Here is a 55,786-nt window from a genome sequence, read left to right on the forward strand (position 1 = left end):
ACGCGTGGCACGGTGCGCATCGGCGCGCCAGCCGACGGCACCATTTTCGCGCTGGATCCCGACATTCCCGCGGCCCGCCAGCGCATTTCGTTCGAGCGCGCGAGCGGCGCCTCGACACAAAGCAACTGGCGTCTCGACGGCAAGCCGCTCGGCCACGCGACGCGCGTGCCGTGGCTGCCGTGGCCCGGCCACCATGTGCTGGAACTGGTGAATGCCGATGGCAGTGTCGACGATTCGGTGAACTTCGAAGTTCGCGGAGCCGTAGCGCGTGCGTCTGCCCCGAACTCAACTAGCACCACGCGCGCGGCGAGTGCAACGCACGCACCTATCGCGCCAAAAACGCCCCAAAGGTAGGCGGAATCTTTAAATATTGTTCGATGCGATTTACTTGTCACGAATCGATCGGTATAAATCGTCGGCTTTCAGAAATTGGGCGCGCGATTTATCCTATGCTTAAGCGCAGTGTCTGCTGAATCCAGCGCGTCGTTCCGCGTCATCCCGCGTCATCCGTTTCCGGCTAACTTTTTGCCCTCAATGGAGTGCTTGCCATGCTGAAGAAGCTGCTCATGCTGTGCGTTGCCTTGGCCCTGTCGCTATCAGCCGGTTTCGCTGCCGCGGTCGAAGTCAATTCCGCCGATCAGGCCACGCTCGAAACAGTCAAGGGTATCGGCCCGGTTCATGCAAAGGCCATCATCGACGAGCGCACCAAGAACGGCCCCTTCAAGGACGCTGACGACCTCGCCACCCGCGTGAAGGGTATCGGCACCAAGTCGGTCACCAACCTCGAAGCAGCGGGGCTCACCATCAACGGCTCGTCGGCGCCGCCGGCCGGCACCAAGGCGGCCACGAAGTCTAGTACCTCGAGCGCCAAATCCACCGCAGCCGCCACGACCGCTGCGCCTGCTGCGACGACGCCCGCTGCAACCACACCGGCAGCGACGACCGCCGCCGCGCCGGCTGAAGCATCGGCCAGCAAGAAGTCGAAGAAAAAGAGCAAGGGCGCGGCCTCCGACGCTGCGGCCACTACGGCAGCGACCGCCGCCACAGCGCCTGCGGCAGCGGCCAGCGCACCGATGGATGCATCGGGCAGCAAGGCTTCGAAGAAGAAGGCGAAGAAGAGCAAGGCGGCTTCCGCCGCAGCCGCATCGGGCGCCTGAATTTCTGCACGACGAACTGTTTCGCGGGATGTTTCATCCCCTGCTTCAGGCCCGACCTCGTGCCATTTACGAGCACACGACACGGCGTACGGTTTCATGCACGTTGTGTCTTCGATCCACCCGGTGCCGCGCAACCGCGCGGCGTTTCCACCCGCCGGCCTCGCATCTGAACACCGGCATTCAAGAGAGACTGTCATGAGCCTGTTCGACACTATCGGTTCCCTGCTGGGCCAATCGCCGGAAGGTGGTGGCCATCAAGCTCTCGTCACCAGCGCGCTCGAATTCGTCAACAACCAGCCGGGTGGCCTCAACGGCCTGATTCAGCAGTTCAAGGACAAAGGCGCGGGCGACATCATCGGCTCGTGGATCAGCAACGGCGAAAACCAGCCGATCTCTCCCGACACGCTGCACAACGTGCTCGGCTCGGATACGGTCACTAACCTTGCGGCCAAGGCAGGCGTTCAGCCGGATCAGGTGGCTGGACTGCTGTCGCAGATCCTGCCGCACGTGGTCAATGCCGCCACGCCGAACGGCGAAGTGCCCGCGGAAGGTCAGTTGAATTCGACAACCGTGCTGGGCGCGCTGGGTGGCCTGACGTCACTGTTCGGCAAGGGTAACGCCTGAGGTAATGTTCCAGCGCATGACAGGCGTTGGGCCAGTGCGCGTGGCAAACACGGCGTGAGGAATCGCCGTGGCGTTCAGCTCGCGGATAGCGAGCGGTGACGCCGCGTGGATAGTGCGCAAATGATGCGCTGACGATGCGCTGATGAATGAAGCGTTCATGCTTCGTTGCCTGCGCGCTGACCACTTTGCATCATCAGGGCGTACCGCACGCTGTCACGCAAGCGCTCGCATATAAAAAAGGGCAACGAATCGCTTCGTTGCCCTTTCTTTTTGCTTCTGGAGCGGCGCATGCATGCCGCCCCCTCGATGCCTCGCTTAGTGTACGACGCGGTCGAACACCAGCTTGCCGTCTTCCACTTCCACCGGAATCACGTCCTTCGGCCCGAACTTGCCAGCCAGGATCAGCTTGGCGACCGGGTTTTCGATTTCCTGCTGGATGGCACGCTTCAACGGCCGCGCACCGAACAGCGGGTCGTAGCCCACCTTGCCGATCACTTCCAGCGCCTCGTCCGACACCACCAGTTGCATGTCGAGCTTGGCCAGCCGGTCATGCAGACGTTGCAACTGGATCTTCGCGATGGACTGGATGTTCGAGCGATCGAGCGCATGGAACACCACGACATCGTCGATCCGGTTCAGGAATTCCGGACGGAAATGCAGCTTCACTTCTTCCCACACCGCATCCTTCACGGCTTCCTGCGGCTCGCCGACCATAGCCTGGATGACCTGTGAACCGAGGTTCGACGTCATCACGATGACCGTGTTCTTGAAGTCCACGGTACGCCCCTGGCCATCGGTCATGCGGCCGTCGTCGAGCACCTGCAGCAGTACGTTGAAGACGTCCGGGTGAGCCTTCTCGATCTCATCGAGCAGAATCACGCTGTACGGCTTGCGACGCACCGCTTCCGTCAGATAACCACCTTCTTCGTAGCCGACGTAGCCCGGCGGCGCGCCGATCAGCCGCGCCACGCTGTGCTTCTCCATGAACTCGCTCATGTCGATACGGATCAGATGATCTTCCGAATCGAACAGGAATGCCGCAAGCGCCTTGCACAGTTCGGTCTTGCCCACACCCGTGGGGCCGAGGAACAGGAACGAACCGTACGGACGATTCGGATCCGACAACCCGGCGCGCGAACGGCGGATTGCGTCGGCCACGGCCGAGATTGCCTCGTCCTGTCCAACCACGCGGTCGTGCAGCTTCGCTTCGATCTGCAACAGCTTTTCGCGCTCACCCTGCATCATGCGCGACACTGGAATGCCGGTAGCCCGCGAGACGACTTCCGCGATTTCCTCGGCACCCACCTGCGTGCGCAGCAAACGCGGACGCGTCGGATTGTTCTGCTCGTTCGCCTCGGCCAGCGTCACTTCCTTCAACTGCGCTTCGAGACCAGGCAGCTTGCCGTATTGCAATTCGGCGACCTTTTCCAGCTTGCCTTCACGTTGCAGCCGCGTGATTTCCGCACGCGTGCGGTCGATTTCTTCCTTCAACTGCGCGCTGCCCTGCACGGCCGCTTTTTCAGCCGTCCAGATTTCTTCGAGGTCCGAATATTCGCGGTTCAGACGATCGATTTCTTCCTCGATCAGTTGCAGACGCTTCTGCGACGCCTCGTCCTTTTCCTTCTTGACGGCTTCGCGTTCGATCTTCAGCTGGATCAGACGGCGATCGAGCCGGTCCATCTCTTCCGGCTTCGAGTCGATTTCCATCTTGATCTTCGACGCAGCTTCGTCGATCAGGTCGATGGCCTTGTCCGGCAGAAAACGGTCCGTGATGTAGCGATGCGACAGTTCCGCCGCTGCCACGATGGCCGGGTCCGTGATGTCGACGCCGTGGTGCAGCTCGTATTTCTCCTGCAAGCCACGCAGGATGGCGATGGTGGCTTCGACCGACGGTTCGTCGACCAGCACCTTCTGGAAGCGGCGTTCGAGTGCCGCGTCCTTTTCGATGTACTTACGGTATTCATCCAGCGTAGTGGCGCCCACGCAATGCAGTTCGCCGCGCGAGAGCGCCGGCTTCAGCATGTTGCCCGCGTCCATTGCGCCTTCGGCCTTGCCGGCGCCGACCATGGTATGGATTTCGTCGATAAAGACGATGGTCTGGCCTTCGTCCTTGGCGATGTCGTTGAGCACGGCCTTCAGCCGCTCTTCGAACTCGCCGCGGTACTTGGCGCCCGCCAGCAACGCCGCCATGTCGAGCGACAGCACGCGCTTGCCCTTGAGCGTTTCCGGCACTTCGCCGTTGACGATACGCTGCGCCAGCCCTTCGACGATGGCGGTCTTGCCCACGCCCGGCTCGCCGATCAGCACCGGGTTGTTCTTGGTGCGGCGCTGCAGGATCTGGATGGCGCGGCGAATTTCGTCGTCGCGGCCAATCACCGGGTCGAGCTTGCCGGAACGGGCCCGCTCGGTCAGGTCGACGGTGTACTTCTTGAGCGCCTCGCGCTGGCTTTCGGCGTCCTGGCTGTGCACCTGCGAGCCGCCTCGGACCGCCGCGATGGCGGACTCCAGCGACTTGCGCGACAGGCCGTGCTGGCGTGCGAGACGCCCTGCTTCGCCTTTGTCGTCGGCCACGGCGAGCAGGAACATTTCGCTCGCGATGTACGTGTCGTTGAGTTTTTGCGCTTCCTTGTCCGCCTGATTCAGCAGACCCGTCAGCTCGCGGCCAATCTGCACGTTGCCGTCTGTTCCCTGTACCTGCGGCAAGCGTGTGATGGCATCGTTCAGCGCGGTTTGCAGCGCCTGCACGTGCACACCCGCGCGCGACAGCAGCGAGCGGGCCGAGCCGTCCTGCTGCGCGACGAGTGCCGCGAGCAGGTGCAATGGCTCGATGTACTGATTATCGTGGCCGACCGCCAGGCTTTGGGCGTCGGCCAGTGCTTCCTGGAATTTCGTGGTGAGTTTGTCGATTCGCATCAAGCGTCCTCCAATTTCGATTGCTACCAAAATGAGGCGTTTTTTGCGGCTTTCAAGCGCTTTTTTGCACGCAACCGCAAGTTTTTAACAATTGACGGGTGGAACTGTTCGACGCCTTCAATCGACGCGCGGCGCCTCGCCGTCCGGCGGCACAACCAGCGCGACCGGGATGGTGCGTCCGATCCTGAGCAACGCCGCCAGCGGACCAGCGGGCTCGGCGAGTTCACCGATCGTATGGCCGTCCAGTTCCGAGAGAAACGCATGACGCGCCCTCTCCAGCACGCCCTTGAGCCGGCATTGCGACTCGATCACGCAATGCCGCTCATTGTGAGGGCTGCCCTGGCCATCCTGAGCGCCGTTGCGGGCATGGAAGCAGGCGACCAGCGCGAAATCGCTCTCCGTGGCCCGCACCACTTCGCCGACCGTCAGCGCACTCGAATGGTCGAACAAACGCAGCCCGCCGTTGCGGCCGCGCACGGTCTCGACCCAGCCGAGTTCGCCCAGACGCTGCACCACTTTCATCAGATGATTTTTGGAGATGCCGTACGCATCGGAAATATCCTGAATCGTCGATAATCCCTCACCGCGTACGGCGAGATACAACATCACCCGCAGCGAGTAATCCGTGTAGTCCGTCAGTCTCATGGGCGCAAGGTCTGGTGAGCGACGAGGGTCTACCGCAAGACCTTGTCGACGCGAGGGTTGTGGGGCGCGTGGCTTCGCCATACCATGCGGGAGTTTTGGCCATCGTCGCGCGGACGGCCCCTGCATGGATAGAGTGTAGATGGTTCCGTTTGCTGCCCGCGTAGTTGTCTTCGCAGGAAGCGCCATCATGCAATCCTGACGCCGGACCAGTGGTTGCGTCGCTGCGCTTTTGCCGGTCGCGCAGAGAGTGCGTGCCGCTCGCCGCCCTCGCCGTTGAATCGATTCTTCGCATTTTGTTTTGGTCACAGCATGAAGCCAGCCTCCCCCGCCGCCCCGCGGCAATCCGAACCCACCGAAGCCAATATCCGCGATCTGGTGTACGCGTTCTACGACCGCGTGCGCGTAGATCCGTTGCTGGGTCCAGTGTTCGAAGCAAAGCTGGCCGGCCGCTGGGATGAGCATTTGCCGAAGATGTGCACTTTCTGGGCGAGTCTCGTGCTCGGCGCAAAGCAATATCGCGGCAATGTCCAGCAGGCGCATCAACCGCTGGCGGGCATCGAGCCGCAGCATTTCAGCCACTGGCTGTATCTGTTTCTGGATACGGTGGAGGCGCGCTACGAGCCGGCTGCGGCGGTCCGCTTCATGGAACCGGCCCTACGCATTGCGCAAAGCCTGCAACTAAGCCGGTTCGGCTGGGATTACACCATTCCTGCCGAGCAGCAGGCGTTACTGGATCGCGTGGCGCCGCGTCGACGCAAGGACGAAGCGGACGACCCGCACCACACGAACACGCCGCGCGGCGAGCCGTTTCCAGCCAGGATCATTGGCCGCTCGCTCGACGAGTGAGTTGATTGACGCAGCGAGGCATGAAGCGGCGTATTAGCGCGCTTATTCCGCTCACGCCCTCAACCGCTACGCGTCGGACTTCGTATTGGTGGAGGACATACCCCAGCGTGCGAGGGCAGCGTCATCGCTTACACGGGCATCGACCCAGCGCTCGCCCTGTTCGGTCTTTTCCTTCTTCCAGAACGGCGCGTCGGTCTTCAGATAGTCCATGACGAATTCGCAGGACGCGAATGCGTCGCCGCGATGCGCCGCCGTCGTCGCCACTAGCACGATCTGGTCGAGCGGATAGAGCTTGCCCACCCGATGCACGATCAGCACCTCGATGCCCGGCCAGCGCGCCCGTGCGGCCTCCACGATCCCCTCCAGCGACTTTTCCGTCATGCCGGGATAGTGCTCGAGCTCCATCGTCTCGACCGTGCTGCCGTCGTTCAGATCGCGCACGGTGCCGACGAAGCAGGCCACCGCGCCGATTTTCGGATTCATGGCGCGCAAGGCAGCCACTTCCCGGCTCAGGTCGAAATCTTCGGTCTGGACACGCACCGTCATGGCGGATTCCTTGTTGGCGGAGTCTAGGTGGCGCTGCGTCAACCGCCCGTCACGGGCGGGAAGAATGCCACCTCGCAGCCTTCCGTGAGACGCGTACCGGCGTCGGTCATCACGTGATTGCAGGCCATCCGCAGTGCGCGGCCTTCAGCAAGCGTTTCGGCCCAGATGCCGCCGCGTACGCGCAGCCAGACGCGCACGTCGCCAACCGTCGCTACCGCGTCCGGGACGTCCACTGCTTCGTCGGCCGTTCCGAGTGCTTCGCGCACGCTTGCAAAATATTTCAACTGGATCTTCATCAGGTTCGCTGCCGGATGCTCGCGGCGTGTCAGTTCAACAATTCGGAAAAGGGAATAAAGCGCACGGTCTCGCCCGTGCTGATGGCGTGATTGGGCGGATTGTCGATCAGGCCGTCGCCCCACACCGTCGAAGTCAGCACCGCCGAACTCTGGTTCGGGAACAGGTCGAGGCCGCCCGCCGGGTTGATGCGTGCGCGCAAGAATTCGTTGCGGCGGTCGGCCTTCGATTGCGTGAAATCGGCGCGCAGCGACAACGCCCGTGGTGAGACGGTTCGCACGCCCATCAGCCTCAGCACGAACGGACGCACGAACAGCAGGAAGGTCACGAAGGTCGATACCGGGTTGCCCGGCAGGCCGATGAAGAAGGTTTCGGCGCTTTCCTGCACATTGGCCCGCCGCACCGCGCCAAATGCGAGCGGCTTGCCGGGCTTCATGGCGATCTGCCACATCGACAGACGCCCTTCCGCTTCCACCGCCGGCTTCACGTGATCCTCCTCGCCCACCGACACACCACCGCACGTCAGGATCAGATCGTGTGCCGCGGCCGCCTCGCGCAAGGTAGCGCGGGTTGCATCGAGACGGTCGGGCACGATGCCGTAGTCAGTCACTTCGCAGCCGAGTTTCTCGAGCAGTCCGCGTAACGTGAAGCGGTTCGAGTTGTAGATGGCGCCGGGCTTGAGCGGCTCGCCCGGCATGGTCAGTTCGTCGCCGGTGAAAAAGACCGCGACCTTGACGCGCCGAAGCACCTCCAGCTCCGCGCAACCCACCGAGGCCGCCAACCCCAGCGCCTGTGGCGTAAGCCGCGTGCCGGCAGGCAGTATCACCGAACCGCTATGGATGTCCGCACCCTGTGCGGTGACCCATTCGCCCGGATTCGGCATGTGCAGAATCGAGACGGTGTCGCCGTCGGCTTCGGTTTGCTCCTGGATGACGATTGCGTCCGCGCCCGGCGGCACGGTGGCGCCGGTAAAGATGCGCGCCGCGCTGCCGGCCGCCAGCGGCACCGGCGCGTGACCGGCCGGAATGCGCTGCGAGACCGGCAAACGAGGCGGCGAACCGTCCGCGCCTTGCGTCAGATCGGCGATCCGCACGGCGTAGCCGTCCATCGCGCTGATGTTCATGGGCGGCACGTCGAGCGGCGAGACCACATCCACCGCCACGACCCGGTTCAGCGCGTCGAGCGTGGGCACGGTTTGCGTGCCGTCCACGGAACGGGCGGCGCCGAGCAGCGTGGCGAGCGCGTCGGCAGTCGACAGCATGGGTGCACGAGGTGCGGAAGGCGGAGTCGTGGACATCGTCGGAGGGCGTGCGGAACGGAAAGGAATATTGTAGCGGCGCACGCGACGTGCCAGGGGCGAGCCGGCCTTATGAACCCCTTTCGAGACCCCGCCGTAACGGCGCCCGAAAACAAACCGGCCATGATGCGAGGCTTTTGCCTGTTGCTTCAGGCAAGCCCTGCATCATGGCCGAAGAATCCAGGCGTTCAAAGCGTGCCCGAATCCCGTTCGAGCCGCGCGGTAACCGCAGATGGCGCGAATGGTGAGCGCTCCACTTCAGGCTCACCGCTTGCACCGGCTTACGCCGCCGTCAGACTTCCGTATGCGCCACCATGAAGTCCTTCACGCGTTGCGCGTCGGCGGGCAATACCTCGAAGCGCTGCGGCAGTGCTTCGATGCCCGTAAAGGCGGGCGGACGCTCCGGCTCGCGCAGCAGCGCTTCGCGAATCGTCTCGCCGAATTTGACCGGCTGCGCGGTCTCCAGCACGATCATCGGCACACCCGGCTGTAGATGCTCACGCGCGACCTTCAGGCCATCGGCCGTATGCGTGTCGATCATCGTGTCGTAGCGCTCGAACACATCGCGGATCGCCTCGACGCGATCCGCGTGGCTGCTGCGTCCCGACACGAAGCCGAACTCCTTCACCCGTGCAAAGTCGCCGCTCGCCGCCAGATCGAAGCCGCCCTTCTCTTCGACGTCATGGAACAACTGCAGCACGCGGGCCGGATCGCGGCCCAGCAGATCGAACACGAAGCGCTCGAAGTTCGATGCCTTCGAAATGTCCATGCTCGGGCTGCTCGTGTGATACGTCTCAGCCGCCTTGCGCACGCGGTAGATGCCGGTGCGGAAGAATTCGTCGAGCACGTCGTTCTCGTTGGTGGCGACCACCAGCTTCTCGATGGGCAGGCCCATCATGCGCGCGATGTGGCCCGCGCAGACGTTGCCGAAGTTGCCCGACGGCACGGTGAACGAGACCCGCTCGTCGTTGCGCTTCGTGGCCGCGAAATAGCCCTTGAAGTAATACACGACCTGCGCCACGACCCGCGCCCAGTTGATCGAGTTGACCGTGCCGATCTTGTACTTCGCCTTGAACGCGTGATCGTTAGAAACGGCTTTCACGATGTCCTGGCAGTCGTCGAATACGCCTTCCACCGCAAGGTTGAAAATGTTCGGGTCCTGCAGGCTGTACATCTGCGCGGTCTGGAACGCGCTCATCTTCTTGTGCGGCGACAGCATGAAGACGCGAATGCCCTTCTTGCCGCGCATGGCGTATTCGGCGGCGCTGCCCGTATCGCCGGACGTGGCGCCGAGAATGTTGAGCGTCTCGCCGTGTTTCGCCAGCGCGTATTCGAACAGGTTGCCGATCAACTGCATCGCCATGTCCTTGAACGCCAGCGTCGGCCCGTTCGACAACTCGAGCAGCGACAGCGGCGCACCGTTCTCCACGCCCAGCGTCTTCAGCGGCGTGATCTGCTCGGCACTTTCGTCGTCACGCACGTTGCAGTAGGTCTCTGCGGTGTAGGTGCGGCGCGTCAGCGCGCGCAGGTCTTCGGCGGGAATGTCGTCGCTGAATTTCGACAGGATCTCGAAGGCGAGATCCGCGTAAGGCAGCGTGCGCCAGCGCGTGAGTTCGTCGGCGCTCACCCGCGGATATTGCGCCGGCAGATACAGGCCGCCGTCCTTCGCGAGACCGCCGAGCAGGATGTCGGAAAACGTATGGCGCTCACCGGCTCCGGCACCGCGCGTGGAAAGGTAGTTCATATCAGTCTCAGACTAGTTCAGTGCTTCGAGGCGCAGCTTGGTCACGTGCGACACGACGGTCTGCAGTGCCTCGATGTTCTTGATCGCGGCATTGACGTGCTTCTCGACCGTCTCGTGCGTGATCAGGATGATGTCGGTTTCGCCCTTGCCGTTCGCGTCGACCTGCTCGGATTCCTTCTGCAGCAGCGCGTCGATGGAGATGCCGGTATCCGCGAGGATGCGCGTGATATCGGCCAGCACGCCGGTGACATCGGCCACGCGCAGGCGCAGGTAGTAGCCGCTCGTCACTTCGTCGATGGGCAGGATCGGGGTGTTCGACAGCCGGTCCGGCTGGAACGCGAGATGCGGCACGCGATGCTCCGGGTCCGCGGTATGCAGGCGCGTCACGTCGACGAGGTCGGCCACCACCGCGGAGGCCGTGGGCTCGGCGCCAGCGCCCTTGCCGTAGTACAGCGTGGTGCCCACGGCGTCGCCATGCACCACCACCGCATTCATGGCACCTTCGACGTTCGCCAGCAGACGCTTTTCCGGAATGAGCGTGGGATGGACGCGCAGTTCGATACCCGTCTCGGCGCGCCGCGCAATGCCCAGCAGCTTGATCCGGTAGCCGAGTTCTTCGGCGTACTTGATGTCGATGGCGGCCAGCTTGCTGATGCCTTCCACGTACGCCTTGTCGAACTGCACCGGCACGCCGAAAGCGATCGCGCTCATGATGGTCGCCTTGTGCGCGGCATCCACGCCTTCGATATCGAAGGTCGGATCGGCTTCGGCGTAACCGAGCTCCTGCGCCGCCTTCAACGCGGTCGCGAAGTCGAGCCCGCGGTCGCGCATCTCGGACAGGATGTAATTCGTCGTGCCGTTGATGATGCCGGCAATGTACTGGATGCGGTTGGCCGTGAGGCCTTCGCGCAGTGCCTTGATGATCGGGATGCCGCCCGCCACCGCCGCCTCGAACGCCACCATCACGCCATTGCTGCGCGCCGCTTCGAAGATTTCGGTGCCGTGCACCGCGAGCAGCGCCTTGTTGGCCGTGACCACGTGCTTGCGATTGGCGATGGCGCGCAGCACCAGTTCGCGCGCAATGCCCGTGCCGCCGATCATTTCCGCCACGATGTCGATGGACGGATCGTCCACGACCGCGGCGAAGCTGTCGGTGATCTCCACCGTGCCGGCTTCTTCGCCGAGCGCCGCCGTCGCCTTGGCCGGATTGCGCACGGCAATGCGTGTCACCTCGATGCCCCGGCCGGCGCGTCGTTTGATTTCTTCCTGGTTGCGGCGCAGTACCGTGAAGGTGCCGCTGCCCACCGTGCCGAAGCCCAGCAGTCCTACTTTGATCGGTTCCATGCAGCGTGTGTTTTCGTTTAAGGATTAAGGGAAACTCGTCGCCCCGGTTTGGCGCGCCTGCCTCGCAGGCGGCGCGTCAAACCGTGTGGCGTTTGCGATAGCCGTCGAGGAAGCGCGCGATCCGGTTGATCGAATCCGCGAGATCGTCGACGTTGGGCAAAAACACGACGCGGAAATGGTCCGGCGTCTTCCAGTTAAAGCCCGTGCCCTGCACGAGCAGCACGCGCTCCGCCAGCAACAGTTCGAGAATGAACTGCTGGTCGTCCTCGATAGGGTAAATCTTCGGATCGAGGCGCGGGAACATGTACAGCGCGGCTTCCGGCTTGACGCACGTGACGCCGGGAATGGCCGTCAGCATGTCATACGCGAGTTGCCGCTGTTTGTACAGGCGGCCGGACGGCACGATCAGGTCGTTGATGCTCTGATAGCCGCCGAGCGCCGTCTGGATCGCATACTGGCCGGGCACGTTGGGGCACAGGCGCATCGACGCGAGGATGCCGAGCCCTTCGAAATAGTCTTTGGCGCGGCGCCGGTTGTCGCCGGTCAGCCCCGAAATGAACATCCAGCCGGCCCGATAACCGCACGAGCGGTAACTTTTCGAAAGGCTGTTGAACGTGACCGTCAGCACGTCTTCGGAGAGCGCGGCGATCGCCGTATGCTGCTTGCCGTCGTAGATGATCTTGTCGTACACCTCGTCGGCGAAGATCACGAGACCGTGCTGGCGCGCAATCTCGATCAGGCCGAGCAGCAGTTCGTCCGAATACAGCGCGCCGGTCGGGTTGTTCGGGTTGATGACCACCAGCGCGCGGGTGTTCGGCGTGATCTTGGCGCGAATATCGTCCAGATCCGGCATCCAGGCGTTGGATTCGTCGCAGATGTAATGCACCGGCGTGCCGCCCGACAGGCTCACACCGGCGGTCCACAGCGGGTAATCCGGCGCCGGCAGCAGGACTTCGTCGCCGTCGTTGAGGAGCCCTTGCAGCGCCATCACGATCAGTTCCGAGGCGCCGTTGCCAATGTAGATATCGTCCAGCTCGACGCCGTGCACACCCTTTTGCTGGGTGTAATGCATGATCGCCTTGCGTGCGGCGAACACACCTTTGGAGTCGGAATAGCCTGACGAGCCCGGCAGATTCAGGATCATGTCCTGAATGATCTCGTCCGGTGCCTCGAAGCCGAACGGCGCCAGATTGCCGATGTTCAGCTTGATGATGCGATGGCCTTCTTCTTCGAGGCGCTTGGCGTGTTCGAGGACGGGCCCGCGAATGTCGTAGCAGACGTTTAACAGCTTGTTGGATTTGAGAATCGGTTTCACGGCGGGCACTTCATCCTGGTAAGTAGCTGAACAATGAGCTTGACGACGCGCTAAACGGGCCCGCCGAGGCGGGGCGCGCCATGCCTCGGAACGCAGCGGCCGGTCCATGCCGTACGCTCCAACGGGGCTTTGATCTCTGGGCCCGGTTGCCGCTCATAGCGGGGTTGGCGAAGCGTGCAGCGGGCCGCCGCCAGTCGCGGCGACGACCGTACGAGGCTGACCCAACGCATTTTAAGGTTGTCTTCAGGGAACACCGGATAACCTGCCGGGTCGCAACACTGGGCACCCGGTTCGACATGGTGTGGCGGCAGGCAGCCGGTTAGCGTACAGCCTCGCTGATCGCGGAGGTCGACTGACGTGGCTGTCTAAACCTGTCAGTCCGGTCGCCACTTCCATTGCCGCTTATGGCGGCAAGCGAAGCAAGAGGCGCTGGTGGGCGGCTAAAAAGTTATAATTTAGCGGATTTTGGCCGACTTCCGCAATGCACCAGACGCGCGCGGAAGCCCCAGATGCCCTTTCGGCCGCTTTATGTCCATTGCACGGGGTCGTTTGCCTGCATTGACCGCTGCAAGCCCGTTGCGCCTCATGCAACACGCCCGGCCTGCGCGCAGCCCGGGTACTTTACCGGCAGCGTCCGGAAAAGCGTTGCAAGGCAGGCTGGGAGCACGGTTGGAAGCACTCGAAACGACTTCGGACGACTTCGGAACACTCATTTGAAATTACATCAGGATTCCAGCGGCGCCTTGAACACCGTGACCGGTTACGGCGCCGGCTTTGTCGAAATCAATCTCGAACGTCATGCCGGCAGCATCATCGTGCTGCCGGAGGCGCCTGTCATCCCCTGGCCGGTGGCCTCGTTCGACGCGCTGACGCCGGAACATTTCGAGCTGCTGATCGCACCGGCGCCCGAAGTGGTGGTGTTCGGCAGCGGCGAGCGGCTGCGCTTCCCGCATCCCCGCCTGACCGCCGCGCTAGCCGCCCACCGCATCGGCGTCGAAACGATGGACTTCAAGGCCGCCTGCCGCACCTACAACATCCTGATGGCCGAGGGCCGCAAGGTGGCGGCCGCGTTGCTGATCGAAGCCTGACGGGCACGGCGTGGCGATGGCCCGGCACGGGTCTTTTTTGGGCCACGCCGCGGCAATCGCGTAAACTGCGCGGCGACAGTCGTCGCCGCCGTGCTTCGCGCGTCCAGAACCACAACCGGACGGCATCCGGATACAGCACCCGAATAACACTGATACGCCGCCGGGCGGCGTCGCAAAAAACAGGCTAACCATCCATGAACGATATGCCGTCGAGGCTACCGCTCAACCGCACCGCCCTTCTGCTGCTGGTGCTCGCACTCGCATTGATCTGGTTCGTACCGCTCGGCTGGCGCCATCTGCTGCCAAGCGACGAAGGCCGCTACGCCGAAATGGCGCGCGAAATGTTCGTCACCGGCGACTGGATCACGCCGCGCTACAACGGCTACAAGTATTTCGAGAAACCCCCGCTGCAAACCTGGCTGAACGCGCTCACCTTCGCGTGGTTCGGCATCGGCGAATGGCAGGCGCGCCTCTACACGGCCCTGACGGGCTTTGCCGGCGTCCTGCTGGTCGGCTACACCGGCGCGCGCGTCTTCAACGCCGCCACCGGCGTGTTCGCGGCCATCGTGCTGGCCAGTTCGCCCTACTGGAACCTGATGGGCCACTTCAACACGCTCGACATGGGCCTGTCGTTCTGGATGGAGGTGACGTTGTGCGCCCTGCTGCTGGCCCAGCGTCCCAACCTGCCGGTGGGCCAGGTGCGGGGGTGGATGTGGCTCTGCTGGGCGTCGATGGCGCTCGCGGTGCTCTCCAAGGGGCTCGTGGGCCTGATCCTGCCGGGCGCGGTGCTGGTGCTCTACACGCTGATCGCCCGCGACTGGGCGCTCTGGAAGCGGCTGCACCTGATCGGCGGCCTGATCCTGTTCTTTGCGATTGCAACGCCCTGGTTCGTGCTGGTGCAGCAGCGCAACCCCGAATTCCTCAATTTCTTCTTTATCGTCCAGCAGTTCCAGCGTTATCTGACGCCTGAGCAGAATCGCCCGGGTCCGTTCTACTACTTCGTGCCCGTGCTGCTGGTGGGCTTTCTGCCGTGGCTTTCGGTGAGCGTGCAGAGCATCCGCCACGCGCTGCGCCTGCCGCGCCAGCCGAACGGCTTCTCGCCGGTCATCCTGATGCTGGTGTGGGCGGGCTTCATCTTCCTGTTCTTCAGCGCTTCGCATTCGAAGCTCATCTCGTACACGTTGCCGGTGGCGCCAGCGCTGGCGCTGCTGATCGGCATGTACCTGCCGCTCGTCACGTCCCAGCAGTTGCGCCGCCATCTGGCCGGCTACGCGCTGTTCCTGATCGTGGCGGCGTTCGCCGCGCTGTTCATGGGCCGCTTCGGCGATGCGCGTAATCCCACCGAACTGTACGTCGCCTATCGTGGCTGGGTGTTGGCCGCACTCGGCGTCGCCTTCGTTCTGACGCTCGCCGCGATGTGGCTGAACCGCCACAGCCGCGCGGGCATCGCCGGCGCGGCGGCCGTGTTCGGCACCGCATGGCTGCTGCTCGGCACCATCGCCGGCACCGGCCACGACGTGTTCGGCAAGCTGAGTTCCGGCGCGCCGCTCGCCCCGGCCATCAAGGCGGCGCTGGCCAAACTGCCGCCCGATACACCGTTCTACTCGGTCGGTGTGCTCGATCACACGTTGCCGTTCTACGTGGATCACACGATGATCATGGTCGAACACGCGGACGAACTGGCGTTTGGCGTCTCCGTGGAGCCGCAAAAGTGGGTGCCGACGGTGGCCGAATGGCGCCAGCGCTGGGACGCCGACCGCTATGCGCTCGCGCTTCTGCCGCCGGGACGCTACGACGAGCTGCTGGCGCAGCATGTGCCGATGCAGCTCGTGGCCCGTGATTCGCGCCGCGTGATTGTGGAAAAACCCAGTGTGGAAAACCCCAGCGTGGAAAAGCCCAGCGCGGAAAACCCCGCCGCGCCGACCCCCGGCGTAGAAAAACCGCAGCAGTAACCCCATATCAGGACGTGGACCCTCGATGAATCCGATTTCGCTCTTCTGTATCCTCGCCGGCGTCGCGCTGAACGCCACGGCGCAACTGCTGCTGAAGGCCGGCACGAATGCCGTTGGACACTTCGAATTCAGCCGTGCGAACATCCTGCCCATTGGCTTCAAACTGGCCACGCAATTGCCGATCATCGGCGGCCTCGGGTGCTATGTGATCAGCGTGGTGGTGTGGGTGGTCGGGCTGTCGCGGGTCGACGTCTCGATCGCCTATCCGATGTTGTCGCTGGGTTATGTGGTGAACGCGTTCGCGGCGTGGTATCTGTTCGGCGAGGTGCTGACGGTGCAGCGTCTGGTCGGAATCGGCATCATCCTGATTGGGGTTTTTGTCCTGGCCCGCAGCTGAGGGTTTTTGCCACAGCGTTTGCTGCGGCGTGCCAGCGTGGTAGATTGCCGCCCTATTTCTTTCGAGCAAAGCATCCATGAACCAGTCATCCGTGCCATTTCTGCCGTTTGTCCGTCCGGAAATCGATGAAGAGACGATTCAGGGCGTCGCCGACGTGCTCCGCTCCGGCTGGATCACCACCGGCCCGCAAAACCAGAAGTTCGAAGCCGCGCTGTCGGAATTCTGCGGCGGCCGTCCGGTGCGCACCTTCAACTCCGGCACCGCCACGCTCGAAATCGGCCTGCGCATCGCCGGGGTGGGTGAAGGCGACGAGGTCATCACGACGCCCGCCTCGTGGGTGTCCACCAGCAACGTGATTCTGGAGACGGGCGCGACGCCGGTTTTCGTCGACATCGACCCGGTCACCCGCAACATCGACCTCGAACTGCTCGAGAAGGCCATCACGCCGCGTACCAAGGCCATCATCCCGGTGTTCCTGAGCGGCTTGCCGGTGGACATGGATCGCCTCTACGAAATCGCGCGCGCCCACAAGCTGCGGGTGATCGAAGACGCCGCGCAGGCCTTTGGTTCGACCTGGAAAGGCGAGCGCATTGGCAAGCTGGGCGATATCGTGTCGTTCAGCTTCCACGCCAACAAGAACCTGACCTCGATCGAGGGCGGCGCGCTGGTGTTGAACAACGAGGAAGAAGCCATCCTCGCGCAGAAGTACCGGCTGCAAGGCATCACCCGCACCGGCTTCGACGGCATGGATTGCGACGTGCTCGGCGGCAAATACAATCTCACGGATGTGGCCGCGCGCGTGGGCCTCGGGCAGTTGCCGCATCTGGAGCGCTTCCTCGCGCAGCGCAAAAAACTCGTGCGCGCGTACTTCGCCGGCCTCGAAAGCGGCGCGGCGGTCAAGCTGGGCGTGGGTCTGCCGTTTGCTGATTTTGAAAACAGTAACTGGCACATGTTCCAGATCACGCTGCCGCTCGAAAAGCTGTCGCTCGACCGCGCCGGTTTCATGAGCCAGTTGAAGGATCGCGGCATCGGCTCGGGCGTGCACTACCCGGCCATCCACCTGTTCTCGCTGTACCGTGCGCGTGGCTTCAAGGAAGGCATGTTCCCGCATGCAGAGCGTTTCGGCGCCACCACGGTCACGCTGCCGCTCTTCACGCTGATGAACGAAGACGACGTGGCCCGCGTCTGCCGCGCGGTCAATGATATTTGCGAACAATACGGAAAATAAGCGGAAATGAGTCAAACGGAACATCGCTCCCCGATGTCTGCCACGCCGGAAGTGTCGGTGATCATTCCGGTGTACAACGAGGAGGCTGGCCTCGCCGCGCTGTTCGCGCGCCTGTACCCGGCGCTCGACGCCCTCGGCACCGGCTACGAAGTGATCTTCATCAACGACGGCAGCCGCGACAAGTCGCCGTTGCTGCTGGCGGATCAGTATCGCCTGCGCCCGGACACCACCCGCGTGATCCTGCTGAACGGCAATTACGGTCAGCACATGGCGATCCTCGCGGGCTTCGAGCAGTCGCGCGGCGAGATCGTCATCACGCTCGACGCCGATCTGCAGAATCCGCCGGAAGAGATCGCCAAGCTCGTCAACAAGATGCGCGAAGGCTATGACTACGTGGGCACGATCCGCCTGCAACGGCAGGACAGTCTGTGGCGCCGCAAAGCGTCGCGGGCGATGAACCGGCTGCGCGAGCGCATCACGCGCATCAAGATGACCGACCAGGGGTGCATGTTGCGCGCCTACAGCCGGCACATCATCGACACCATCAACCGTTGCGGCGAAATCAATACCTTCATTCCGGCGCTGGCCTACACGTTCGCGCAGAATCCGGTAGAAATCGAGGTCGCCCACGAAGAACGCTTTGCCGGCGAATCGAAGTACTCGCTTTACAGCCTGATCCGGCTCAACTTCGATCTGGTGACGGGCTTCTCGGTCGTGCCGCTGCAATGGCTGTCGTTCATCGGCGTGATTCTCTCGCTCGGCTCGGCCGCGCTGTTCGTGCTGCTGCTGATTCGCCGCTTCATCATCGGGGCGGAAGTGCAAGGTGTGTTCACGCTGTTCGCCATCACGTTCTTCCTGCTCGGCGTGATCATCTTCGCGCTCGGGCTGCTCGGCGAGTACATCGGACGCATCTATCAGCAGGTGCGCGCCCGGCCGCGTTATCTGGTGCAAACCATCCTCGAACAGCGCAACGGCGCGACCGTCACCGAGACGCCGCGTCAGACCGTGGTGCAGGCCGTGCAGCCGGCACCGCTCATCGATCAGGGACCCAATCCATGAAGCCCCGCGCAGTCGTCTTTGCGTATCACAACGTCGGCGTACGTTGCCTGCAGGTGTTGCTCGCGCGCGGCGTGGACGTGGCGCTGGTCGTCACCCACGAAGACAGTCCGAGCGAAAACATCTGGTTCGGCAGCGTGGCGTCGGTGGCGGCAAGTTACGGCATTCCCACCATCACGCCGGCCGATCCGCAGAGCGCCGAGTTGCGTGAAGCCGTCAGCGCCGCCCGCCCCGATTTCATCTTCTCGTTCTACTACCGCCACATGCTGCCGGTGGACCTGCTCGCGCTCGCCGCGCGCGGCGCCTACAACATGCACGGTTCGCTGCTGCCGAAATACCGCGGCCGCGTGCCGACCAACTGGGCGGTGATCAAGGGCGAAACGGAAACCGGTGCGACCCTGCACGAAATGGCCGCGAAGCCGGATGCGGGCGCGATCATCGCACAGACGCCGGTGCCGATCCTGCCCGACGATACCGCAGCGCAGGTGTTCGACAAGGTCACGGTGGCCGCCGAACAGACGCTCTGGCGCGTATTGCCGGCGCTGCTCGCGGGCGAGGCGCCGCATCTGCCGAACGACCTCGCGCACGGCAGCTATTTTGGCGGCCGCAAGCCGGAGGACGGGCGGATCGACTGGAGCCAGCCGGCCCAGGACGTCTACAACCTGATCCGTGCCGTGGCGCCGCCTTATCCCGGCGCCTTCACGGATATCGACGGCCAGCGCTTTATCGTTGCGCGCGCGCGTCTCGCACGGCCCGGCGCGCTCCGTTCGGATTTGCCCCCCGGCCTCCACGTAAGCGATAATGCGCTTTTCGCGGTGTGCGGCGACGGCCGCGCCATCGCCATCCATGAATTGCGGCGCCAGCACGAGGGCCACGAGCCCGTCGTCTCCCCTGCCGAATTCACCCAGCTCACCCAATCTTCCCGTCACCAATGAAAAAAGTCCTGATTCTGGGTGTGAATGGCTTCATCGGCCATCACCTGTCCAAACGCATTCTCGAAACGACCGACTGGGAAGTGTTCGGGATGGACATGCAGACCGAGCGGCTCGGTGACCTCATCAATCACGAGCGGATGCACTTCTTCGAAGGCGACATCACGATCAACAAGGAGTGGGTCGAGTATCACGTGAAGAAGTGCGACGTGATCCTGCCGCTGGTGGCAATCGCCACGCCCGCCACTTACGTGAAGCAGCCGCTGCGCGTGTTCGAACTGGACTTCGAGGCGAACCTGCCTATCGTGCGTTCGGCGGTGAAGTACGGCAAGCATCTGGTGTTTCCGTCCACCTCCGAGGTGTACGGCATGTGCACGGACGAGCAATTCGATCCGGAAGAGTCGCAACTGTCGTACGGCCCGATCAACAAGCCGCGCTGGATCTACGCGTGCTCCAAGCAGTTGATGGACCGCGTGATCTGGGGCTACGGCATGGAAGGCCTCAACTTCACGCTGTTCCGTCCGTTCAACTGGATCGGCCCGGGCCTCGATTCGATCTACACGCCGAAGGAAGGCAGCTCGCGCGTGGTCACGCAGTTCCTCGGCCATATCGTGCGCGGCGAGAACATCAGCCTCGTCGACGGCGGCGCGCAAAAGCGTGCGTTCACGGATATCGACGACGGCATCGGCGCGCTGATGAAGATCATCGAGAACAAGGACGGCGTCGCGACCGGCAAGATCTATAACATCGGCAATCCCACCAATAATTTCTCGGTGCGTGAGCTGGCGCACAAGATGCTGGCGCTCGCCGCGGAATTCCCGGAATACGCGGACACTGCCAAGCAGGTGCAACTGGTCGAGACTTCGTCGGGCGCATACTACGGCTCGGGCTATCAGGACGTGCAAAACCGCGTGCCGAAGATCGACAACACCATGCAGGAACTCGGCTGGGCGCCCAAGTCCACCTTCGACGAAGCACTGCGCAAGATTTTCGAAGCGTATCGCGGCCACGTGGCCGAGGCGCGCGCGCTGGTCGAACAGCAATAAGGGCTGAGTCTTGGCTCGTATCGTCCTGAAGATCGACGTCGACACGCTGCGCGGCACCCGCGAAGGCGTGCCGAACCTCGCGCGCATCTTCGACCGCTTCAAGGCGCGCGCCACCTTCCTCTTTAGCCTCGGGCCCGACCACACTGGCTGGGCGATGCGTCGCGTGCTGCGGCCGGGCTTTCTGCAGAAGGTGTCGCGTACCTCGGTGGTCGAGCACTACGGCATCAAGCAGTTGATGTACGGCGTGCTGTTGCCGGGGCCGGACATTGGCGTGAAGACCGCAGCGGAAATGCGGGCGATTCACGAGGCCGGTTTCGAATGCGGCATCCACACCTGGGACCACGTGTACTGGCAGGACAACGTCCGCTCGCGCGACGCGGCGTGGACGACCAGCCAGATGCAGAAAAGCCACGACCGTTTCGCGGCCATCTTCGGCACGCCGCCCGTCACGCACGGCGCAGCGGGCTGGCAGATGAACGGCCACGCGTTCGAACAGATCGACGCGTGGGGCATGCAATACGCGTCGGACGGCCGGGGCCATTCGCCGTACCTGCCGGTCGTGAACGGCAAGACACTGTCTCACGTGCAGATGCCGACCACCCTGCCCACGCTCGACGAAGTGCTGGGTGTGGATGGCGTGGATCTGCACAATGTCGCCGCGTCGATACTCAAGCGCACCGAAAACAATCCGCACGACCAGGTGTTCACGCTGCACGCCGAACTCGAAGGACAAAAGCTCGCGCCCATTTTCGAACAGCTGCTTGAAGGCTGGCGCGCGCAGGGCCACACCTTCGCGACGATGGGCGACTATCACGCCGTGCTGGACCGCAGCACACTGCCATCGTACCCTGTCACCTGGGGTGAGATTCCTGGACGTTCCGGCGAATTGATCGTGCAGCCGTCGTAGCGGTTCCTGTACATCGCGCCGCCTAGGTCGCATCTATGTCGCATGTGGGTCATGCGCGGGTCGTACCTGGGTCGTACCTTAGTCATACCCCAACAGGATTCAAACTGGTTCGCGTGTCACGCAAGCCAGTCATACTCCCCCAGCCTCGATGCCAGGCCCGACGCGAACGTCGCACGACAGCGTCGTCGGCCATAACAACCGGAGAACCTCGTGTCCATCGCAGTCGACCAACCCGTCCCTGACTTTACCGCCCCCTCGACCGGTGGCGAGCTGACGCTGTCCAGTCTGCGGGGCAAGAAGGTGGTGCTGTATTTTTACCCGAAGGACAACACGCCGGGCTGCACGACCGAAGGTCTGCAATTCCGCGACCTGTATCCGAAGTTCAAAAAGGCCGGCGCAGAAGTGCTCGGCGTGTCGCGCGACAGTCTGCGCTCGCATGAAAACTTCAAGGCCAAACTCGAACTGCCGTTTGCCCTCATCTCCGATCCGGAAGAAACGCTGTGCGCGCTCTTCGGCGTCATCAAAATGAAGAAAATGTATGGCAAAGAAGTACGTGGAATCGAACGCTCCACGTTTGTCATCGACGGCGAGGGCGTACTGCGCCAGGAGTGGCGTGGCGTGAAAGTACCAGGTCATGTCGATGAAATTCTGGAGGCTGTACAAGCGCTGTGAGGCGCGTTATATTGGGCTGCAATGAGTGCCTGTCCACCCCATACTTTCCGCGGTTACGCCGCACGTCACGCCTCTCATATCAATGATGAGGCAGTGAGGCGCAACGCGACGACCGAAGTCGAGCCGCTTGCCCCGTTTGTCGGGGCGGCGGCTTTTTTAATTGCGCGCAGCCGTCCATCTGCTCGGCCACGCGCCCTCGTCAAGGAGCCGATCGAAAACCAGGCGAACCGGCATTTCTAGACCGAAAGCGCGCCTCCGGGCGCAAACTGCGGGCGCAATACAGCGCAATTGCAGGATGCGACAGGCGGCGCACGATATGTGACCCGATTTTTTCGAGGGAAACCATGCCTTTGCCTACCCCACCCAGCAAGCTCGGCAATCTTCTGCCGCCTGACGAATACAAGGCCAAAGCCACGTCGGCGAGGCCCGCCAAGAAACAGGCGAACGAGGGGGAGCAAGCAGAGTCGGCCGATTTCGGCCGCGCCAACGTTGCCACGCCGATGGCGCACGCCGCCAATGCCGCGACGACGTTGCGCACCGTGCCTGCCGGTTCGGCTGCCAGTTCGTCCGCTGCCGGCGCCGAGACCGCCCCGGCACGTGACGCAGGAACCTCCCGCCGCAAATCGAAACAGACCGCCGCCTTGTTGCAACCGGTGCCCACGCCGGCCAAACATCAGGACGCCGAGCCGGTCGAGCCTGCGCAGCCCGTCGTCGCACGTGCCGGCAAGCAGCCCGCAACGGGCGCGCCGAGCGCCGCTACGCCCATCGCACGCGGCACCACGAAGAAACGCAGCAGCACGTCCGACCAGGTCGAGACACGCAAGCTGTTCGTGCTCGACACCAATGTGCTGATGCACGATCCAACCTGCCTGTTCCGTTTCGAGGAACACGACGTCTATCTGCCAATGATGACGTTGGAAGAACTCGACAATCACAAGAAGGGCATGTCGGAAGTCGCGCGCAATGCCCGTCAGGTGAGCCGTACGCTGGATGCGCTGGTCGCCAACGGCGGCAACATGGCAGACGGCATTTCGCTGTCGCGTCTGGGCAGCCGCGAAGCCGCCGGGCGTCTGTATTTTCAGACCAAGCTGACGGACATCGAGCCGGTCGAAGGTCTGCCGCAAGGCAAGGCGGACAACCAGATTCTCGGCGTGGTGCGCGCGTTGCAACGCGACCGGATGGACCGCCAGGTCGTGCTGGTGTCGAAAGACATCAACATGCGCATCAAGGCGCACGCGCTCGGACTGCCCGCTGAAGACTATTTCAACGACCAGGTCCTCGAAGACAAGGACCTGCTCTACTCGGGCATTCGCGCGCTGCCGCAGGACTTCTGGACCAAGCACGCGAAGGGCATGGAAAGCTGGCAGGACACCAAGACGGGCACGACGTATTACCGCGTGACCGGTCCGCTGTGCGCGTCCATGCTGGTCAACGAGTTCGTCTATCTGGAGCCGCAAAACGGCGAACCGGCGTTTCATGCGCTGGTGCGTGAGTTGAACGGCAAGACCGCGTTGCTGCAAACCTTGCGTGACTACGGCCACCACAAGAACAACGTGTGGGGCATCACGGCGCGCAACCGCGAGCAGAATTTCGCGCTCAACCTGTTGATGAATCCGGAGATCGACTTCGTCACGCTGCTGGGTCAGGCCGGCACCGGCAAGACCCTCGTCGCGCTGGCGGCGGGTCTCGCGCAGGTGCTGGACGACAAGCGCTACAACGAGATCATCGTCACGCGGGCCACGGTGCCGGTTGGCGAAGACATCGGCTTTCTGCCGGGCACGGAAGAGGAAAAAATGCAGCCGTGGATGGGTGCATTCGACGACAACCTCGAAGTGCTGCAGAAAACCGACGATGCGGCCGGTGAGTGGGGACGCGCTGCGACCCAGGAACTGATCCGCTCGCGCTTGAAGGTCAAGAGCATGAACTTCATGCGCGGCCGGACCTTCGTCGACAAGTATCTGATCATCGACGAAGCGCAGAACCTGACGCCGAAGCAAATGAAAACGCTGGTGACGCGTGCGGGTCCGGGAACGAAGATCATCTGCCTCGGCAATATCGCGCAGATCGACACGCCTTATCTGACGGAAGGCAGTTCGGGGCTCACATACGTGGTCGATCGTTTCAAGGGCTGGGCGCACAGCGGGCACGTGACGCTGGCGCGCGGCGAGCGCTCGCGACTGGCGGATTACGCGTCCGATATCCTGTAGGCCGCGACGGGTTGGTCTGAAAGCTGTACCGAAGCCGCGTCTGGTTCTGTCAGGCGCGGCTTTTTTCATCTGAATCAAGGTGTTGGAGGCGTGCGCGGGGACCCGCTTCCGGTTGTAAAACGGTGTTGTCCATTCCGGCGAACGCAACACTTAGCGCACAAAGTTCATGTAATTTATCAACATTTCTTGCTCCAGCCATGACGGACGGGCTACCATCGCGGCAATGACCGCTTCAAGCGAGTGTTTGCGCTCGCCTCGTCTTCATGCGCCGACCCGGGTTTCCGCTGCTGGTCTCACTGCTGGCCCTTCTGCTGCTCGCTGCCTGCTCCGGCGCGCCGCAGCGGACTTCGCGCAACTCGAGCGGCAGCACATCCGCCTCTAACGGCGCGTATCGCACCACCCCGCCCGGCTTCCCCAATTTCGTCGATCACAGCATTGGCCGCGAGGAAATCTCCATCCAGGCGATGAGTCTGGTCGGCATTCCATACCGTTGGGGTGGTAATACGCCGGAAAGCGGCTTTGATTGCAGCGGTCTGGTTCGCTACGTCGTGGCGCGTTCGGCCTCGGTCAATCTGCCGCGCACGACCGCGGATATGAGCGAACGGGGCGAATCCGTCGATCCCGACGAAGTCGCGCCCGGCGACCTGATCTTCTTCAACACGACGGGGCGTCCGCATTCGCACGTCGGCATTTACGTCGGCAAGCTGCGCTTCGTCAACGCGCCTTCAACAGGCGGAACGGTGCGGATTGACTACCTCACCAATCCGTATTGGGCGAAGCGCTTCGACGGCATCCGGCGCGTCGCGGCGCCGACTCACGCGCCCGCGCCGTTCGAGACGCCGACTTACCAGGCAGCCGCGCCTGTTGCGCCACCTGCACAGACGGCGCCAGCGGTTGCACAGACTTCGTATGGTGGCTCGGCGGTGGGCCGGAGTGGTGCTGAAGCGGCGGCGCAAGGTGAGTATGCAACTGGCGCCGTGGCGGTTGGCGAGACCGCGCAGGCGCAGACGCCGCGTGTTGCGGCGACGGCCGTGCAGGTCCCTGTCACCGATGCTGGGCAGTCCGGTTTGAGCAATGCGGCGAGTACGACCGGCGCCACCGCGGCTGACGCGTTCGAACCTCCGCCGCCCGCGATGAGTGCGGCGCAAATGCAGGCCCGGGATGCCGGCGCTGTCACGCCACCGAGCGTTGCGGTTGAACGTGCTACCCAGTCTACTCGGCCTTCCCAGCCGCTTCAGTCCGCTTCGGGAACGGCTCAGGCTGGTACGCCAGCTAGCGTCGCACACGCTCCTGATCCAATCGACGCCGCAGCCGACGCCTTCGAGCCACCACCGCCCGCCTCGGTCGCCGTGCGTCAGGAGCGGCAGGCGACATCGAGCGGCGGCGTGCAGGTCATGCGTGCCTCTACCGCCTCGCACGGCGTACCGGCGCGCACGCAGTCCAGCGACGACCCGATCGCCAACTTCGCGAACGGCAGCGACTGAACGGCCTTGCCTCACGAATGCCGCAGGAATTCGTGGCACACACAGGCGCGCGCGGCAACAGGGCCGCCGTCCGCCGATGACCCACCTCTCACGATATCTCCCACACTGCGCGTCAGACACCGGCCATTGGCGGTCTGACCGCACGCGCCTATGCTATCGGCTGTGGTCTCCTATCTTCTGATGGCGGAGTGCAGACAATGGATCTTGGACTCAAGAACAAAGTGGTTTTAGTGACCGGCGGCAGCAAGGGCATTGGCCTCGCCTGCGCCCGCGCCTTCGCGGCCGAGGGTGCGAAGGTCGCCATCGTCTCGCGCGATCCGGCCAACCTCGCCCGCGCCCGCGAACAACTGGCCGGCGCAGGACTGCACGTTCATCTCACGCGCGCCGATCTGCATGAGGCGCATAGCGCAGCCGATATCGTCGAAGAAGTGACGACGGCCGTCGGCCCGATCGACGTGCTGATCAACAGCGCCGGCGCCGCACGCCGCTACGACCCGGAAACGCTCGACGCCGAAGCCTTTCGCGCGACGATGGAAGCGAAATATTTCCCCTACATCTACCCGCAGCAGGAAGTGCTCCGCCGCATGGCCGAGCGGATCAAGGCCGCGAAGAACAAGAACGGCGGCGAGAACGCCGAGCCCGGTACGATCGTCAACATCATCGGCATGGGTGGCAAGATGGCCAGCGACATTCATATTGCGGGCGGCGCGGCCAACGCTGCGCTGATGCTGGCAACGGTTGGGCTCGCGCACTATTACGCGCGTTATGGCATTCGCATCAACGCAATCAATCCCGGCTCGACCTTGACCGAACGCGTCGAAGAGGCGCTCAAACTGGAGGCCAGCCAGCAAGGCGTGGATACGGCCGAGGCGCTGGCGCGCGGTCAGGCGAAAGTGCCGCTTGGGCGTTTTGCCAAACCTGAGGAGATCGCCGACGTGGCGCTCTTTCTGGCGAGCCGCCGCGCGAGCTATGTGACGGGTGCGATCGTGCCGATGGACGGCGGTAGCGCACCGCTGATCTAGGTATGGAGGGCGGCGGCGTGAAGATTTTTGGCACGCACGCGCTGCTGAGCTAGCGTAGTCCGCAGGACAGAGACGGCTCACGTCTGCAGCGTTGAAAGCGCTGCAGACGCGCGGCGCCGCAAACCAACCTTGGAGCTTAAAACACCGCGGCTTACAGCAAGCGGTGACCCAGCCACCAACCCGCCGCAGCCAACGCGGCGGACGCGGGAATGGTCAGAATCCACGCCCACACGATGTTACCGGCCACGCCCCAACGCACCGCGCTGAGCTTTTGCGTGGCGCCGACACCGACGATCGCGCCGGTAATCGTATGCGTGGTGGACACCGGAATGCCGAGGAAAGACGCGACGAAGAGCGTAATCGCTCCACCCGTTTCCGCGCAGAATCCGCCGACTGGTTTGAGCTTGGTGATCTTCTGCCCCATCGTGCGCACGATGCGCCAGCCGCCGAACAACGTCCCAAGGCCCATCGACAGATAGCAGCCGCCAATCACCCAGAGCGGCGGCGCATCCGCGAGCGAAGACGCGTAGCCGGTTGCGATCAGCAGCATCCAGATAATGCCGATGGTCTTCTGCGCGTCATTGCCACCGTGCCCCAGGCTGTACAGGCCGGCAGAAACCAGTTGCAGGCGCCGGAAGCGCCGGTCGACCTTGCTGGGCGGCGTGCGAAAGTAGATCCACGACACGGCCAGCATGAAAAACGAGCCGAGCACGAAGCCAAGCAGCGGCGAAATGAAGATGAACGCGACCGTCTTCAACAGACCGTCGAGATTGAGCGAATGCCAGCCCGATTTGGCCAGCGCCGCCCCCACCAGCCCGCCGATCAGCGCATGCGACGAACTGGACGGAATGCCGTAATGCCAGGTGACGATATTCCAGCCAATCGCGCCGACCAGCGCCCCGAAAATCACGTAATGGTCGACGATGGCCGGGTCGATGGTGCCTTTGCCGACCGTCTGCGCGACTTTCAGGTGGAAGATGAAATACGCCACGACGTTGAAGGCCGCGGCGAACGCCACCGCTTGCTGTGGCTTGAGGACGCCGGTCGAAACGACCGTGGCGATGGAATTCGCCGCGTCGTGAAAGCCGTTCATGAAGTCGAACACCAGCGACACGGCGACCAGGGTGGCGACCACCCAGATGGCGAGTTGTATCGATTGCATCAGGCGTTTTCCAGCACGATACCTTCGATGATGTTCGCGACGTCCTCACACTTGTCCGTGATGGTTTCGAGCAATTCGTAGATCGCTTTCAGCTTGATCAGGGTCTTGACGTTGTCTTCTTCGCGGAACAGTTTGGAAATGGCCGAGCGCAGCACACGGTCCGCGTCGGATTCCAGCCGGTCGATGTCCTCACAGGCCTTCAGGATCTGACTGGCCTGCTTCATGTCCGACAGCAGGCTGACCGCGAACTGCACCCGCTCGCTGGTGGCCGTGCAGATATGCGCGAGCTGGCTCGCCTCCGAGGTCACCGTCTGGACGTCGTAGAGAGAAATGGCCGTGGCGACGTCCTCCATCAAATCGAGGATGTCGTCCATCGTGGTGATCAGCTTGTGGATTTCGTCGCGGTCGAGCGGCGTGATGAAGGTCTTGTGCAGCAGGTCGATGGTTTCGTGCGTGAGCTTGTCAGCGGCCTTTTCGGCTTTTTGCACGTTCTGTTTGTGCGTCTCGGCATCCTGCAGATTGTCGATCAGCAGCTCGAGTTCATGGCTGGCCGAGACAATGCACTTCGCGTGCTCATTAAAGATTTCGAAAAACTTGCCCTCGGTGGGCATGAATCGACCGAACATTGGAATCCCGGTAATTGGTCACATCGTGGCTGACATAAAACCGCAATATTGTACCGGTACCGGGGTATGGTCGCACCCGCTGACAGCGTCATTACAACAACGCCGTCTCGTCACGCGCTGCGGGCTTTACTCGCCGTAGAAATTCTGCGCGCCCGCAAAGTTATCGAACTTCGTGTATTGACCGTGGAACGTGAGCCGAACTGGTCCAATTGGGCCGTTACGCTGCTTACCAATGATGATTTCCGCCGTGCCCTTGTCCGGGCTGTCGGGGTTGTAGACTTCGTCACGGTAAATGAACAGGATGACGTCGGCATCCTGCTCGATAGCGCCAGATTCACGAAGATCGGACATGATTGGCCGCTTGTTGGGCCGCTGTTCGAGACCGCGATTGAGCTGCGACAAGGCAATCACCGGCACGTCCAGTTCCTTGGCCAGGCTCTTGAGCGAACGGGAGATTTCCGAAATCTCAGTTGCGCGATTTTCGCCGGAAGATGAGCCGCTCATCAGCTGCAGATAGTCGATGATGATCAAACCGAGCTTGCCGCATTGACGCGAAAGACGGCGCGCCCGTGAACGCAATTCCATCGGGTTCAGGCCACCGGTTTCGTCGATGAAGATTTGCGCCTCGCTCATCTTCTGCACGGCATGCGTCAACTTCGGCCAATCTTCGTCAGTCAGGCGGCCGGTTCGCATCCGGTGCTGGTCCAGACGGCCAACCGAGCCGAGCATACGCATGGTCAACTGCGTGCCCGGCATTTCCATCGAGAACACCGCAACGGGCAGACCGTACTCGACGGCCACATACTCGCCGATGTTCATCGAGAACGCCGTTTTACCCATCGACGGACGACCCGCGACGATAATCAGCTCGCCGCCGTGCATGCCGGAGGTCATGCGGTCGAGATCGACGAAGCCGGTTGGCGTGCCCGTCACGTCGCTCGGATTGGCGGTGTGGTACAGCGTGTCGATCCGCTCCACCACCTGGGTGAGCAGCGGTCCGATTTCCAGGAAGCCCTGCGTGCCGCGCGCACCGTCTTCCGCAATGGAAAATACCTTCGACTCCGCCTCGTCCAGCAACTGGCGGACTTCCTTGCCCTGCGGATTGAAGGCGTCAGCGGAAATCTCGTCCGCTACCGACACGAGCCGGCGCAACACGGCGCGATCACGCACGATTTCCGCGTAACGGCGGATATTCGCCGCGCTCGGCGTGTTCTGCGCCAGCGCGTTCAGATAGGCGAGCCCACCGACCTCCTCCGCCTTGCCCGAGGTGCCGAGCGCTTCGTAGACCGTGATCACGTCAGCAGGACGCGTCGCCGCAATCAGCTTGCCGATGTGTTCGAAGATGATGCGGTGGTCATAGCGATAGAAATCGCTTTGGGAGAGGAAATCAGCAATGCGGTCCCATGCCGCGTTGTCGAGCAACAAGCCGCCCAGCACCGATTGCTCGGCCTCGATCGAATGTGGCGGGACTTTCAGCGACTCGAGTTGGGGGTCTTTGGACGGTGCGTTCATGGGATGGAATTATCGGGCAATTGCTACCCGCAAGGTATAGAGCGGCCAATAAAAAAGCAGAGGCCGGTTGCCCGGCCTCTGCTTTTCGCCAGTCAAACTACCTGGCCATTCCTTGAGTCGGCTTAGACGTGTTCGCCCAGCACCGACACCGTCACATCGACGAGAACGTCGGTGTGCAGCGAGACTTGCACCGGATGGTCGCCAACGATCTTCAGCGGGCCTTCCGGCAGACGCACTTGCGCCTTTTCAACGGTGAAGCCTTGCTTGACCAGCGCTTCAGCGATGTCAGCGTTCGTCACCGAGCCGAACAGACGGCCGTCGACGCCAGCCTTCTGCGCGATCTGGACCGTCGAGCCGGCCAGCTTTTCGCCTTGAGCTTGAGCAGCCGCCAGCTTTTCAGCAGCGACCTTTTCGAGTTCTGCGCGGCGAACTTCGAATTCAGCGATAGCGTCTTTCGTTGCGCGGCGTGCGTGCTTGTTCGGGATCAGGAAGTTACGTGCGTAACCGTCCTTCACCTTGACGATGTCGCCCAGGTTGCCCAGGTTGACGACTTTTTCCAGAAGAATAACTTGCATTCTGATTGCTCCTTGTCGCGTCGTCGGGTTAGGCCTTGTGCTGGTCGGTGTACGGCACGAGCGCGAGGAAACGAGCGCGCTTGATTGCCGTATCCAGCTGGCGTTGATAGTGCGACTTCGTACCCGTGAGACGCGCCGGCGTGATCTTGCCGTTTTCGCCGATGAAGTCCTTCAGCGTTTCGATGTCTTTGTAGTCGATCTGATCGACGCCAGCTGCCGTGAAACGGCAGAACTTCTTGCGCTTGAACAGCGGGTTTTGTTGCTGACGACGCTTGTCGAATTTTTTACCAGTCGGGCGGGGCATGTTCAGTCCTTTCCAATGTCCTGCAATGCTGTGATGTGAAATACCAGAGTTCTTGCGTTGCGGCTTTTCTTGGCCAGGAAACCGGTGAAGAGCGTTTCGACGCCCATCGCACAGTTTTCCAGCTTGCCGCTCGCCTCGCCGGCTGCCACCGCCGGCATCGTCAATTCAACCTGCCGGGCAATACCGGCTTCGACGACTTCGGTTTGGTGTTGCAACGTGCAGCTTGCGATCGGAACGCCGGCGGGGGTGTACCGCACCGGTTCGCGTTCAACGACGCTCGCCGTAAGTTGCAGCCGATTCATATGCCTCTTCGCAAAGGTGGGCGAGAGCGACGCTTTGTGTCTGGTAGCTTAAATAATGTGTCTTAAGCCTGCGCTTCGGACGGCTGCGTAGCAGCTGCCTTCTTGGCTTCTTCGCGCTGCACTTCCTTCATCATCGGCGACGGGCCGGTTTCGGCCTTCTTCATCTTGACGATCAGGTGACGCAGCACGGCGTCGTTGAACTTGAATGCGTGTTCCAGCTCGTCGAGCGTGGCCTGGTCGCATTCGATGTTCATGCAGACGTAGTGAGCCTTCGCGAGTTTCTCGATCATGTAGGCCAGTTGGCGGCGGCCCCAGTCTTCGATGCGGTGGACCTGGCCACCGTGCGACGTGATCGTGCTCTTGTAACGCTCGATCATGGCGGGCACTTGCTCGCTCTGATCGGGATGCACGATAAAGACGATTTCATAATGACGCATACACACTCCTAAGAACTTGTGGATTAAAGCCACCCGGGCGTCGGAACCGGTGTGGCAAGTGAGAAGCCGAAGATTGTAGCCCGAATGGGGACGGGACGCAAGATATCCCGTTAATTCCCCGCCCGATTCGGTCGTGTTTTCAAGGGTTTAGGCATGGTCGTGGCAACGGCCCATGATCTGGCACCGGCAATCTCACGCGGTCGGAAGAAAGCCTCTCCTAATACTTCGCCTGATTCCAGTAATCCGCGCTGGCATAAACTTTCTTCATATAATCAATGAAGTAGCGCACTTTTGCGGGCACATATCGCTGCTGTGGATAGACCGCGAGGATGTCGTAATCCGGCAGCGCAAACTCGTCGAGCACCGTTTCCAGTTCGCCACGTGCCAGTTGTTGCTGGATCTCCCACGTAGACCGCCAACCCAGCCCGAGACCTTCGGAAACCCAGCGGTGCAGCAGTTCGCCGTCGTTGCAGTCGAGCGTCCCGCCCACCCGCACCGTCGCCAGCTTGCCGTTGCGCCGGAAATACCAGCCGCGGTTCTGGCCGCCCTGCAGGTTGAAGGCAAGGCAGTTGTGCTGCGGCAGGTCCTCCAGCGTCTTCGGCTTGCCGTACTTCTTGAAGTAAGCCGGCGTGCCGCACACCACGCGCCGGTTCGTCGCGAGTTTGACGGCGACGAAACTGGGGTCCACCGCGCCGCCGATGCGAATAGACAGGTCATAGCCCTCGCGCACCAGATCCACGACACGATCAGTCAGATTGAACGAGAGCTGCAGTTCGGGCTTGTCGGCGAGAAACGCCGGCGCGAGCGGCGCGACGTGCTTGCGGCCGAACGCCGCCGGTGCCGACACGATCAGGTGCCCGCCCACCACCCGGCGACCCGCCGCGAGTTCGTTCTCGGCCTGGTCCCACTCCGACAGCAAGCCCCGGCAGCGCTCCAGAAACGCCGCGCCCTCCTCGCTCACCACCAGACGCCGCGTCGAGCGGTACATCAGCTTGACGCCCAGGCGCTTTTCCAGCGCGTCGATGCGCCGCCCCAGAATGACCGGCGACACGCCCTCCTCCAGCGCTGCCGCCGCGAGGCTGCCGGCATCGGCGACCCGCACAAAAGTTTCGATCTGTTTGAAGCGATCCATTCTTGTCTCCTGCCTGTCTCCGTCCGCATCGGTCTTCGCCGGCCGTTTCTGTCTCACGCCCACTCTGACGCTGCTGCCGCCATTCCATACTTTTTGTTTCGAAATAAGCGACCCGGACTGATCTTATCAAACCCATAGGTGAAGCCTAAAGTCTGTCTCAACCCCTTCGTTCCGCATTCCAAGACATTCAGAGGAGACATTCATGGCCAAGATGAGAGCCGTCGACGCAGCCGTGCTGGTGCTCGAAAAAGAAGGCATCGACACCGCCTTCGGTGTGCCCGGTGCCGCCATCAACCCGTTCTATTCGGCGATGCGCAAGGCCGGCAATATCAGCCACGTGCTGGCGCGCCACGTCGAGGGCGCCTCGCACATGGCCGAAGGCTATACGCGCGCCCAACCGGGCAATATCGGCGTGTGTATCGGTACGTCGGGCCCCGCCGGGACCGACATGATCACCGGTTTGTACTCCGCTCAGGCTGACTCGATTCCTATTCTGGCTATCACCGGCCAGGCGCCGCGCGCCCGTCTCTACAAGGAAGACTTCCAGGCCGTGGATATCGAGTCGATCGCCAAGCCCGTCACCAAGTGGGCCGTCACCGTGCGCGAACCGGCGCTGGTGCCGCGCGTGTTTCAGCAGGCTTTCCATTTGATGCGCTCGGGCCGTCCGGGTCCCGTGCTGATCGACCTGCCTATCGACGTGCAGCTCGCCGAGATCGAATTCGACATCGAGACGTACGAACCGCTGCCGGTCTATAAGCCGAGGGCCACACGCAAGCAGATCGAAGCCGCCCTGCAACTGCTGAACGATTCGGACAAACCGCTGATCGTCTCCGGCGGCGGCGTGCTCAACGCCGTGGCGGAAGACCTGCTCGTGACGTTCGCGGAAACGGTCGGCGTGCCGGTCATTCCGACGCTGATGTCGTGGGGCGCGATTCCCGACGATCACCCGCTGATGGCCGGCATGGTCGGCCTGCAGACGTCGCACCGCTACGGCAACGCGACGATGCTCGCCTCCGACTTCGTGCTCGGTATCGGCAATCGCTGGGCCAACCGTCATACGGGCAGCGTCGACGTCTATACGAAGGGCCGCAAGTTCGTGCACGTGGACATCGAGCCGACGCAGATCGGTCGCGTGTTCGGCCCGGACCTCGGCATCGTGTCCGACGCGAAGGCTGCGCTCGAACTGTTCGTCGAAGTGGCGAAAGAATGGAAGGCTGCGGGCAAGCTCAAGGACCGCAGCGCATGGGTGGCGGATTGTCAGGAACGCAAGCGCACGCTGCAACGCAAGACTCACTTCGAGAACACGCCGATCAAGCCGCAACGCGTGTACGAAGAGATGAACGAGGTGTTCGGCCGCGACACGTGCTACGTGAGCACGATCGGTCTGTCGCAGATCGCCGGTGCGCAGTTCCTGCACGTTTATAAGGCGCGCAACTGGATCAACTGCGGCCAGGCGGGTCCGCTCGGCTGGACGATTCCCGCTGCGCTCGGCGTACGTACCGCCGATCCGCAACGTCCGATCGTGGCGCTGTCCGGCGACTACGACTTCCAGTTCATGATCGAAGAACTCGCGGTGGGCGCGCAATTCAAGCTGCCGTATGTGCACGTGGTGGTGAACAACTCGTACCTCGGCCTGATCCGCCAGGCACAGCGTGCGTTCGACATGGATTTCTGCGTGCAGCTCGCGTTCGACAACATCAACGCGCCGGAAGTAGAAGGCTATGGCGTCGATCACGTCGCGGTGGCCGAAGGTCTCGGCTGCAAGGCGATCCGCGTGTTCAAGCCAGAAGAGCTGAAGCCCGCGCTGCAAAAAGCGCAGTCGATGCTCTCCGAATTCAACGTGCCGGTGATCGTCGAAGTGATCCTCGAACGTGTGACCAACATTTCGATGGGCACCGAAATCGACGCCATCAACGAGTTCGAAGAACTGGCTGCGAAACGCCAGGATGCGCCGAGCGCCATCAGCCTGCTCGACTGAGGCTGCTGAATCGAACGCGGTGAATTCGTTGCGATGGAGTGATTGCAGCGGATTCACCGCACGAAGTTCGCTGCAAGAAGTCCGCCGCACGAAGTTCACGGCACGATGCTTTTTCAAATTGACCGACCAGCGAGAACGAAACACCATGCCGAAATTTGCAGCCAACCTCACCATGCTGTTCAACGAAGTCCCGTTCCTCGACCGCTTCGCGGCCGCGGCGGACGCGGGCTTTCACGCCGTCGAATTCCTGTTCCCGTATCCGTACAAGGCAGCCGAACTCGCCGAGCGTCTGCAGCAAAACCGTCTGAAGCTGGTTCTGCACAACCTGCCTGCGGGTAACTGGGAAGCCGGCGAGCGTGGCATTGCCTGCCTGCCGGACCGCGTCGGCGAGTTCCAGGAAGGCGTGGGCCGCGCGATCGAATACGCGAAAGCGCTCAAGGTGCCGCAACTGAACTGCCTCGTCGGCATTCCCGGTCCGGGCGTCGATGCCGGCCGCGCCCACGCGACCATCGTCGACAACCTGCGCTTCGCTGCCGCTGCGTTGAAGAAAGAAGGCATCAAGCTGCTGGTCGAGCCGTGCAATTCCTATGACATCCCGGGCTTCGCGCTGAACCGTTCGTCCGAAGGGCTCGATGTGATCCGTGCAGTCGGTTCGGACAACCTGTACCTGCAATACGACATCTATCACATGCAACGCATGGAAGGCGAACTGGCCGCCACCATCAAGAAGAACCTGGCGTCGATTGCGCACATCCAGCTCGCTGACAATCCGGGCCGCAACGAACCGGGCACGGGCGAAATCAACTATCCGTTCCTGTTCGATCTGCTCGATTCACTCGGTTACGACGGCTACGTGGGCTGCGAATACAAGCCGCGCACAACGACCACCGAAGGCCTCGCGTGGATTCAGAGCGTTGCCGGCCAGATTCGCGGCGCCGCGCACGTGGCCGCCTGACGGCACGCGCCCCGCTCTACTCCATCCGCAAGCTTCCGCCCCCAACCCACTGGAGACATCAACAATGGCAAAGATTGGATTTATCGGCCTCGGCATCATGGGCGCGCATATGGCGCGCAACCTCATCAAGGGCGGTCATACGCTGTTCGTGAACGGCGCGTATCCGGTTCCGGAAGACCTCGCCAAGACCACCTCGGTGGTAGCCAATTCGACCGCTGTCGCACAAGCCGCTGACATCGTCATCATCATGGTGCCGGACACGCCCGACGTCGCGAACGTGCTGTTCGCCGACGACGGCGTCGCCAAGGGTCTCACGCAAGGCAAGCTGGTGATCGACATGAGCTCGATCTCCCCGCTCGATACGCAAGCCTTCGCCAAGAAGATCAACGCGCTCGGCGTCGACTATCTGGATGCGCCGGTCTCGGGCGGCGAAGTCGGGGCACGCGAAGCCTCGTTGACGATCATGGTCGGCGGTCCGGAAAAAGCCTTTGCGCTCGCCAAGCCGCTGTTCGAACTGATGGGCAAGAACATCTCGCTGATCGGCGACAACGGCGCGGGTCAGACCTGCAAGGTGGCCAACCAGATCATCGTCGCGCTGAACATCGAAGCGGTGGCCGAGGCGTTGCTGTTTGCGGCCCGCTCGGGTGCCGATCCGGAACGCGTGCGCAAGGCGCTGATGGGCGGTTTCGCGTCGTCGCGGATTCTCGAAGTGCACGGCGAACGCATGACGAAGCGCACGTTCAATCCGGGCTTCCGCATCGAACTGCATCAGAAGGACTTGAACCTCGCGCTGGACGGCGCGCGCAAACTGGGTATCGCCCTGCCGCATACCGCGAGCGCGCAGCAACTGTTTAGCGTCTGCGCGGCGAACGGCGGCAAGGCATGGGATCACTCCGCGATGGTGCGCGCGCTCGAAATCATGGCGAATTTCGAAGTGGCCCAGGCACCGGGCACGGAAGCCAAGGCGGCTTGATACGCCGAGGTGCAGCAACTTCGGTGGTCGTATCGTTGATATGGCCGCCGGCAGGTGGGGCGTTCGGTGCGGCGCGCAACCCGCGCGTCGGGCCGGACAAATCGTGCCGCTCTGGGCTGAGAGCGGCAAGTGGGGTCCGCAGCGGCACCCGGCGATGCCGGGGAAGCCTTGGTCGGTCAGACGTCGTCGTCGGGTGTCCGGCTGTCGGATTGCACGCTTCACGCACCATAAACACAACGCGGCGGTACAGATTGCCTCTGTACCGCCGCGTTTTTTATTGGCCGCGTGTAGCCGCTATGCGATCGCTCCGTACGCGATCCATTAGTACGTATCGAAGATTTTCTGCAACGCCACGTTGCCGCTCGCCCCAGCGGCGAGTGCCAGCATCAGCAGAACGCGCGCCTTGTATGGATTGAGCGAACCCGCGCTGACGAAACCGAGCGTATCGTCCGGCGCGGCGCCGTTGCGCATCACATGCCCGGACCCCACGCGCGACGAACGCACGACCGCGACGCCCTGCGTGACCGCGTCGGCGAGCGCCTGTTGCACGGATGCGTGAATCGAGCCATTGCCCGTACCCGCCACGACGATCCCGCGCACGCCGGCCGCCACCAGTGCATCGACGCTCACGCGCGACACGCCCGCATAACTCACGGCGATCTCGACAGCCGGCCACTGCGCGCCGATCACGAATTCCGTGTCGAGCGTATGCGGTCGCAACACCTTGCGCTGGAATTCGACGCGGCCGTCCTGCACCCAGCCAAGCGCGCCCACTTCCGGCGACTGAAACGCATCGACCGCGTACGTGCTGGTCTTGACCACGTCGCGCGCACTGTGAATGCGGTTATTGAAGGCCACCAGTACGCCCTGCCCGTGCGCCGCCTCGCTGGCAGCGACCGTCACTGCGTTGAGCAGATTCAGCGGCCCATCCGCCGACAACGCGGACGCTGGCCGCATCGCCGCGGTCAGGACAACAGGCTTGCTGCCCTTTACCGTCAGATGCAGCAGATAAGCGGTTTCCTCGAGCGTATCGGTGCCATGCGTGATCACCACGCCGTCGATCTCGTCGCTCGCCATCAGTTCGTTGATGCGTTGCGCGAGCGTCGTCCACAGTGCGAGCGACATGTCCTTGCTGTCGACGCTCGCAATCTGCTCGGCCTGGATCTGCGCGACACCGGAGAGCGCCGGCACGGCCTCGAGCAAGCGTTCGACGCCGACCACACCCGCGCGATAGCCCGACGTATTGGTCACGGAAGCCGCAGACCCGGCGATCGTGCCGCCGGTCGCAAGTACAGCGATGCGCGGCAGCGCGCCGCTCGCAGGCGTGTGGGTGGCCGGCGCACCTGGCGCCGCAGCGGCTGGACCCTGCGAATCGCGCGGATTCGGGGCAGAAGAAGTTGGAGTATTCATGGCGGCGATTGTAAGCGATGCGCCGCGTCATGCTCTACGTCAGAGCACGCTCAACTGCTGACGCATGCAGTCACCGGCCACGCAACGAAACGGGCAGCCGGCAACTGGCATGCGGCGCATCAATCCACCGCGCGCAACTGCGCGGCGATATCCGCTTCCTTCAGTTGCGGCGCGAACATTTCCAGCAGACGGTACGCGTAAGCCCGCAAAAACGCGCCCTTGCGCAAACCTACGCGCGTCGTGCTGGCTTCGAACAGATGCTGCGTATCGAGCGCGACCAGTTCCGTATCGCGCTTCGGATCGTAAGCCATTGCCGCCACCACACCAATACCCATGCCGAGTTCCACGTAGGTCTTGATCACGTCCGCGTCGATGGCGGTCAGCACGACGTCGGGCAGCGCGCCCGCTCGCGCGAATGCCTGGTCGATATGCGAGCGGCCGGTGAAGTCCTGATCGTAGGTCACGATCGGAAATTCCGCGATCTCATCGAGCGTCAGATTTGTACGTCCCACCAGCGGATGGTCCTTCGGCACGACCACGATGTGGTGCCACGAATAGCAGGGGAACGTCACGATGTCCGGGAAACGGTCCAGCGCTTCGGTCGAAATGCCGATGTCCGCTTCGCCGTTGATGATCATCTGCGCAATCTGCTGCGGACTGCCCTGACGCAACGCCAGATGCACCTTCGGAAACACTTCGGTGAACTGGCGGATCACCTTCGGCAACGCGTAACGCGCCTGCGTGTGGGTGGTCGCCACCACGAGGTGACCGCTATCCTGGTCCGCGTATTGACGCGCCACGCGGCGCAGATTTTCCGCATCGAGCAGCATGCGCTCGATCAGCTGATGCACGGCCTTGCCCGGCTCCGTCAGACCCGTCAGCCGCTTGCCCCGGCGGATGAAAATATCCACGCCGAGTTCGTCCTCGAGGTCCTTGATCTGTTTCGACACGCCCGACTGCGACGTGTACAGCACGTTCGCGACCTCGGTCAGGTTCATGTTCTGGCGCACGGCCTCACGCACGAAGCGTAGTTGCTGGAAGTTCATCTGTATGTCTCCGGTTCGGCCAGAGTGAAATTATTGAATAGTGAGCGAGTGATGCGTGAATGACGTCTTGCCGGTTCCGCCGGTCCGCTGTGCTCGCGATGCGCGATCACGCCGCAGGAAACACGCGCAGCGCGCGCGGCACGGCCGTCACGCCATCTCCGATGTTCAATTGCAGCGCACGCCATGCCTCGCGGTCTAGTTCGGCTTCCAGCAGATTGCCGCTGCGCGCGGCGAGTTCGACCCGCACCGAGCCGCCCAGCGTCACGACGCGCCGCACATCGACGACGATGCCATCGCGATGCCCCGACGCCTCAGGATACAACTGCAGGTCATGCGGGCGCACATACGCAAAGGCCGGCCCTTCGAAACCGGCAGACGCCGCCACCGGCAACGCCGCGCCATCCACCACGAAGCCCTGCCTGTCCACCTTGCCGTGCAGACGGTTCGCCGCGCCGAGGAATTCATAGACGAACGAGGTCTGTGGATGATCGTACACGTCCTGTGGACTGCCCACCTGTTCGACGTGGCCGCGATTGAGCACCACGATGCGATCCGCCACTTCGAGCGCCTCTTCCTGATCGTGCGTCACGAAAATGGTCGAGATATGCAGATCGTCGTGCAGGCGCCGCAGCCAGCTACGCAGTTCCTTGCGCACCTTGGCATCGAGCGCGCCGAACGGCTCGTCGAGCAAGAGGACCTTGGGTTCGACGGCAAGCGCTCGCGCCAGCGCAATCCGCTGCCGCTGTCCGCCCGACAGTTCCGACGGATAGCGTTGCGCCAGCCAGTCCAGTTGCACGAGTTTGAGCAACTCATGCACCTTTTCGCGGATCACCGCCTCGGACGGCCGCTCCTTGCGCGGCTTCACGCGCAGGCCAAACGCGACGTTCTCGAACACCGTCATGTGACGGAACAACGCGTAATGCTGGAACACGAAACCTACCTGACGCTCGCGCGCGCCAACCGTGCCGACATCCTGGCCCTGCAACACGACCTGCCCTGCGTCGGCATATTCGAGGCCCGCAATGACGCGCAGCAAGGTGGTCTTGCCACAACCCGACGGCCCGAGCAGCGCAACCAGTTCGCCTGGCGGAAAGTCGAGCGAGACGTTGTCGAGCGCGGTGAAATCGCCAAAGCGCTTCTGCAGGTTACGAACGGTGATACCCATTGACGACTCTCCTTACTGGACCGGATGCTGCGTCGGCGTCGCGGCCGCTGCAATTGGGTTGACGGGGCCAGCGTGTGCGGGAACTTCGCCACCGTCGCGCTGCGCCGCTAGTTGTGCCGCCAGATGACGCTCGGCCAGCAGCTTGAGCCCCAGCGTCACCAGCGCCAGCAAAGCCAGCAGGGACGCCACGGCAAACGCCGCCGAAAAGTTGTATTCGTTGTAGAGAATCTCGACGTGCAGCGGGATCGTGTCGGTCTGTCCGCGAATGTGTCCGGAGACCACCGAGACCGCGCCGAATTCGCCCATGGCCCGTGCATTGCACAGGATCACGCCGTACAGCAAACCCCATTTGACGTTCGGCAGCGTGACGCGCCGGAATGTCTGCCAGCCCGAGGCGCCGAGCACGTGCGCGGCTTCTTCTTCGTCGTTGCCCTGCGCCTGCATCAACGGAATCAGTTCGCGCGCCACGAACGGGAACGTCACGAAGATCGTGGCGAGCACAATGCCTGGTACGGCGAAGATGATCTGCACGTTGTGGTCTTCCAGCCACGGGCCGAACCAGCCTTGCGCACCGAACATCAGCACGTAGACGAGGCCCGACACCACGGGCGAAACCGAAAACGGCAGATCGATCAGCGTGGTCAGCAGCGCCTTGCCCTTGAACTCGAACTTGGCGATACACCACGAGGCGGCCAACCCGAACACGAGGTTCAGCGGTACGGCGATGGCGGCGGTCAACAGCGTCAGCTTGATTGCGGCGATCGCGTCGGGGTCGACGAGCGCGTCGAAGTAAAAGCCAAGGCCCTTGCTCAACGCCTGATAGAACACCGCGACGAGCGGCACGACGAGGAACAGGCCGAGAAACAGCAGCGCGACAGTCGTCAACAGATAGCGCACGAGGCGAGGTTCGCTGACCGGATCGGCGGCGCGGGCGGCCCGTACCGCGTTGCGCGAGAGGTTCGAGAGGGCCGCAGAATCGTGACTCATTGCGCGCCTCCCGCAACAGTGGAAGTAGCTACGGCGACCGGAGCGGCGGCCGCCGTAGGACCCGCCCCGCGGCCCGTGCGACGTTGGAGATACCACTGCAACGTATTGATCAACAGCAGCATCAGGAACGACACCACCAGCATCACCACCGCCAGCGCGGTTGCGCCTGCATAGTCGTACTGTTCGAGCTTGGTGATGATGAGCAGCGACGTGATCTCCGATTTCATCGGCACATTGCCGGCGATGAAGATCACCGAGCCGTATTCACCGAGCGCCCGCGCGAATGCCAGCGCAAAGCCCGTCAGCAAGGCCGGCACCAGCGCCGGCAGCACGACGCGCCGGAAGGTCAGCCAGCGCGAGGCGCCGAGGCACGCAGCGGCTTCTTCCTGTTCACGCTCGAATTCCTCGAGCACCGGCTGCACGGTACGCACCACGAACGGCAGACCGATAAAGGTCAGCGCGACCAGCACACCGGCCGGCGTGAAGGCAATCTTGATGCCGAGCGGCGCGAGAAACTGGCCGATCCAGCCATTGCCCGCGTACACCGCAGCGAGCGAAATGCCCGCCACCGAGGTCGGCAACGCAAACGGCAGATCGACCACTGCATCCACCAGCCGCTTGAACGGGAACGTGTAGCGCACCAGCACCCATGCCACGAGAAAACCGAACACGGCATTGATCGCCGCGCCGCCGAGCGCGGAGAAAAACGTCAGGCGATACGACGCAAGCACACGCGGCGACGCAACCGCGTGCACGAATTGCGCCCAGTGGAGCGTCGCGGTCTTGAGAAAAGTGGCCGCCAACGGAATCAGCACCACGAGGCTCAGATAGGCCACCGTGATGCCGAGTGTCAGGCCGAAGCCGGGCAATGCGCTCGGCTTGCGGAAGGTCAACGTGGTCATGCTGGATGCTCTTTCAAGGTAGGGCCTCGGCCGTGCTGCCTGTGCAAATGGCGCGCCCTGGGCGGGCGCGCCGCGTGACGCCTTGCTGCGCGATGTGCCGCTGTTACTGTTACCGTTACTGTTACTGCGGCGAGTAGATCGAATCGAACACGCCGCCGTCCGCGAAATGGGTCTTCTGTGCGTTCGCCCAGCCACCGAACGTATCGTCCACGGTGTAGAGCTTCAGCTTCGGAAACTTGGCGGTCAGCGCAGCCGGCACCTTGTCCGAACGCGGACGGTAGAAGTTTTCCGCAGCGATTTCCTGGCCCTGCTCGCTGTACAGGAAGTTCAGGTACGCCTCCGCCACCTTGCGCGTGCCGTGACGGTCCACCACCTTGTCCACCACCGCCACCGGCGGCTCGGCCAGGATGCTCACCGAGGGCACCACGATCTCGAACTTGTCCGGGCCGAATTCCTTCAGCGAGAGAAACGCTTCGTTTTCCCAGGCAATCAGCACATCGCCGATGCCACGCTGCACGAAGCTGGTGGTCGCGCCGCGCGCGCCCGAATCGAGCACGCCCGCGTTCTTGTACAGCTTCGAGACGAACTCCTTCGCCTTCTGGTCGTTACCGCCCGGTTGATGCTCGGCGTAGGCCCATGCAGCCAGGTAATTCCAGCGCGCGCCGCCCGAGGTCTTCGGATTCGGCGTGACGATCGACACGCCCGGCTTCACCAGATCGTCCCAGTCCTTGATGTGCTTCGGATTGCCTTTGCGCACCAGAAACACGATGGTCGAGGTGTACGGCGCGGCGTTGTCCGGCAGACGCTTCTGCCAGTTCTTGTCCACGAGGCCCTTGCTGGCGAGCGCGTCGATGTCGTAAGCGAGCGCGAGCGTCACGACATCGGCCTGCAGCCCGTCGAGCACCGAGCGCGCCTGCGCGCCCGAGCCGCCGTGCGACTGCTTGAACGTGATGGTGTCGCCGGTCTGCGCCTTCCACTGCTTGCCGAACGCCTGGTTGATCTGCTGGTACAACTCGCGCGTCGGGTCATACGAGACATTCAGCAAGGTGGTATCCGCGGCTTGAGCTGCGCCCGTCATGCCGATCGCGGCCGCTGCGCCCGATACCACCAGCGCCAGCGCCGTAATCCATTTACCCGTCTTGCGTGCGAGCCCCGTGCCCTGCTGATTCATCCTGTTCTCCGCGTGGTTTCCGCTGTAGCAGCGTTTTGTTGGCGTTATGCGTGCTGTGTCACTGCTGGAGGCCAGTCTATCGAAGGGCTTTCATCATTAAAAATAATGTTTCTTCATTTTTTAATACGCAAAAGTGGTAACGACAGACGGGCGCGCTGTTGCGACCGGAAATTGGCTGTCAGAACGGCCTTACACGGCGCTGCAACGACACCCGGCTGCCCGATCTTAAAGTAAAGCTTGAAATGCGCCGAATACTGTATAAAAATACAGTCACCTGTCTATCCATACAGTGGCGCCATGACCAAACTCACCGCACGACAGCAAGAGGTTTTCGATCTGATCCGCCGGGCCATCGAGCGAACCGGCTTTCCGCCCACCCGCGCGGAGATCGCCGCCGAACTGGGCTTCAGCTCGGCCAACTCGGCGGAAGAACATCTGCGGGCATTGGCTCGCAAGGGCGTCATCGAGCTGGCGGCCGGCGCCTCGCGCGGCATCCGCCTGCTGTCGGGGCAAGACGACGCGCCGCATCAGTTCACGCTGCCGCATGCCAGCCTGATGCAGTTGTCGCTGCCGCTGATCGGCCGGGTGGCGGCCGGTAGCCCGATCCTCGCGCAGGAGCACATCGCCCAGCACTATGCGTGCGACCCGGCGCTCTTTTCGAGCAAACCGGACTACCTGCTGAAGGTGCGCGGGTTGTCCATGCGTGACGCAGGCATCTTCGACGGCGACCTGCTCGCCGTGCAAAAGAAGAGCGAAGCGAAAGACGGCCAGATCATCGTTGCGCGGATTGGCGACGACGTGACGGTCAAGCGTCTCAAGCGCCGGCCCAACGGTATTGAGCTGATCGCTGAGAACCCCGACTACGAAAACATTTTCGTTCAGGCCGGCAGTGCGGAATTCGCGCTGGAAGGCATTGCGGTGGGGCTGATTCGCCCCACCGAATTCTGAACACTGTCTGGAGAGACTTATGGAACGCCTTGCCCGCCTGCTGCCTTTTCGCCAGTTCGGTCGTCTGCGTCATTTGCGCAGCCTTGTCCCGTGCGCGCCCATCGAAGCGCCAGGTGCATCGGGGTCGTTGTTCGATACGCCTGCGCCGCGCTCGGCTACCCTGCCTTCGTCGCTGCCGGCCTTTGCGCGCGTGTCGCTGAATGCTGGACTGAATACGGCTGAACCGGCGCGCCGCGCGCCAGTGCGGGTCTACCACGGGCCGTCGCGGCTCATCATGGTCGGTACCGTGGATGCGGTGTGCCGAATGATCGACCGTTGTATCGACGAGGAACGAGCGGGTTTGCAGAACGCGCTGTTTGAGTAACGTGGTTCGAGTAATGCAGATGATCGCCGCGGTTTGGGTGCCGCGGTTTGAGTGCCGCAGTTCAGTACATGTATACGGCATGATTCGACGCCATCACGGCTGGCACCGCAGGGCGACTTGCAACAGCCGAATCGGCGAAGCATCAACAAGAGTAAGCCCCCTGCCAGGGATCGTTTCTCGGCTTGCGTGGTCCATCATGCATCGACAAACCACTGCGAGTTTCAATTGATGTCCGCTTCAAAACCTGCAAAACGCGGTTTCGCCAGGCCGCTCATCATCGTTTTAGTTGTGATCGCGGTCATCGCGGCGCTTGGGTACGGTTATGCGTCGCCATATGTCGCGCTCGACCGTCTTAAACGCGCGGCTGATGCACGTGATGCGCAGACGGTCAGCGAATATGTCGATTACCCCGCGTTGCGTGAGAGTCTGAAGGACCAGGTGGCCGGTTTGCTGACCAGGCGGCTGCATGCCAGCGGCAACCCCTTCGCCGCCCTTGGCGCGATGATCGGCGTGGCCTTGATCGGCCCGCTGGTGGATGCGTATGCGACCCCGGACGGCGTCGCGGCCCTGCTGAACGGCATGCCGCCGCGCGGCAATCCGACGGACCGTCCGCCCGCGCCGCCGGAATCGCCCACCGTGCCGAACAACGGCGCGCCCAACCCGGCTGCCAACGGCGCGGCGGCTACACCCGCAGCCCCGGCTGTGCCCGGTACGGCTAGTACGCCCGATGCACCGCCGCAGCCGCCGCAAACCACGGCCGGTTATCGCAGCATCAATGAGTTCGTCGTCACCTACCAGCACGGCGTAGGCGACACCCGTTATTCCGCCATCCTGCGTCGGGAAGGGTTGTTTTCGTGGAAGCTCGCCGCGGTCAACCTGAACGGCTAGACCGCGCGTCCGGTTTCGGCGCTCAGGTTCCAGAAGCGCGGTCGCAGCGGTCCAGCAAAGACCGTCAGGCCGCAGCCGCCTGTTCCTGTTGTGCCTGCTCTTCCTTCGAGGAGCACGCCACCAGGATGCTGCAGGAAATCCGGTCGAGCAACGGCGTATTGCCCGCACCCATCCACCAGCGTGAAAGACCCGTCCGGCAACGATGGCCGACCACCACCAGATCCACGTGCAGATCGTTGGCAAGCGTGGCGATTTCGTCGATGGGATGGCCAAAGGCGAAGTGGCCTTGCGCGCTCACGCCACGCTCGGTGAGCCAGTCGACGCCTTCCTGAAAAATATCGCGCGCGGTTTTCTCGAAGCTGCCGCAGGCCACATCGGTGAGCAGCCCGGCGCTTTGCGCAATGCTGGAACGCATATCAACCACAGAAAGCAGATGGGTCTCGGCCTTGAGATCCAGTGCCAGGTCCGCGCCGCAGCGCAGCGCCTTGCGGCCTTCGCGCGAGCCGTCGTAGCACAGCAGGATTTTCTGGTAGCTCGCCATGATCTCTCCCTTCCGCGTCGATCGCGGTGTGTTTCCTGAATCATGGTGCGCCGCAATTCAGGATGCAAGGGATGAAAACGCTAACCGGGTTCCACCCCCACGCCGGCCCGCCTTGCACCGGTTTGCCGCAGTGCAGGAATCACGCTCGCAGCCGCCGGCCACTGCCGCCACGCGCGTCCCGATGCCCTAGAATGAGCAGCCGCTCCGGCCTTTCATTGGCCTTTTCAGTGGCCCTGTCATTGGCCTGTTACATGCCTCTTACCGGCCTTTTATGCGTTTCGGAATCCCTATCGACCTATGTCTGACGCCGCAATCGAATTCCTCGAAGTCTACAAGCGCTATGCCGATAAGACCGTCGTCGACGGTCTGTCGTTCCACGTACGCGCCGGCGAGTGTTTCGGACTGCTGGGCCCGAACGGCGCGGGCAAGACCACTACGCTGCGCATGCTGCTTGGCATCGCGGTCCCGGACGCAGGCACGATCCGCCTGTGCGGCGAACCGATTCCGAGCCGCTCCCGCTTTGCGCGCGCCCGCGTAGGCGTGGTGCCGCAATTCGACAATCTCGATCCCGACTTCACCGTGCGCGAAAACCTGCTGGTATTCGGCCGCTACTTCGGTTTGAGCGCGGCCGAGACCCGCGCGATGGTGCCATCGCTGCTCGAATTTGCGCGGCTCGAAAGCAAGGCCGATGCACGCGTCGGCGAACTGTCCGGCGGCATGAAGCGGCGTTTGACACTGGCACGTGCGCTCGTCAACGATCCTGATGTGCTGATTATGGACGAGCCCACGACCGGGCTCGACCCACAGGCGCGGCACCTGATCTGGGAGCGTCTGCGCTCATTGCTCGCTCGCGGCAAAACCATCCTGCTGACCACGCATTTCATGGAAGAAGCCGAGCGCCTCTGCCACCGCCTGTGCGTGATCGAGGAAGGACGCAAGATTGCGGAAGGCGGACCGAACGAGCTGATTGCCTCGGAGATTGGTTGTGACGTGATCGAAATCTATGGCCCGGACCCGCTCGCCCTGCGCGACGAGTTGGCGCCGCTTGCCGAGCGCACCGAGATCAGCGGCGAGACCCTGTTCTGTTATGTGACGAATGCCGAGCCGGTTCATGCACGCCTCAAGCAGCGCGCCGATCTGCGCTATCTGCACCGGCCCGCCAACCTCGAAGATGTGTTTCTGCGGCTCACCGGCCGCGAAATGCAGGATTGACGTTGCGCGCATCTCGACACCGCGCGGCCCGGCAACGAGCAAAAAAGGACACGCGCGCAATGGCACGCGAGCAACGACAAGTGTAACGACGAACGAACCACGACCAGCAGCATGACTGGCACACGAAGCGCACCGCAACACGATTGATGCCCCTATGAACATTCCTACGCAGTCACCCAGGCATACCCAGACATCGGGCCCGGACACCACCGACACCACGGACGCCCCGTCTTACGAAGCCGCGCGTCACAGCGCGCCAGCAAGCGAGCCGTTCGCGGCGATGCCCGCCAACGCGTCCAACTGGATCGCGGTGTGGCGGCGCAACTATCTGGTGTGGCTCAAACTGGCGCTGGCCTCGATGTTCGGCAATCTGGCCGATCCGATGATCTATCTGTTCGGGCTCGGTTTCGGCCTGGGGCTGATGGTGGGGCACGTGGATGGCGTGTCGTACATCGCCTTTCTCGCGGCGGGTACGGTTGCATCGAGCGTGATGATGTCGGCCAGTTTCGAGTCGATGTACTCGGGCTTCTCGCGCATGCACGTGCAGCGCACGTGGGAAGCGATCATGCACACGCCGCTCACGCTCGGCGATATCGTGCTCGGTGAGGTGATCTGGGCGGGCAGCAAGGCGATGCTGTCGGGCGTGGCCATCATGCTGGTGGCCGGCGTGCTGGGTTATGGCAGCTTTCCTTCCATGCTGCTGGCCATTCCGGTGATCGCGCTGACGGGTCTCGCGTTCGCCAGCGTAGCGATGATCGTGACCGCGCTCGCGCCGTCCTACGATTTCTTCATGTTTTACCAGACGCTGGCACTGACGCCGATGATGTTGCTCTCCGGCGTGTTCTTCCCCGTCGCGCAATTGCCGCCCATCGCGCAGCACGTCACCCAGCTACTGCCGCTCGCTCACGCCGTGGATCTGATTCGCCCCGCCATGCTCGGGCGGCCCATCGACCATGCGCTCCTTCACGTGGCCGTGCTGGTCGCCTATATCGTGGTGCCGTTCTGCATTTCCGCGGTGCTGTTCCGGCGTCGCATGATGCGCTAGGCGCAGGCCCGACGCAGGTCGAGCGCGGGTGCAGAAAGTGGCGGCGCGGGACGCCGCCTGCGCTTCAGTCTTCGTCGTCGGTCCAGGGAATGTCGACGTCCGAAATGAACGCCACGGTGGCGAACGGGCCGCCTTCCTGCCGGCCGATCTTGCCGTCAGCGCGCTGCCATTCCACCCGGAACAGCGTGCCTGGATCGTCGGCGATCAGTCGCACGGTGCGTACTTCGTCGGAATCGGTCTCTTCCACGGGGCCATCGAGCGAGACCAGCAATTCCTGGGGCCACAAGCCATCGGCGGGATCGTAGATGCGATCGCCGTCGGGAATCAGGGTAAAGGCTTCCACGCCGATGGTCGCGGAAGCATCGATGATCATCTTGCCCAGCGCGCGCAGCAGCGCGGTTGCACGCGCCGAGTTGGCCTGACGGATCGCGAGGTCCCCGCGGGTGAGCGCCTGTTCAAGTTTCGGATTTGTTTTTTGTTGCGCCATTCGATGTCCTGAGTCCGTTCTCTCTCGAGGGTGTGTGGTCGTCGCCGGGGCGCTCATCGACGCGCAGGCCGCCTGCGCAGCCACCGGCTGTGTTTTTTTCGGGCTGAATCCTACCACTGGAGGACGCTGCGGCGTAGCCGGCACAAGCACCGCGTTACGCCGCCCTCAGTTCCCCAGTGTAGGTCGTGATTCAACAACTGCCATCGAGAATTCGCGGTGAATGCGGCCGATGCCACGCATCCGTCCCCGGATCGGCGCGCCTCGGCACCCCGGCGCGCCTCAGAACCCCAACGCCACCGCAAGTCCGCCGGCCACCACGCCAAACCCGACGACGGCAACCGCCACGACCGTCAGGAGACGCGGCCGGAACGACCGCGCCAGCATGGCCAGCGACGGCACGCTGATAGGCGGCAGGGTCATCAGCAACGCGCCGGCCGGGCCCACGCCCATGCCGAGCGACAGCATGGCCTGGATGATCGGCACTTCACCCGCCGTGGGGATGACAAACAGCATGCCCGCCACCGCCAGCGCCACGATCCAGCCAATCTGGTTGCCGATCTCCGGACCGACGTGCGGGAAAATCCACGCACGCGCCGCGCCTAGCAACAGGATCAGCACGATGTATTCGGGAATCAGCCGTACCGCCATCCGGACGAACAGACTCAGCCAGCGGACGAAGCGATTGCCGCGTGCTTCGTCCTGCTGCGCGGCGAGCTGGCTCAACTGGGTGCTCGCCATCTCGGCCTCCTGCGGCGTGACCAGGCGGTTCACCAGATACCCGAGCCCAAACACCATCAGCACACCCAGCACGAGGCGCAATGCCGCCCAGTTCCAGCCGAGCACGAAGCCCATAAAGACGAGGGTTGCCGGATTGAGCACGGAATTGCCGAGCCAGAATGCGATGGCTCCGCCCGGCGACGCCTGGCGCTGCCGCAGACCGACCACCACCGGCGCCGCGCAGCAGGTGCACATCATGCCGGGGATGGCCAGCAGCCCGCCGGCCGCGACGCTGCCGAAGCTGGTCTTGCCGAGCACACGCGCGATCCATTGCACGGGCAGCAGCACCTGCACCGCGGAGCCGAGCAGCAGCCCCAATACCATCGCCTGCCAGATCGCCTTGCCGTAGGCCACCGCGTAACTCAAGGCGGCCGCGAGCGACGGCGCCGGCGGGCTGGCATCGGTGCCCATCAGGATCGACTTGCCGATCGAATGCGTCGAGGCAGCGGTGAAAGCGCGGTGATAGTACGGAAACCACTTCACGTAGAAAAGTCCGACCACGGCGAGCAGCAGGAAGATCAGCCATCCGGAAGCGGGAAAGGCCTGGGGTTGGGTTTGGCGTGTTGTATTCATCGTTCTATGGTTGGAATGGCCGCGCGGTCCGACGCGCCCTTTGTCAAATCCGTGTCGCGCACGAGCGTGCGCGGGTCCAGCGACGCCAGTTGGGCCAGCAATGCCTCGGCCTGGCCCACACTGTCGGCGGCGGTGGGTCTGAACTCGAAATGTAGCGCATCGGCAAGACGGCTGAAATGTTGCCGGCTGCTGCGCTGATACGCGGGGTCGTAATGCCGGTCGATCAACTGGGCGAACAGTTCACTGCGGGCGCCAGCATCGCCCCCGCCTGAATCGTCCCCGCCTGAATCGTCCCCGCCTGCACCGTCCCGACTGGCGGCGTCGATCAACGCATGCCAGTGCTTCACCTGCTCGCGGCTATGCAGGCCGATCAGGCGCTGGAGCTGATGCTTGAACCGCTCCGGATGGTCGAACAGATGCGCGTAGTCCTGCAGCAGAAACGCGACGCGCTCGTCGTGAGCCGTGTCCACTTCCACGCAGAGACCCTGATGAAAGCGTTCGAGCAACGCGTCGGGCAACGTGATCGAACCGATCCGGCGGCTCTCCGATTCGACGAATACCGGACGCCGTGCGTCGAAGCCTGACAGGACCTCGACGAGCGCGGTATCGAAGGCTTTCTGCGCCGGCTGCGCCTGATCCGGCAAGGCGCCGAGCAACGAGCCGCGATGCCGGGCCAGGGCTTCGAGGTCCAGCACCTGCGCGCCCGCCTGACGCAACGCCTGCAATAAACGCGTCTTGCCGCTACCCGTATGGCCGATCAGCGCGACATAGTCGAACTGTCCGGGCAGGCTCGCGAGGGTATCGAGCACCGAACGCCGGTACACCTTGTAGCCGCCGTCGAGTTGCCGCGCCTGCCAGCCGATCAGATTGAACCACGTCGTCATCGACCCCGAGCGCTTGCCGCCCCGCCAGCAATAGATCAGCGGGCGCCAGTTACGCGGCCGGTCGGCGAAGGTGGTTTCCAGATGCTGGGCGATATTGCGCGCCACCATTGCGGCGCCGACGCGCGTGGCCTCGAACGGCGAGACCTGCGCGTACATCGTGCCGACGATCACCCGCTCCTCGTTGCTCAGCACCGGCGCGTTAAGGGCACCGGGGATGTGGTCTTCGGCAAACTCGAGCGGCGTGCGTACATCCACGATTTCATCGAATCGTGATAGCTGGTCGAGGGGCACAAGCAGATTTTTCAATTGGACGACGCGTCGAGAATGCCGGGGCCGCGATGAAGCGGCCGGGTGTTGGATGGGGAATGCGCAATTATCGCATGCGGCCCCTGTGGCCCCCGTGGCCCATGTGCCTCATGCCGTGCTTCGACGTGCGCCGCCAGGGCCGCGCCCACGCGATAGCTGCCGCGCGGCTAAAATGCGTAGCCGGCGCGCGTCAGGCTTCGAGATCGCTTCTCCATGCATCGCGCCGCCTTGATGAACCTGCTGAACAATCCGGAGCGTGGTGTCGATGTCCGATTCGTCTTCCGATTCATGTTCCTCTGCCACGTCCGAGGGCGCATCCCAAAGCGGGTCGTTGATCGTGACGCTGGTCGCCGCGGCGTTCTTCATGGAGAACCTCGACGGCACGATCATCGCGACCGCGTTGCCGCAAATGGCCCGCTCGTTTCACATCCACCCCGTGGACCTGAGCATCGGCATCACCTCGTATCTGCTGACACTCGCGGTGTTCATTCCGATCAGCGGCTGGGTCGCGGACCGCTTCGGTGTGCGCACCGTGTTTACCGGCGCGCTTGCTGTCTTCACGGCGGCATCCGTGCTCTGCGGCATGACCAACGGGCTGGTGGAATTCACTGCCGCACGCGTGTTGCAAGGCCTCGGCGGCGCGATGATGGTGCCGGTGGGACGGCTCGCCGTGCTGCGCGTCACCTCCAAGGACAACCTGATGCGCGCGATCTCGGTCATCACCTGGCCCGGTCTCGTCGCGCCCGTCATCGGACCGCCGCTCGGCGGTTTGATCACCACCTATTCGTCGTGGCGCTGGATTTTCTACCTGAACCTGCCGCTCGGTCTGATCGGTATGGTGCTCGCCTGGCGCTTCATCAGCGCGGCCGGCGAGACCGAAAAGCGTCCGTTCGACGCGCTCGGCTTCGTGTTATGCGGAGTCGCCGGCACGGCGGTCATGTATGCGATGGAGTTGATCGGACGTGCCGGCGCGTCATGGGGCGCGGCCCTGGCCTTCCTCGCCGTGGGTCTGGCTGCCGGTGCGGCGGCATGCGTACATCTGCAGCGCGCGGCGCATCCGGTGATGGATCTGTCTGCGTTTCGCATCAAGACCTTTGCCGTGGCGACGGGTGGCGGCTCGCTGTTTCGCATTTCGATCAGCGCCGTACCGTTCCTCGTGCCATTGATGTTCCAGCTCGGCTTCGGCATGAACGCATTTCGTTCCGGCCTGCTGACGCTGGCGATCTTCGCGGGCAACCTCTCGATGAAGCTCGTCACCACGCCCACGATGAAACGCTTTGGCTTTCGCACGGTGCTGCTGGTGAACGGCACACTGGCTGCGCTTTCGCTCGGCGCGATCAGCCTGCTCACACCCACGACGCCTTATGTCTGGATTCTCGTCGTGCTGTTCGTGAGCGGACTGGCACGCTCGCTGCAGTTCACAGCCATCAACACACTCAGCTTCGCCGACGTGCCCAAGCCGCAGATGAGCGGGGCGTCCACCCTCTCGAGCACACTCGGTCAGATGACGATGGGCATGGGCGTGGCGGCCGGCGCGATCGCCTTGCGCGCGTCGGCGTGGTTGCACGGACATGCTGCGCAATCCGTCACGCCCGCGGACTTCAGCCTCGCCTTCGTGCTGGTGGCCGCATTGAGTGTGATTGCCATCGTCGACGTGTTCGGGCTCGATCCCCGCGCGGGTGCGCATGTCAGCGGACATCAACGGCGTGAAGCGTGAGGCCCACCTGCTTACGCTGACTTACACCCATCAGCCTGCTTCACTTCGATCATTGCGATGAACCCGGAACACCTCGAATTACTCGTCACGCGCGTGATGCCTTACGGCAAATATAAAGGCCGTCTGATTGCCGATTTGCCAGGCCACTATCTGAACTGGTTCGCGAGTCAGGGATTTCCACCCGGCGAAATCGGACGGCTATTGGCGTTAATGCACGAGATCGACCACAACGGACTTTCGTCATTAATAGAACCTCTGCGAAAACGCTGATGACAGCGTGGCGATGAAGCGCAGTTCAAGGCTCCAAGGCTTGACTGGCTTTCAGTCTGGCTAAACTCAGACAACAGCCGCATCACGAATGCAATACAAAGTGAAAGCAAGCGAGCGTGCTATTTTTTCTGTAAAAAACACTAACGTTTTTCTCCTTGACCCTCGTAGATGCATCGGCTTTAATCCAGCACGACCTGCCGAGATTTTTCACGCGTCTTCCTGCATGTCTCTATGCACAACCTCACCTTGATCAATCTGCTCGACTTCATTGGCCATGACGTGTCGCCTGTGAGCGCGGTCATTGCATTCTTCATGTTGGGCTACCTGCTGGTTGGCCTGCCGGTGCACTTCCGCCAGGGCGCGGCATCGCGCGATGTGTGGGGCACCGCTGCGGGTGTCACGATGGCCGCGCTATACGGCGCGTTCCTCGTCGGCGTGTATCCGCTCGTACATCACGGGCTCGTGCATCTGCCGCTCGCTATTGCAGGACATTGAGCCGTTGTTTTGAGCGCTTGCGAAAAGCGCCTGCGATAAGCGCCTGCTCTGAGTCCCTGCATTGCCCCTTGTTTGAGCCCCTCCTGCTTTGAGCCCTAGCTTTTTCGCCCGCTAATAAAGCACTTTTCCGCTCGTTTTGCCGGGCTGTTTTTCCTGATTGCTCTGCCCGTTCAGTACCTCGTTTGCTCGGTCCGTTCACGGTCGCGCGCAGCGCTTGCGGCTGCCCCAAAAGCCATCAGCCAGGCAGTGACCGATTCAATCCATATAATTGAGTCTTTGGATGCGCCCCGACGAGCAGGCGGGCGCCTCCCTCATTCGTGGTTAAGTCATTGGACAACGCTGGAGAGACGCATATGCAGGACATCATCGAGGGCTTTCTGAAGTTTCAGCGCGAGGTATTCCCCGCCCGTTCCGCGCTCTTCAAACGGCTCGCCACCAGCCAGAACCCAGGCGTGCTGTTCGTCACGTGTTCGGATAGCCGCGTGGTGCCCGAACTGCTCACGCAACGCGAACCGGGCGACATGTTTGTGATCCGCAACGCGGGCAACATCGTGCCGTCTTACGGACCCGAGCCAGGCGGCGTATCGGCCACGGTGGAATACGCGGTGGCCGTGCTGGGCGTGACGGACATCGTCATCTGCGGACACTCGGATTGCGGCGCGATGACGGCGATCTCGACCTGCATGTGTCTCGATCATCTGCCCGCCGTGGCGGCCTGGTTGCGTCACGCCGATGCGGCACGCGCCATCAATGCCGCGCGCGAATTTCCGACGCCGCATGCGCGGCTCAATTCGCTGGTACGCGAAAACGTCATCGCCCAACTTGCCAACATCCGGACGCATCCGTCCGTGGCCGTCGCGCTGGCCCAGGGACGACTGAATCTGCACGGCTGGGTCTACGACATCGAGAAAGGCGCCATCGACGCGCTCGACGGCAGCACGCATCCGCACCGCTTCGTCTCGCTCGCCGAGCATCCCGAAGCGTGTGCCGTGAATACGCAAGGCGTGCAGGCGGACTAACGCGCGGGCGGCGCTGTGTGCTGTATCGCGTGCGGTGAAAAGCGCGGCGAAATGCGCGGCGAGGTTAGCGAACAAATGCGCGGCGCCGTGCTCACGACACCGCGCGGTTGCACGCTCAACGCCAGGTGGCGGCGTCGTTCTGGTCGGCGTCGATGGCCTGAGCGAGCAGCGAGGGCACTTGCGCAAACACGCCCGTGAACGCCGCATCAATACCGTAATGCTCCACTAGCATGGCCGCCGGCTCCAGGTAGTCCACCTGCACCGCGCCCTCCGGCGCTTGCCAGACTACCAGCTTCAACGGCAATTCCAGCGCGGCGTGCGGATTCGCTTCCATCACCGGGGTGCCGCCTTTGGGGTTGCCGAACAGCAGCAGGCGCGTGGGACGCAAGCTGGTCGACGCCGCCACGGCTGCGGCAGCCTGATCGATGTCGGCGAAGATCGTCATGCCACGCGAAGTCAACGCCTGCTTCAGGCGGCTCAGTGTCGCCTCGAAGTCGAAGCCGCTCTTCATCGTGATCACGGAAGACGGCGCGCGTGCAGCGGAAGTCATGGGGGGCATCGTTTCAGGTCTCCTGACTGGCGAAAATCGAGGGGCGTTGCTTGGGTCCGATGTGCTGCCTTCAGTTCGTCCTTCTGCGTCTTTCTTCGTCCTTCTGCGTCTTTGATTACGCTCGCTACGCTGGTTTCGCGAAACGCGAAGGGCGTGGCGCGCTGCAAGTGCGCGCGGCGAGTCTACCCAGGCTATCCGGTAGGGTGAATCGAACAGCTAGCGGCGCCCCACTCCGACGGCACTCACGTCGCGCGCTTCCAGCTTACGCTCCCGTGGCCGCTATGCAACCTACCGTGCGATGCTGCCCGTCGTGGCCATCGAACTTCTCGCGCCACTTGACCGATGGTCCCATCATCC

The 55,786-nt window shown here is 62.9% G+C and carries 56 protein-coding genes (2 of these 56 only partly in view); 28 read left to right on the top strand and 28 right to left on the bottom strand.

Features of this window, described 5'->3' with window-relative positions:
• The 3 genes from pbpC to D0B32_RS09765 all read left to right on the top strand — a co-directional run.
• A protein-coding gene (pbpC, locus tag D0B32_RS09755; protein WP_117333748.1) for a penicillin-binding protein 1C crosses the window boundary here: on the top strand, positions 1-354 show its 3' end. Its footprint begins 2,007 nt before the window's first position; 354 of the gene's 2,361 nt are visible here — the last part of the coding sequence; its start codon lies off the left edge, out of view; its stop codon occupies positions 352-354.
• A gap of 194 nt (positions 355-548) precedes the next feature.
• Positions 549-1,157, top strand: coding sequence for a helix-hairpin-helix domain-containing protein (locus D0B32_RS09760; protein WP_117333749.1), 609 nt, complete (start codon positions 549-551; stop codon positions 1,155-1,157).
• A 195-nt stretch (positions 1,158-1,352) separates the two neighbouring features.
• Positions 1,353-1,781: a YidB family protein gene (locus D0B32_RS09765; RefSeq protein ID WP_117333750.1), complete on the top strand. Its 429-nt coding sequence runs from the start codon at positions 1,353-1,355 to the stop codon at positions 1,779-1,781.
• Positions 1,782-2,096: 315 nt separating this feature from the next.
• On the opposite strand, the gene clpB is transcribed toward D0B32_RS09765, so the two are convergent.
• Together clpB and D0B32_RS09775 are read right to left on the bottom strand one after the other, a co-directional pair.
• On the bottom strand, positions 2,097-4,694 hold the full coding sequence (gene clpB / locus D0B32_RS09770) for an ATP-dependent chaperone ClpB (protein ID WP_117333751.1): 2,598 nt from the start codon (positions 4,692-4,694) through the stop codon (positions 2,097-2,099).
• 117 nt (positions 4,695-4,811) lie between these two features.
• Positions 4,812-5,339, bottom strand: coding sequence for an Rrf2 family transcriptional regulator (locus D0B32_RS09775; protein ID WP_117333752.1), 528 nt, complete (start codon positions 5,337-5,339; stop codon positions 4,812-4,814).
• A gap of 309 nt (positions 5,340-5,648) precedes the next feature.
• Between D0B32_RS09775 and D0B32_RS09780 the strand changes: the two genes are divergently transcribed.
• The gene (locus D0B32_RS09780; protein ID WP_117333753.1) at positions 5,649-6,185 is read left to right on the top strand and encodes a group III truncated hemoglobin; all 537 of its coding nucleotides are present in this window, start codon (positions 5,649-5,651) and stop codon (positions 6,183-6,185) included.
• Positions 6,186-6,251: 66 nt separating this feature from the next.
• Here D0B32_RS09780 and moaE read toward each other — a convergent pair whose 3' ends face one another.
• The 6 genes from moaE to D0B32_RS09810 all read right to left on the bottom strand — a co-directional run bounded on the left by moaE (position 6,252) and on the right by D0B32_RS09810 (position 12,734).
• Positions 6,252-6,731, bottom strand: a complete 480-nt coding sequence (moaE, locus tag D0B32_RS09785) for a molybdopterin synthase catalytic subunit MoaE (RefSeq protein ID WP_117333754.1) — start codon at positions 6,729-6,731, stop codon at positions 6,252-6,254.
• Positions 6,732-6,769: 38 nt separating this feature from the next.
• Positions 6,770-7,027: a molybdopterin converting factor subunit 1 gene (moaD, locus tag D0B32_RS09790; protein WP_117333755.1), complete on the bottom strand. Its 258-nt coding sequence runs from the start codon at positions 7,025-7,027 to the stop codon at positions 6,770-6,772.
• A 29-nt stretch (positions 7,028-7,056) separates the two neighbouring features.
• Positions 7,057-8,286, bottom strand: a complete 1,230-nt coding sequence (glp, locus tag D0B32_RS09795; RefSeq protein ID WP_117333756.1) for a gephyrin-like molybdotransferase Glp — start codon at positions 8,284-8,286, stop codon at positions 7,057-7,059.
• A 328-nt stretch (positions 8,287-8,614) separates the two neighbouring features.
• The gene (gene thrC, locus D0B32_RS09800) at positions 8,615-10,066 is read right to left on the bottom strand and encodes a threonine synthase (protein ID WP_117333757.1); all 1,452 of its coding nucleotides are present in this window, start codon (positions 10,064-10,066) and stop codon (positions 8,615-8,617) included.
• Between the two features lie 12 nt (positions 10,067-10,078).
• Positions 10,079-11,410 carry a homoserine dehydrogenase gene (locus tag D0B32_RS09805; RefSeq protein ID WP_117333758.1) on the bottom strand — a complete coding sequence of 444 codons (1,332 nt, stop codon included), beginning with the start codon at positions 11,408-11,410 and terminating at the stop codon, positions 10,079-10,081.
• Positions 11,411-11,486: 76 nt separating this feature from the next.
• Positions 11,487-12,734 carry a pyridoxal phosphate-dependent aminotransferase gene (locus D0B32_RS09810; RefSeq protein WP_117333759.1) on the bottom strand — a complete coding sequence of 416 codons (1,248 nt, stop codon included), beginning with the start codon at positions 12,732-12,734 and terminating at the stop codon, positions 11,487-11,489.
• A 704-nt stretch (positions 12,735-13,438) separates the two neighbouring features.
• Here D0B32_RS09810 and D0B32_RS09815 point away from each other — a divergent pair.
• From D0B32_RS09815 to D0B32_RS09875, 12 genes are all read left to right on the top strand, one after another.
• Positions 13,439-13,813 (top strand): Mth938-like domain-containing protein, encoded by a 375-nt coding sequence (locus D0B32_RS09815; RefSeq protein ID WP_117334159.1) that lies wholly within the window; start codon positions 13,439-13,441, stop codon positions 13,811-13,813.
• Between the two features lie 194 nt (positions 13,814-14,007).
• Entirely contained in the window at positions 14,008-15,765 is a 1,758-nt protein-coding gene (locus D0B32_RS09820; RefSeq protein WP_117333760.1) for a glycosyltransferase family 39 protein, read from the top strand.
• A gap of 25 nt (positions 15,766-15,790) precedes the next feature.
• Entirely contained in the window at positions 15,791-16,162 is a 372-nt protein-coding gene (locus D0B32_RS09825; RefSeq protein WP_117333761.1) for an EamA family transporter, read from the top strand.
• A 76-nt stretch (positions 16,163-16,238) separates the two neighbouring features.
• Entirely contained in the window at positions 16,239-17,390 is a 1,152-nt protein-coding gene (locus D0B32_RS09830) for a DegT/DnrJ/EryC1/StrS aminotransferase family protein (RefSeq protein WP_117333762.1), read from the top strand.
• Between the two features lie 6 nt (positions 17,391-17,396).
• Positions 17,397-18,449 (top strand): glycosyltransferase, encoded by a 1,053-nt coding sequence (locus D0B32_RS09835; RefSeq protein ID WP_117333763.1) that lies wholly within the window; start codon positions 17,397-17,399, stop codon positions 18,447-18,449.
• Positions 18,446-19,381, top strand: coding sequence for a formyltransferase (locus tag D0B32_RS09840; protein WP_117333764.1), 936 nt, complete (start codon positions 18,446-18,448; stop codon positions 19,379-19,381). The genes D0B32_RS09835 and D0B32_RS09840 overlap by 4 nt, the downstream gene beginning before the upstream one ends.
• A complete protein-coding gene (locus tag D0B32_RS09845; RefSeq protein ID WP_117333765.1) occupies positions 19,378-20,424 on the top strand; it encodes a bifunctional UDP-4-keto-pentose/UDP-xylose synthase in 1,047 nt (348 codons plus the stop codon). Before D0B32_RS09840 ends, D0B32_RS09845 begins: the two co-directional genes overlap by 4 nt.
• 10 nt (positions 20,425-20,434) lie before the next feature.
• Positions 20,435-21,331: a polysaccharide deacetylase family protein gene (locus D0B32_RS09850; RefSeq protein WP_117333766.1), complete on the top strand. Its 897-nt coding sequence runs from the start codon at positions 20,435-20,437 to the stop codon at positions 21,329-21,331.
• A gap of 210 nt (positions 21,332-21,541) precedes the next feature.
• Positions 21,542-22,003, top strand: coding sequence for a peroxiredoxin (locus tag D0B32_RS09855; RefSeq protein ID WP_117333767.1), 462 nt, complete (start codon positions 21,542-21,544; stop codon positions 22,001-22,003).
• A 344-nt stretch (positions 22,004-22,347) separates the two neighbouring features.
• A complete protein-coding gene (locus D0B32_RS09865) occupies positions 22,348-24,210 on the top strand; it encodes a PhoH family protein (RefSeq protein WP_117333768.1) in 1,863 nt (620 codons plus the stop codon).
• Between the two features lie 263 nt (positions 24,211-24,473).
• Positions 24,474-25,694, top strand: a complete 1,221-nt coding sequence (locus D0B32_RS09870; protein ID WP_117333769.1) for a C40 family peptidase — start codon at positions 24,474-24,476, stop codon at positions 25,692-25,694.
• Positions 25,695-25,891: 197 nt separating this feature from the next.
• Positions 25,892-26,716, top strand: a complete 825-nt coding sequence (locus D0B32_RS09875) for an SDR family NAD(P)-dependent oxidoreductase (protein ID WP_117333770.1) — start codon at positions 25,892-25,894, stop codon at positions 26,714-26,716.
• 151 nt (positions 26,717-26,867) lie between these two features.
• Here the strand turns inward: D0B32_RS09875 and D0B32_RS09880 are convergent, their stop codons facing one another.
• The 8 genes from D0B32_RS09880 to D0B32_RS09915 form a co-directional block, all read right to left on the bottom strand.
• Positions 26,868-27,878 carry an inorganic phosphate transporter gene (locus tag D0B32_RS09880; protein ID WP_117333771.1) on the bottom strand — a complete coding sequence of 337 codons (1,011 nt, stop codon included), beginning with the start codon at positions 27,876-27,878 and terminating at the stop codon, positions 26,868-26,870.
• The gene (locus D0B32_RS09885) at positions 27,878-28,504 is read right to left on the bottom strand and encodes a DUF47 domain-containing protein (protein ID WP_117333772.1); all 627 of its coding nucleotides are present in this window, start codon (positions 28,502-28,504) and stop codon (positions 27,878-27,880) included. Before D0B32_RS09885 ends, D0B32_RS09880 begins: the two co-directional genes overlap by 1 nt.
• A gap of 126 nt (positions 28,505-28,630) precedes the next feature.
• Positions 28,631-30,016, bottom strand: a complete 1,386-nt coding sequence (locus D0B32_RS09890) for a replicative DNA helicase (protein ID WP_117333773.1) — start codon at positions 30,014-30,016, stop codon at positions 28,631-28,633.
• Positions 30,017-30,138: 122 nt separating this feature from the next.
• The gene (rplI, locus tag D0B32_RS09895; protein WP_117333774.1) at positions 30,139-30,591 is read right to left on the bottom strand and encodes a 50S ribosomal protein L9; all 453 of its coding nucleotides are present in this window, start codon (positions 30,589-30,591) and stop codon (positions 30,139-30,141) included.
• Between the two features lie 28 nt (positions 30,592-30,619).
• Entirely contained in the window at positions 30,620-30,895 is a 276-nt protein-coding gene (rpsR, locus tag D0B32_RS09900) for a 30S ribosomal protein S18 (RefSeq protein ID WP_074264854.1), read from the bottom strand.
• Positions 30,896-30,897: 2 nt separating this feature from the next.
• Entirely contained in the window at positions 30,898-31,197 is a 300-nt protein-coding gene (gene priB, locus D0B32_RS09905; protein WP_117333775.1) for a primosomal replication protein N, read from the bottom strand.
• Between the two features lie 62 nt (positions 31,198-31,259).
• Complete coding sequence (rpsF, locus tag D0B32_RS09910) at positions 31,260-31,634, bottom strand: 30S ribosomal protein S6 (RefSeq protein ID WP_117333776.1); 375 nt, start codon at positions 31,632-31,634, stop codon at positions 31,260-31,262.
• A gap of 217 nt (positions 31,635-31,851) precedes the next feature.
• The gene (locus D0B32_RS09915; protein WP_117333777.1) at positions 31,852-32,766 is read right to left on the bottom strand and encodes a substrate binding domain-containing protein; all 915 of its coding nucleotides are present in this window, start codon (positions 32,764-32,766) and stop codon (positions 31,852-31,854) included.
• Between the two features lie 202 nt (positions 32,767-32,968).
• On the opposite strand from D0B32_RS09915, the gene gcl reads away from it, so the two are divergent.
• The 3 genes from gcl to D0B32_RS09930 all read left to right on the top strand — a co-directional run bounded on the left by gcl (position 32,969) and on the right by D0B32_RS09930 (position 36,672).
• A complete protein-coding gene (gene gcl / locus D0B32_RS09920) occupies positions 32,969-34,744 on the top strand; it encodes a glyoxylate carboligase (RefSeq protein WP_117333778.1) in 1,776 nt (591 codons plus the stop codon).
• A gap of 145 nt (positions 34,745-34,889) precedes the next feature.
• Positions 34,890-35,699 carry a hydroxypyruvate isomerase gene (gene hyi / locus D0B32_RS09925; protein ID WP_117333779.1) on the top strand — a complete coding sequence of 270 codons (810 nt, stop codon included), beginning with the start codon at positions 34,890-34,892 and terminating at the stop codon, positions 35,697-35,699.
• 64 nt (positions 35,700-35,763) lie between these two features.
• Entirely contained in the window at positions 35,764-36,672 is a 909-nt protein-coding gene (locus tag D0B32_RS09930; RefSeq protein ID WP_117333780.1) for a 2-hydroxy-3-oxopropionate reductase, read from the top strand.
• A 321-nt stretch (positions 36,673-36,993) separates the two neighbouring features.
• Here the strand turns inward: D0B32_RS09930 and D0B32_RS09935 are convergent, their stop codons facing one another.
• From D0B32_RS09935 to D0B32_RS09960, 6 genes are all read right to left on the bottom strand, one after another.
• Positions 36,994-38,082 carry an asparaginase gene (locus tag D0B32_RS09935; protein ID WP_117333781.1) on the bottom strand — a complete coding sequence of 363 codons (1,089 nt, stop codon included), beginning with the start codon at positions 38,080-38,082 and terminating at the stop codon, positions 36,994-36,996.
• A gap of 119 nt (positions 38,083-38,201) precedes the next feature.
• Positions 38,202-39,128, bottom strand: coding sequence for a CysB family HTH-type transcriptional regulator (locus tag D0B32_RS09940; RefSeq protein ID WP_117333782.1), 927 nt, complete (start codon positions 39,126-39,128; stop codon positions 38,202-38,204).
• Between the two features lie 106 nt (positions 39,129-39,234).
• On the bottom strand, positions 39,235-40,293 hold the full coding sequence (locus D0B32_RS09945; protein WP_117333783.1) for a sulfate/molybdate ABC transporter ATP-binding protein: 1,059 nt from the start codon (positions 40,291-40,293) through the stop codon (positions 39,235-39,237).
• Between the two features lie 12 nt (positions 40,294-40,305).
• Positions 40,306-41,280, bottom strand: a complete 975-nt coding sequence (gene cysW / locus D0B32_RS09950; protein WP_117333784.1) for a sulfate ABC transporter permease subunit CysW — start codon at positions 41,278-41,280, stop codon at positions 40,306-40,308.
• Positions 41,277-42,182: a sulfate ABC transporter permease subunit CysT gene (gene cysT, locus D0B32_RS09955; protein ID WP_117333785.1), complete on the bottom strand. Its 906-nt coding sequence runs from the start codon at positions 42,180-42,182 to the stop codon at positions 41,277-41,279. Before cysT ends, cysW begins: the two co-directional genes overlap by 4 nt.
• A 121-nt stretch (positions 42,183-42,303) precedes the next feature.
• Complete coding sequence (locus tag D0B32_RS09960) at positions 42,304-43,353, bottom strand: sulfate ABC transporter substrate-binding protein (protein ID WP_117333786.1); 1,050 nt, start codon at positions 43,351-43,353, stop codon at positions 42,304-42,306.
• Positions 43,354-43,650: 297 nt separating this feature from the next.
• Between D0B32_RS09960 and lexA the strand changes: the two genes are divergently transcribed.
• The 3 genes from lexA (at position 43,651) to D0B32_RS09975 (ending at position 45,553) form a co-directional block, all read left to right on the top strand.
• Positions 43,651-44,301, top strand: a complete 651-nt coding sequence (gene lexA / locus D0B32_RS09965) for a transcriptional repressor LexA (protein ID WP_117333787.1) — start codon at positions 43,651-43,653, stop codon at positions 44,299-44,301.
• 19 nt (positions 44,302-44,320) lie between these two features.
• Positions 44,321-44,665, top strand: coding sequence for a hypothetical protein (locus D0B32_RS09970; protein WP_117333788.1), 345 nt, complete (start codon positions 44,321-44,323; stop codon positions 44,663-44,665).
• Between the two features lie 228 nt (positions 44,666-44,893).
• Complete coding sequence (locus D0B32_RS09975; protein WP_117333789.1) at positions 44,894-45,553, top strand: DUF2939 domain-containing protein; 660 nt, start codon at positions 44,894-44,896, stop codon at positions 45,551-45,553.
• 64 nt (positions 45,554-45,617) lie between these two features.
• On the opposite strand, the gene D0B32_RS09980 is transcribed toward D0B32_RS09975, so the two are convergent.
• Positions 45,618-46,094 carry a universal stress protein gene (locus D0B32_RS09980; protein WP_117333790.1) on the bottom strand — a complete coding sequence of 159 codons (477 nt, stop codon included), beginning with the start codon at positions 46,092-46,094 and terminating at the stop codon, positions 45,618-45,620.
• 297 nt (positions 46,095-46,391) lie between these two features.
• On the opposite strand from D0B32_RS09980, the gene nodI reads away from it, so the two are divergent.
• On the top strand, positions 46,392-47,306 hold the full coding sequence (gene nodI / locus D0B32_RS09985) for a nodulation factor ABC transporter ATP-binding protein NodI (protein WP_117333791.1): 915 nt from the start codon (positions 46,392-46,394) through the stop codon (positions 47,304-47,306).
• A 280-nt stretch (positions 47,307-47,586) separates the two neighbouring features.
• Positions 47,587-48,351, top strand: coding sequence for an ABC transporter permease (locus D0B32_RS09990; protein WP_181969789.1), 765 nt, complete (start codon positions 47,587-47,589; stop codon positions 48,349-48,351).
• Between the two features lie 64 nt (positions 48,352-48,415).
• Here the strand turns inward: D0B32_RS09990 and D0B32_RS09995 are convergent, their stop codons facing one another.
• The 3 genes from D0B32_RS09995 to mnmH form a co-directional block, all read right to left on the bottom strand.
• The gene (locus tag D0B32_RS09995; protein WP_117333793.1) at positions 48,416-48,838 is read right to left on the bottom strand and encodes a hypothetical protein; all 423 of its coding nucleotides are present in this window, start codon (positions 48,836-48,838) and stop codon (positions 48,416-48,418) included.
• Positions 48,839-49,117: 279 nt separating this feature from the next.
• Positions 49,118-50,188: a permease gene (locus tag D0B32_RS10000; RefSeq protein ID WP_117333794.1), complete on the bottom strand. Its 1,071-nt coding sequence runs from the start codon at positions 50,186-50,188 to the stop codon at positions 49,118-49,120.
• Positions 50,185-51,378: a tRNA 2-selenouridine(34) synthase MnmH gene (mnmH, locus tag D0B32_RS10005; protein ID WP_117333795.1), complete on the bottom strand. Its 1,194-nt coding sequence runs from the start codon at positions 51,376-51,378 to the stop codon at positions 50,185-50,187. The genes D0B32_RS10000 and mnmH overlap by 4 nt, the downstream gene beginning before the upstream one ends.
• Before the next feature lie 265 nt (positions 51,379-51,643).
• On the opposite strand from mnmH, the gene D0B32_RS10010 reads away from it, so the two are divergent.
• The 4 genes from D0B32_RS10010 to D0B32_RS10025 all read left to right on the top strand — a co-directional run bounded on the left by D0B32_RS10010 (position 51,644) and on the right by D0B32_RS10025 (position 54,879).
• Entirely contained in the window at positions 51,644-53,095 is a 1,452-nt protein-coding gene (locus D0B32_RS10010) for an MFS transporter (protein WP_117333796.1), read from the top strand.
• A gap of 57 nt (positions 53,096-53,152) precedes the next feature.
• Positions 53,153-53,365, top strand: a complete 213-nt coding sequence (locus D0B32_RS10015) for a DUF3820 family protein (protein WP_006048800.1) — start codon at positions 53,153-53,155, stop codon at positions 53,363-53,365.
• Between the two features lie 231 nt (positions 53,366-53,596).
• A complete protein-coding gene (locus D0B32_RS10020) occupies positions 53,597-53,860 on the top strand; it encodes a hypothetical protein (protein WP_117333797.1) in 264 nt (87 codons plus the stop codon).
• Between the two features lie 353 nt (positions 53,861-54,213).
• Complete coding sequence (locus D0B32_RS10025; RefSeq protein WP_117333798.1) at positions 54,214-54,879, top strand: carbonic anhydrase; 666 nt, start codon at positions 54,214-54,216, stop codon at positions 54,877-54,879.
• A 115-nt stretch (positions 54,880-54,994) separates the two neighbouring features.
• Here D0B32_RS10025 and D0B32_RS10030 read toward each other — a convergent pair whose 3' ends face one another.
• Together D0B32_RS10030 and D0B32_RS10035 are read right to left on the bottom strand one after the other, a co-directional pair.
• The gene (locus tag D0B32_RS10030) at positions 54,995-55,429 is read right to left on the bottom strand and encodes a DUF302 domain-containing protein (protein WP_181969771.1); all 435 of its coding nucleotides are present in this window, start codon (positions 55,427-55,429) and stop codon (positions 54,995-54,997) included.
• A gap of 351 nt (positions 55,430-55,780) precedes the next feature.
• A protein-coding gene (locus D0B32_RS10035) for a trimeric intracellular cation channel family protein (protein ID WP_117333800.1) crosses the window boundary here: on the bottom strand, positions 55,781-55,786 show its end. 642 nt of this gene lie beyond the right edge of the window; 6 of the gene's 648 nt are visible here — the last part of the coding sequence; the start codon falls outside the window, past its right edge; the stop codon is at positions 55,781-55,783.

Source organism: Paraburkholderia sp. DHOC27, from assembly GCF_003429005.1.
In the GTDB taxonomy this organism is placed as follows: domain Bacteria; phylum Pseudomonadota; class Gammaproteobacteria; order Burkholderiales; family Burkholderiaceae; genus Paraburkholderia.

What these genes read in the sequence shown, in the direction of transcription:
- D0B32_RS09760 (WP_117333749.1), top strand. Translation starts at nt 549, where the DNA reads ATGCTGAAGAAGCTGCTCATGCTGTGCGTTGCCTTGGCCCTGTCGCTA.
- D0B32_RS09765 (WP_117333750.1), top strand. Translation starts at nt 1,353, where the DNA reads ATGAGCCTGTTCGACACTATCGGTTCCCTGCTGGGCCAATCGCCGGAA.
- clpB (WP_117333751.1), bottom strand. Translation starts at nt 4,694, where the DNA reads ATGCGAATCGACAAACTCACCACGAAATTCCAGGAAGCACTGGCCGAC.
- D0B32_RS09775 (WP_117333752.1), bottom strand. Translation starts at nt 5,339, where the DNA reads ATGAGACTGACGGACTACACGGATTACTCGCTGCGGGTGATGTTGTAT.
- D0B32_RS09780 (WP_117333753.1), top strand. Translation starts at nt 5,649, where the DNA reads ATGAAGCCAGCCTCCCCCGCCGCCCCGCGGCAATCCGAACCCACCGAA.
- moaE (WP_117333754.1), bottom strand. Translation starts at nt 6,731, where the DNA reads ATGACGGTGCGTGTCCAGACCGAAGATTTCGACCTGAGCCGGGAAGTG.
- moaD (WP_117333755.1), bottom strand. Translation starts at nt 7,027, where the DNA reads ATGAAGATCCAGTTGAAATATTTTGCAAGCGTGCGCGAAGCACTCGGA.
- glp (WP_117333756.1), bottom strand. Translation starts at nt 8,286, where the DNA reads ATGCTGTCGACTGCCGACGCGCTCGCCACGCTGCTCGGCGCCGCCCGT.
- thrC (WP_117333757.1), bottom strand. Translation starts at nt 10,066, where the DNA reads ATGAACTACCTTTCCACGCGCGGTGCCGGAGCCGGTGAGCGCCATACG.
- D0B32_RS09805 (WP_117333758.1), bottom strand. Translation starts at nt 11,410, where the DNA reads ATGGAACCGATCAAAGTAGGACTGCTGGGCTTCGGCACGGTGGGCAGC.
- D0B32_RS09820 (WP_117333760.1), top strand. Translation starts at nt 14,008, where the DNA reads ATGAACGATATGCCGTCGAGGCTACCGCTCAACCGCACCGCCCTTCTG.
- D0B32_RS09825 (WP_117333761.1), top strand. Translation starts at nt 15,791, where the DNA reads ATGAATCCGATTTCGCTCTTCTGTATCCTCGCCGGCGTCGCGCTGAAC.
- D0B32_RS09830 (WP_117333762.1), top strand. Translation starts at nt 16,239, where the DNA reads ATGAACCAGTCATCCGTGCCATTTCTGCCGTTTGTCCGTCCGGAAATC.
- D0B32_RS09835 (WP_117333763.1), top strand. Translation starts at nt 17,397, where the DNA reads ATGAGTCAAACGGAACATCGCTCCCCGATGTCTGCCACGCCGGAAGTG.
- D0B32_RS09840 (WP_117333764.1), top strand. Translation starts at nt 18,446, where the DNA reads ATGAAGCCCCGCGCAGTCGTCTTTGCGTATCACAACGTCGGCGTACGT.
- D0B32_RS09845 (WP_117333765.1), top strand. Translation starts at nt 19,378, where the DNA reads ATGAAAAAAGTCCTGATTCTGGGTGTGAATGGCTTCATCGGCCATCAC.
- D0B32_RS09865 (WP_117333768.1), top strand. Translation starts at nt 22,348, where the DNA reads ATGCCTTTGCCTACCCCACCCAGCAAGCTCGGCAATCTTCTGCCGCCT.
- D0B32_RS09870 (WP_117333769.1), top strand. Translation starts at nt 24,474, where the DNA reads ATGCGCCGACCCGGGTTTCCGCTGCTGGTCTCACTGCTGGCCCTTCTG.
- D0B32_RS09875 (WP_117333770.1), top strand. Translation starts at nt 25,892, where the DNA reads ATGGATCTTGGACTCAAGAACAAAGTGGTTTTAGTGACCGGCGGCAGC.
- D0B32_RS09880 (WP_117333771.1), bottom strand. Translation starts at nt 27,878, where the DNA reads ATGCAATCGATACAACTCGCCATCTGGGTGGTCGCCACCCTGGTCGCC.
- D0B32_RS09885 (WP_117333772.1), bottom strand. Translation starts at nt 28,504, where the DNA reads ATGTTCGGTCGATTCATGCCCACCGAGGGCAAGTTTTTCGAAATCTTT.
- D0B32_RS09890 (WP_117333773.1), bottom strand. Translation starts at nt 30,016, where the DNA reads ATGAACGCACCGTCCAAAGACCCCCAACTCGAGTCGCTGAAAGTCCCG.
- rplI (WP_117333774.1), bottom strand. Translation starts at nt 30,591, where the DNA reads ATGCAAGTTATTCTTCTGGAAAAAGTCGTCAACCTGGGCAACCTGGGC.
- rpsR (WP_074264854.1), bottom strand. Translation starts at nt 30,895, where the DNA reads ATGCCCCGCCCGACTGGTAAAAAATTCGACAAGCGTCGTCAGCAACAA.
- priB (WP_117333775.1), bottom strand. Translation starts at nt 31,197, where the DNA reads ATGAATCGGCTGCAACTTACGGCGAGCGTCGTTGAACGCGAACCGGTG.
- rpsF (WP_117333776.1), bottom strand. Translation starts at nt 31,634, where the DNA reads ATGCGTCATTATGAAATCGTCTTTATCGTGCATCCCGATCAGAGCGAG.
- D0B32_RS09915 (WP_117333777.1), bottom strand. Translation starts at nt 32,766, where the DNA reads ATGGATCGCTTCAAACAGATCGAAACTTTTGTGCGGGTCGCCGATGCC.
- gcl (WP_117333778.1), top strand. Translation starts at nt 32,969, where the DNA reads ATGGCCAAGATGAGAGCCGTCGACGCAGCCGTGCTGGTGCTCGAAAAA.
- hyi (WP_117333779.1), top strand. Translation starts at nt 34,890, where the DNA reads ATGCCGAAATTTGCAGCCAACCTCACCATGCTGTTCAACGAAGTCCCG.
- D0B32_RS09930 (WP_117333780.1), top strand. Translation starts at nt 35,764, where the DNA reads ATGGCAAAGATTGGATTTATCGGCCTCGGCATCATGGGCGCGCATATG.
- D0B32_RS09935 (WP_117333781.1), bottom strand. Translation starts at nt 38,082, where the DNA reads ATGAATACTCCAACTTCTTCTGCCCCGAATCCGCGCGATTCGCAGGGT.
- D0B32_RS09940 (WP_117333782.1), bottom strand. Translation starts at nt 39,128, where the DNA reads ATGAACTTCCAGCAACTACGCTTCGTGCGTGAGGCCGTGCGCCAGAAC.
- D0B32_RS09945 (WP_117333783.1), bottom strand. Translation starts at nt 40,293, where the DNA reads ATGGGTATCACCGTTCGTAACCTGCAGAAGCGCTTTGGCGATTTCACC.
- cysW (WP_117333784.1), bottom strand. Translation starts at nt 41,280, where the DNA reads ATGAGTCACGATTCTGCGGCCCTCTCGAACCTCTCGCGCAACGCGGTA.
- cysT (WP_117333785.1), bottom strand. Translation starts at nt 42,182, where the DNA reads ATGACCACGTTGACCTTCCGCAAGCCGAGCGCATTGCCCGGCTTCGGC.
- D0B32_RS09960 (WP_117333786.1), bottom strand. Translation starts at nt 43,353, where the DNA reads ATGAATCAGCAGGGCACGGGGCTCGCACGCAAGACGGGTAAATGGATT.
- lexA (WP_117333787.1), top strand. Translation starts at nt 43,651, where the DNA reads ATGACCAAACTCACCGCACGACAGCAAGAGGTTTTCGATCTGATCCGC.
- D0B32_RS09970 (WP_117333788.1), top strand. Translation starts at nt 44,321, where the DNA reads ATGGAACGCCTTGCCCGCCTGCTGCCTTTTCGCCAGTTCGGTCGTCTG.
- D0B32_RS09975 (WP_117333789.1), top strand. Translation starts at nt 44,894, where the DNA reads ATGTCCGCTTCAAAACCTGCAAAACGCGGTTTCGCCAGGCCGCTCATC.
- D0B32_RS09980 (WP_117333790.1), bottom strand. Translation starts at nt 46,094, where the DNA reads ATGGCGAGCTACCAGAAAATCCTGCTGTGCTACGACGGCTCGCGCGAA.
- nodI (WP_117333791.1), top strand. Translation starts at nt 46,392, where the DNA reads ATGTCTGACGCCGCAATCGAATTCCTCGAAGTCTACAAGCGCTATGCC.
- D0B32_RS09990 (WP_181969789.1), top strand. Translation starts at nt 47,587, where the DNA reads ATGCCCGCCAACGCGTCCAACTGGATCGCGGTGTGGCGGCGCAACTAT.
- D0B32_RS09995 (WP_117333793.1), bottom strand. Translation starts at nt 48,838, where the DNA reads ATGGCGCAACAAAAAACAAATCCGAAACTTGAACAGGCGCTCACCCGC.
- D0B32_RS10000 (WP_117333794.1), bottom strand. Translation starts at nt 50,188, where the DNA reads ATGAATACAACACGCCAAACCCAACCCCAGGCCTTTCCCGCTTCCGGA.
- D0B32_RS10010 (WP_117333796.1), top strand. Translation starts at nt 51,644, where the DNA reads ATGTCCGATTCGTCTTCCGATTCATGTTCCTCTGCCACGTCCGAGGGC.
- D0B32_RS10015 (WP_006048800.1), top strand. Translation starts at nt 53,153, where the DNA reads ATGAACCCGGAACACCTCGAATTACTCGTCACGCGCGTGATGCCTTAC.
- D0B32_RS10020 (WP_117333797.1), top strand. Translation starts at nt 53,597, where the DNA reads ATGCACAACCTCACCTTGATCAATCTGCTCGACTTCATTGGCCATGAC.
- D0B32_RS10025 (WP_117333798.1), top strand. Translation starts at nt 54,214, where the DNA reads ATGCAGGACATCATCGAGGGCTTTCTGAAGTTTCAGCGCGAGGTATTC.
- D0B32_RS10030 (WP_181969771.1), bottom strand. Translation starts at nt 55,429, where the DNA reads ATGACTTCCGCTGCACGCGCGCCGTCTTCCGTGATCACGATGAAGAGC.